The 57,671-nt window shown below is 45.5% G+C and carries 53 protein-coding genes (2 of these 53 running past the window's edge); 27 read left to right on the top strand and 26 right to left on the bottom strand.

Annotated elements, in window-relative coordinates; genetic code table 11:
• Together C7460_RS11620 and C7460_RS11615 are read left to right on the top strand one after the other, a co-directional pair.
• On the top strand, nt 1-128 hold the end of the coding sequence (locus tag C7460_RS11620; protein WP_147302923.1) for a hypothetical protein. The gene continues 574 nt to the left of window position 1, outside the view; the window shows 128 of its 702 coding nt (coding positions 575-702); its start codon lies beyond the left edge, outside the window; the stop codon is at nt 126-128.
• Nucleotides 129-201: 73 nt separating this feature from the next.
• Complete coding sequence (locus C7460_RS11615; RefSeq protein ID WP_115868275.1) at nt 202-486, top strand: DUF427 domain-containing protein; 285 nt, start codon at nt 202-204, stop codon at nt 484-486.
• A gap of 33 nt (nt 487-519) precedes the next feature.
• On the opposite strand, the gene C7460_RS11610 is transcribed toward C7460_RS11615, so the two are convergent.
• On the bottom strand, nt 520-1,173 hold the full coding sequence (locus tag C7460_RS11610; protein WP_115868274.1) for a LiaF transmembrane domain-containing protein: 654 nt from the start codon (nt 1,171-1,173) through the stop codon (nt 520-522).
• 186 nt (nt 1,174-1,359) lie between these two features.
• On the opposite strand from C7460_RS11610, the gene C7460_RS11605 reads away from it, so the two are divergent.
• Nucleotides 1,360-1,788 carry an Hsp20 family protein gene (locus C7460_RS11605; RefSeq protein WP_115868273.1) on the top strand — a complete coding sequence of 143 codons (429 nt, stop codon included), beginning with the start codon at nt 1,360-1,362 and terminating at the stop codon, nt 1,786-1,788.
• Here the strand turns inward: C7460_RS11605 and C7460_RS11600 are convergent.
• The 4 genes from C7460_RS11600 to C7460_RS11585 form a co-directional block, all read right to left on the bottom strand.
• On the bottom strand, nt 1,785-2,213 hold the full coding sequence (locus C7460_RS11600; protein ID WP_115868272.1) for a hypothetical protein: 429 nt from the start codon (nt 2,211-2,213) through the stop codon (nt 1,785-1,787). The genes C7460_RS11605 and C7460_RS11600 overlap by 4 nt on opposite strands.
• Before the next feature lie 51 nt (nt 2,214-2,264).
• Nucleotides 2,265-2,639 carry a YccF domain-containing protein gene (locus C7460_RS11595; protein WP_115868271.1) on the bottom strand — a complete coding sequence of 125 codons (375 nt, stop codon included), beginning with the start codon at nt 2,637-2,639 and terminating at the stop codon, nt 2,265-2,267.
• A gap of 131 nt (nt 2,640-2,770) precedes the next feature.
• Nucleotides 2,771-5,008, bottom strand: coding sequence for a catalase/peroxidase HPI (katG, locus tag C7460_RS11590; RefSeq protein WP_115868270.1), 2,238 nt, complete (start codon nt 5,006-5,008; stop codon nt 2,771-2,773).
• Nucleotides 5,009-5,291: 283 nt separating this feature from the next.
• Nucleotides 5,292-5,693 carry a hypothetical protein gene (locus C7460_RS11585; RefSeq protein ID WP_147302922.1) on the bottom strand — a complete coding sequence of 134 codons (402 nt, stop codon included), beginning with the start codon at nt 5,691-5,693 and terminating at the stop codon, nt 5,292-5,294.
• A gap of 253 nt (nt 5,694-5,946) precedes the next feature.
• Here C7460_RS11585 and C7460_RS11580 point away from each other — a divergent pair, with 253 nt between their 5' ends.
• Nucleotides 5,947-7,812: a DUF4139 domain-containing protein gene (locus C7460_RS11580; RefSeq protein ID WP_170147978.1), complete on the top strand. Its 1,866-nt coding sequence runs from the start codon at nt 5,947-5,949 to the stop codon at nt 7,810-7,812.
• 11 nt (nt 7,813-7,823) lie between these two features.
• On the opposite strand, the gene recG is transcribed toward C7460_RS11580, so the two are convergent.
• The 5 genes from recG to mutY all read right to left on the bottom strand — a co-directional run bounded on the left by recG (nt 7,824) and on the right by mutY (nt 13,581).
• Complete coding sequence (recG, locus tag C7460_RS11575) at nt 7,824-9,917, bottom strand: ATP-dependent DNA helicase RecG (protein WP_115868267.1); 2,094 nt, start codon at nt 9,915-9,917, stop codon at nt 7,824-7,826.
• Nucleotides 9,918-10,084: 167 nt separating this feature from the next.
• Nucleotides 10,085-10,660 (bottom strand): gliding motility lipoprotein GldD, encoded by a 576-nt coding sequence (gene gldD, locus C7460_RS11570; protein WP_115868266.1) that lies wholly within the window; start codon nt 10,658-10,660, stop codon nt 10,085-10,087.
• On the bottom strand, nt 10,660-12,021 hold the full coding sequence (gene gldE / locus C7460_RS11565; RefSeq protein ID WP_115868265.1) for a gliding motility-associated protein GldE: 1,362 nt from the start codon (nt 12,019-12,021) through the stop codon (nt 10,660-10,662). Before gldE ends, gldD begins: the two co-directional genes overlap by 1 nt.
• 22 nt (nt 12,022-12,043) lie before the next feature.
• Nucleotides 12,044-12,508 carry a single-stranded DNA-binding protein gene (ssb, locus tag C7460_RS11560; RefSeq protein ID WP_115868264.1) on the bottom strand — a complete coding sequence of 155 codons (465 nt, stop codon included), beginning with the start codon at nt 12,506-12,508 and terminating at the stop codon, nt 12,044-12,046.
• Nucleotides 12,509-12,522: 14 nt separating this feature from the next.
• Nucleotides 12,523-13,581, bottom strand: coding sequence for an A/G-specific adenine glycosylase (mutY, locus tag C7460_RS11555; protein ID WP_115868263.1), 1,059 nt, complete (start codon nt 13,579-13,581; stop codon nt 12,523-12,525).
• Between the two features lie 88 nt (nt 13,582-13,669).
• Here mutY and C7460_RS11550 point away from each other — a divergent pair, with 88 nt between their 5' ends.
• From C7460_RS11550 to C7460_RS11540, 3 genes are all read left to right on the top strand, one after another.
• A complete protein-coding gene (locus C7460_RS11550) occupies nt 13,670-13,975 on the top strand; it encodes an HU family DNA-binding protein (protein WP_262511851.1) in 306 nt (101 codons plus the stop codon).
• Between the two features lie 6 nt (nt 13,976-13,981).
• Nucleotides 13,982-14,761 (top strand): tetratricopeptide repeat protein, encoded by a 780-nt coding sequence (locus C7460_RS11545; protein ID WP_115868261.1) that lies wholly within the window; start codon nt 13,982-13,984, stop codon nt 14,759-14,761.
• A 147-nt stretch (nt 14,762-14,908) separates the two neighbouring features.
• Nucleotides 14,909-16,459 (top strand): Rne/Rng family ribonuclease, encoded by a 1,551-nt coding sequence (locus C7460_RS11540; protein ID WP_115868260.1) that lies wholly within the window; start codon nt 14,909-14,911, stop codon nt 16,457-16,459.
• A 48-nt stretch (nt 16,460-16,507) separates the two neighbouring features.
• On the opposite strand, the gene C7460_RS11535 is transcribed toward C7460_RS11540, so the two are convergent.
• Nucleotides 16,508-17,164 carry a porin family protein gene (locus C7460_RS11535; RefSeq protein ID WP_115868259.1) on the bottom strand — a complete coding sequence of 219 codons (657 nt, stop codon included), beginning with the start codon at nt 17,162-17,164 and terminating at the stop codon, nt 16,508-16,510.
• Nucleotides 17,165-17,208: 44 nt separating this feature from the next.
• Between C7460_RS11535 and gldB the strand changes: the two genes are divergently transcribed.
• A complete protein-coding gene (gldB, locus tag C7460_RS11530) occupies nt 17,209-18,198 on the top strand; it encodes a gliding motility lipoprotein GldB (RefSeq protein ID WP_147302921.1) in 990 nt (329 codons plus the stop codon).
• On the opposite strand, the gene C7460_RS11525 is transcribed toward gldB, so the two are convergent.
• Nucleotides 18,164-19,369 carry a glycosyltransferase family 4 protein gene (locus C7460_RS11525; protein WP_115868257.1) on the bottom strand — a complete coding sequence of 402 codons (1,206 nt, stop codon included), beginning with the start codon at nt 19,367-19,369 and terminating at the stop codon, nt 18,164-18,166. The two genes, gldB and C7460_RS11525, sit on opposite strands and share 35 nt — an antisense overlap.
• Nucleotides 19,370-19,451: 82 nt before the next feature.
• On the opposite strand from C7460_RS11525, the gene C7460_RS11520 reads away from it, so the two are divergent.
• The 5 genes from C7460_RS11520 to C7460_RS11500 all read left to right on the top strand — a co-directional run bounded on the left by C7460_RS11520 (nt 19,452) and on the right by C7460_RS11500 (nt 23,882).
• A complete protein-coding gene (locus tag C7460_RS11520; protein WP_115868256.1) occupies nt 19,452-20,996 on the top strand; it encodes a hypothetical protein in 1,545 nt (514 codons plus the stop codon).
• Nucleotides 20,993-21,742: a helix-turn-helix domain-containing protein gene (locus C7460_RS11515; RefSeq protein WP_115868255.1), complete on the top strand. Its 750-nt coding sequence runs from the start codon at nt 20,993-20,995 to the stop codon at nt 21,740-21,742. Before C7460_RS11520 ends, C7460_RS11515 begins: the two co-directional genes overlap by 4 nt.
• 72 nt (nt 21,743-21,814) lie before the next feature.
• Nucleotides 21,815-22,501, top strand: a complete 687-nt coding sequence (locus C7460_RS11510) for a CPBP family intramembrane glutamic endopeptidase (protein ID WP_170147977.1) — start codon at nt 21,815-21,817, stop codon at nt 22,499-22,501.
• A 15-nt stretch (nt 22,502-22,516) separates the two neighbouring features.
• Complete coding sequence (locus tag C7460_RS11505) at nt 22,517-23,434, top strand: cyclase family protein (RefSeq protein WP_115868253.1); 918 nt, start codon at nt 22,517-22,519, stop codon at nt 23,432-23,434.
• A 103-nt stretch (nt 23,435-23,537) separates the two neighbouring features.
• Nucleotides 23,538-23,882, top strand: coding sequence for a nuclear transport factor 2 family protein (locus C7460_RS11500; protein ID WP_170147976.1), 345 nt, complete (start codon nt 23,538-23,540; stop codon nt 23,880-23,882).
• 3 nt (nt 23,883-23,885) lie between these two features.
• Here C7460_RS11500 and nth read toward each other — a convergent pair whose 3' ends face one another.
• From nth to C7460_RS11485, 3 genes are read right to left on the bottom strand one after another with little or no spacing between them, the layout of a single operon-like run.
• Complete coding sequence (gene nth / locus C7460_RS11495; protein ID WP_115868251.1) at nt 23,886-24,530, bottom strand: endonuclease III; 645 nt, start codon at nt 24,528-24,530, stop codon at nt 23,886-23,888.
• 44 nt (nt 24,531-24,574) lie between these two features.
• Complete coding sequence (locus C7460_RS11490; protein ID WP_115868250.1) at nt 24,575-24,808, bottom strand: anti-sigma factor; 234 nt, start codon at nt 24,806-24,808, stop codon at nt 24,575-24,577.
• The gene (locus C7460_RS11485; protein WP_115868249.1) at nt 24,783-25,382 is read right to left on the bottom strand and encodes an RNA polymerase sigma factor; all 600 of its coding nucleotides are present in this window, start codon (nt 25,380-25,382) and stop codon (nt 24,783-24,785) included. The genes C7460_RS11490 and C7460_RS11485 overlap by 26 nt, the downstream gene beginning before the upstream one ends.
• Before the next feature lie 205 nt (nt 25,383-25,587).
• On the opposite strand from C7460_RS11485, the gene uvrA reads away from it, so the two are divergent.
• The 11 genes from uvrA (at nt 25,588) to C7460_RS11430 (ending at nt 43,262) form a co-directional block, all read left to right on the top strand.
• Complete coding sequence (gene uvrA / locus C7460_RS11480) at nt 25,588-28,380, top strand: excinuclease ABC subunit UvrA (RefSeq protein WP_115868248.1); 2,793 nt, start codon at nt 25,588-25,590, stop codon at nt 28,378-28,380.
• On the top strand, nt 28,377-28,781 hold the full coding sequence (locus C7460_RS11475) for a nucleotidyltransferase substrate binding protein (RefSeq protein WP_115868247.1): 405 nt from the start codon (nt 28,377-28,379) through the stop codon (nt 28,779-28,781). Before uvrA ends, C7460_RS11475 begins: the two co-directional genes overlap by 4 nt.
• Nucleotides 28,782-28,783: 2 nt before the next feature.
• Nucleotides 28,784-29,092: a nucleotidyltransferase family protein gene (locus C7460_RS11470; RefSeq protein WP_115868246.1), complete on the top strand. Its 309-nt coding sequence runs from the start codon at nt 28,784-28,786 to the stop codon at nt 29,090-29,092.
• 114 nt (nt 29,093-29,206) lie between these two features.
• Complete coding sequence (gene tpiA / locus C7460_RS11465; RefSeq protein WP_115868245.1) at nt 29,207-29,968, top strand: triose-phosphate isomerase; 762 nt, start codon at nt 29,207-29,209, stop codon at nt 29,966-29,968.
• A complete protein-coding gene (prmA, locus tag C7460_RS11460) occupies nt 29,968-30,786 on the top strand; it encodes a 50S ribosomal protein L11 methyltransferase (RefSeq protein WP_115868244.1) in 819 nt (272 codons plus the stop codon). The genes tpiA and prmA overlap by 1 nt, the downstream gene beginning before the upstream one ends.
• Before the next feature lie 29 nt (nt 30,787-30,815).
• Nucleotides 30,816-35,735, top strand: coding sequence for a hypothetical protein (locus C7460_RS11455; protein ID WP_115868243.1), 4,920 nt, complete (start codon nt 30,816-30,818; stop codon nt 35,733-35,735).
• Nucleotides 35,736-35,794: 59 nt separating this feature from the next.
• Complete coding sequence (locus C7460_RS11450; protein ID WP_115868242.1) at nt 35,795-37,162, top strand: dipeptidase; 1,368 nt, start codon at nt 35,795-35,797, stop codon at nt 37,160-37,162.
• Between the two features lie 20 nt (nt 37,163-37,182).
• The gene (locus C7460_RS11445; RefSeq protein WP_115868241.1) at nt 37,183-39,147 is read left to right on the top strand and encodes a protein-disulfide reductase DsbD family protein; all 1,965 of its coding nucleotides are present in this window, start codon (nt 37,183-37,185) and stop codon (nt 39,145-39,147) included.
• Nucleotides 39,148-39,155: 8 nt separating this feature from the next.
• Nucleotides 39,156-40,439: a peptidoglycan DD-metalloendopeptidase family protein gene (locus C7460_RS11440; protein WP_115868240.1), complete on the top strand. Its 1,284-nt coding sequence runs from the start codon at nt 39,156-39,158 to the stop codon at nt 40,437-40,439.
• A gap of 74 nt (nt 40,440-40,513) precedes the next feature.
• A complete protein-coding gene (locus C7460_RS11435) occupies nt 40,514-41,203 on the top strand; it encodes an OmpA family protein (RefSeq protein WP_115868239.1) in 690 nt (229 codons plus the stop codon).
• 10 nt (nt 41,204-41,213) lie between these two features.
• Nucleotides 41,214-43,262 (top strand): OmpA family protein, encoded by a 2,049-nt coding sequence (locus C7460_RS11430; RefSeq protein WP_170147975.1) that lies wholly within the window; start codon nt 41,214-41,216, stop codon nt 43,260-43,262.
• A gap of 20 nt (nt 43,263-43,282) precedes the next feature.
• On the opposite strand, the gene C7460_RS11425 is transcribed toward C7460_RS11430, so the two are convergent.
• Nucleotides 43,283-44,059, bottom strand: coding sequence for a hypothetical protein (locus C7460_RS11425; RefSeq protein WP_115868237.1), 777 nt, complete (start codon nt 44,057-44,059; stop codon nt 43,283-43,285).
• A gap of 116 nt (nt 44,060-44,175) precedes the next feature.
• Here C7460_RS11425 and C7460_RS11420 point away from each other — a divergent pair, with 116 nt between their 5' ends.
• Together C7460_RS11420 and C7460_RS11415 are read left to right on the top strand one after the other, a co-directional pair.
• The gene (locus C7460_RS11420) at nt 44,176-45,567 is read left to right on the top strand and encodes an aldehyde dehydrogenase family protein (RefSeq protein WP_115868236.1); all 1,392 of its coding nucleotides are present in this window, start codon (nt 44,176-44,178) and stop codon (nt 45,565-45,567) included.
• Between the two features lie 17 nt (nt 45,568-45,584).
• On the top strand, nt 45,585-45,998 hold the full coding sequence (locus tag C7460_RS11415) for a hypothetical protein (RefSeq protein ID WP_115868235.1): 414 nt from the start codon (nt 45,585-45,587) through the stop codon (nt 45,996-45,998).
• On the opposite strand, the gene C7460_RS11410 is transcribed toward C7460_RS11415, so the two are convergent.
• Nucleotides 45,999-47,531 (bottom strand): cryptochrome/photolyase family protein, encoded by a 1,533-nt coding sequence (locus tag C7460_RS11410; RefSeq protein ID WP_115868234.1) that lies wholly within the window; start codon nt 47,529-47,531, stop codon nt 45,999-46,001.
• A 152-nt stretch (nt 47,532-47,683) separates the two neighbouring features.
• Between C7460_RS11410 and C7460_RS11405 the strand changes: the two genes are divergently transcribed.
• Nucleotides 47,684-50,338 (top strand): AsmA family protein, encoded by a 2,655-nt coding sequence (locus C7460_RS11405; protein WP_115868233.1) that lies wholly within the window; start codon nt 47,684-47,686, stop codon nt 50,336-50,338.
• A gap of 6 nt (nt 50,339-50,344) precedes the next feature.
• On the opposite strand, the gene C7460_RS11400 is transcribed toward C7460_RS11405, so the two are convergent.
• The 9 genes from C7460_RS11400 to C7460_RS11360 all read right to left on the bottom strand — a co-directional run.
• Nucleotides 50,345-51,295, bottom strand: coding sequence for an aldo/keto reductase (locus tag C7460_RS11400; RefSeq protein WP_115868232.1), 951 nt, complete (start codon nt 51,293-51,295; stop codon nt 50,345-50,347).
• A 73-nt stretch (nt 51,296-51,368) separates the two neighbouring features.
• Nucleotides 51,369-51,803 carry a DUF6265 family protein gene (locus tag C7460_RS11395; protein WP_115868231.1) on the bottom strand — a complete coding sequence of 145 codons (435 nt, stop codon included), beginning with the start codon at nt 51,801-51,803 and terminating at the stop codon, nt 51,369-51,371.
• A gap of 538 nt (nt 51,804-52,341) precedes the next feature.
• Nucleotides 52,342-53,250, bottom strand: coding sequence for an SDR family oxidoreductase (locus C7460_RS11390; RefSeq protein WP_115868230.1), 909 nt, complete (start codon nt 53,248-53,250; stop codon nt 52,342-52,344).
• Nucleotides 53,250-54,101, bottom strand: coding sequence for a peptidylprolyl isomerase (locus tag C7460_RS11385; RefSeq protein WP_115868229.1), 852 nt, complete (start codon nt 54,099-54,101; stop codon nt 53,250-53,252). The genes C7460_RS11390 and C7460_RS11385 overlap by 1 nt, the downstream gene beginning before the upstream one ends.
• Before the next feature lie 36 nt (nt 54,102-54,137).
• Nucleotides 54,138-55,052 carry a hydroxymethylbilane synthase gene (gene hemC / locus C7460_RS11380; protein WP_185148299.1) on the bottom strand — a complete coding sequence of 305 codons (915 nt, stop codon included), beginning with the start codon at nt 55,050-55,052 and terminating at the stop codon, nt 54,138-54,140.
• The gene (gene rimK / locus C7460_RS11375; RefSeq protein WP_115868227.1) at nt 55,052-55,954 is read right to left on the bottom strand and encodes a 30S ribosomal protein S6--L-glutamate ligase; all 903 of its coding nucleotides are present in this window, start codon (nt 55,952-55,954) and stop codon (nt 55,052-55,054) included. Before rimK ends, hemC begins: the two co-directional genes overlap by 1 nt.
• 56 nt (nt 55,955-56,010) lie before the next feature.
• The gene (locus tag C7460_RS11370; RefSeq protein ID WP_115868226.1) at nt 56,011-56,442 is read right to left on the bottom strand and encodes an ATP-dependent zinc protease family protein; all 432 of its coding nucleotides are present in this window, start codon (nt 56,440-56,442) and stop codon (nt 56,011-56,013) included.
• Nucleotides 56,439-57,563, bottom strand: a complete 1,125-nt coding sequence (locus C7460_RS11365) for a DNA polymerase III subunit (protein WP_115868225.1) — start codon at nt 57,561-57,563, stop codon at nt 56,439-56,441. The genes C7460_RS11370 and C7460_RS11365 overlap by 4 nt, the downstream gene beginning before the upstream one ends.
• A gap of 9 nt (nt 57,564-57,572) precedes the next feature.
• Nucleotides 57,573-57,671, bottom strand: partial view of a GlmU family protein gene (locus tag C7460_RS11360; protein ID WP_115868224.1) — the end only. The gene runs 1,092 nt beyond the window's last position; only the last 99 of its 1,191 coding nucleotides appear in the window; the start codon falls outside the window, past its right edge — the gene reads right to left on this strand; its stop codon occupies nt 57,573-57,575.

Below are 57,671 nucleotides of genomic sequence, written 5' to 3'. Positions count from 1 at the left end.
GAGGTATGCTCATACCTACTGCAGTACGTTTTGAAGCGGACCAACTCGAATGGGAGCTGGTGTTTGATGAGGTACTCCTGGGAGTGGGAGCCAATGATAAGCTTTTCGCACGTCCAGAAAGTCAATAAGAAGACATCTGCATTTAATCCTAAAACCACACCGGACTTTTTGGGGTACTATACCACAAAAACAAAGCTATTTATGAAAGCCATTTGGAACGATCAGGTTATTGCAGAAAGTGATGAAACGGTAGTGGTAGAGGGCAATCACTATTTCCCACCAGAGAGTATTCACACAGATTATTTTAAGCCTAGCGACACCCATACGGTATGTCCGTGGAAAGGTACTGCGAGCTATTATACGCTAGAGGTGGACGGAAAGCAAAACGAGGATGCAGCGTGGTATTACCCGGAGACCAGCGAGCTGGCCAAAAACATCAAAGGATATGTGGCCTTTTGGAATGGGGTAGAGGTAAAAGAAGCGTAGCGCCGTTGGGGTACAACGACGCTCACAGAGCAGTTATTTACTGCTTTTCATATCTCCTCCACCAAAAATGGAGTGCCCACGGATATATACTTTGGGGCCGCTGGTGTTGATAGGGCTGGGCCGTTTGTCTTCAAAACCCCCAAATATGTTTGTGGTATCTATGGTTACATTCCAGTCTTGAGGGACGAGTAAGTCACATCCACCAAAGATATTCGTCACCTCGATCACCGTGCCGTCATCGGCTTTGGCCTGAAGTAGGTCTACAGTGCCACCGCCAAACACGTTGGTGACTTTGCCACCATTGAGCGTCTGACTGGTTATTTGCACGGTACTACCTCCAAAAACATTGACCTCATCGAAAAACGAGTCATCTGAAGAGCGTTGTGGACTACCTTTTGACTTGAATACAAACGACAGCCCGAGGATGATGAGCAGTACTGGCCAGTAATCGGCCACACTGTATGGGGTATGCTGCTGGGTAAAGAAGAACCCCCAAAGCAGTGCGAAAATAAGTGCCCCGGAGCGATTGCCAGAAGCCAGATTGACAATGGCAAGCAGTAGAAATATCTGAGTCCAGGAAAAGACATATCTGGGGATATCTGGCAAAATGTTGAGGTTTTCGAGCAGAAGTAAAATGCCGATCAACACCAGTATGATGCCGAAAAATGCTTTGCGATTTGATTTCATAGTGTTTGTAAGGTTAAGCTGAATAAGAATTGTTTCAAAAGAACATAAATCACTATGAGCGTACAACTACAAAGTGATGAACTGTTGATTTATCAGGCTGAGTTGTAAGAAAATGACAAAATGACTGTCAATTTTTCGTAACATAGTAATAGTGACAGAGTTATATAGTAAAATAATATTGGTACAATGCTTGCACTAAAGTGGATGTATCAAGGAAAGGAGATCGATATGAACGTAGAAGATAAGTTGTTGATTAAGAACCTGGCACATACAGCCGAAATCGTCAACACGATCAATGGCGGTATGGCTCAGCCAAATATCGACGTGGAGCGTCAGCCAGAGGAATGGATGGTAAAAGTAAAGGTACCGGGAGTAAGTGCCGAAGGCTTAAAAATAGAAATTAGGGACAATCATCTCATGCTCTTTCACATAATGACTGAGCCAAATGTGAGTTATATCAGCATACCCTATTTGGTGACCATGCTTACACTTACCAGCAAAGTAGACCTTGATGGTATCGTAGCAGAGTTTGAAAACAACGAACTATTCATTCACCTACCCCTCAATGGGCAGGCCAATGGATACGAACGCGAAATAGAAATACTGAAACGCTAAGGCGTTAATAAGCGAAGCACGAGTTGCTGTAAATCCTCCTTTTTGAGTTTTCGGATGATGGCTTTGGCCTGATCCGGTTCAGAGAGGAGGATTTTTATTTCACTTGCCGTGAAAAATTCCTCGAGCACCTGCCCCTGCGAAGTAGGAACACCAAACGTTTCCAACTCTTCTATAGCCGTGATCAGCAGTTCCTTTCCTTTGCTTTTGCACGATGCGATGGGCTGATAGCCAGCATTGGAGTCACGCAGTGCCCAGCTGCTATAGTCGATTTTGAGCTGTTGTATTTGTTTGATTCTCGGGTCTTCCGGACCAAATATCCGGGTGAGTACCGTTTCTGTAGAGCTTTTCCATGCCTCCAGATCAAAATCTTCGGCTGATAATTTTTCTACCTGATTGTTTAATAACCGGATGTACTGCTGTTTCATGGCTATAGTGCGTCGTTACCTGAAGATACACAGTTTTCCCTAATACGGACCTCAACGACCGATTACGTCCTTGCCGAATGGCGTAAGGGCTAGTCCTGCTAATTTGAGATGTTGATGACCCCAGGGTATGCCAATGATACTAACGAAAAATAGCACAGCAAACACCAAATGTGTCACTGCGATCCAAAATCCTCCAACAAGGATCCAGACGATGTTGAAAATGAGATAGAGACATCCGCCAGAGCGTTCGTGGGTTACCACCTTCTTGTCAAAAGGCCATAGTGCCAGTCCGGCCATCTTCAGTGTTTGTATCCCAAAAGGGATGCCCACTATGGTGACCATCAGCAATACACTAGAAATGGCATATTCTATAGCGATCAGGATCCCTCCAAATACCAGCCAGATGACGTTTCCGATTGTTTTCATGGATATGCTTACGATGAGATTTGGCTCATGATATCAAATACGGGCAGGTGGCAAAATAGACGGATGAGTGGTACGAAAAAAGGCTGCTTCAAGTCATTTGAAGCAGCCTTTCCGTGGATTTACTAACTAAGTTATTTCAGATCAAACCGGTCCAGGTCCATTACTTTGGCCCAGGCCTTCACAAAATCTTTAACAAACTTTTCTTCAGAATCTGCACAGCCGTACACTTCTGCGAGGGCTCTTAGCTCGGAATTGGATCCGAAGATCAGGTCTACCCGGGTGCCACTCCACTTTACTTCGCCAGTTTTGAAGTCTCTGCCTTCAAAAACTTTGTCTGATTCATCGCTGGCTCGCCATTTAGTGTTGAGGTCTAGCAGGTTTACAAAGAAGTCATTGGATAGCTGACCCGGCTTATTTGTAAACACTCCATGCTGCGAACCGTCGTAGTTGGTGCCCAGTACACGCATACCGCCTACCAAAGCAGTCATTTCTGGTGCCGAAAGCGACAGAAGCTGCGCCCGGTCTACGAGCATTTCCTCAGCGGATACTTTATGCTCCGGTTTAATGTAGTTTCTAAAGCCGTCAGCCGCTGGCTCTAGTGCTTCGAAAGCTTCCACATCGGTTTGCTCAGCGGTGGCATCCGCTCGTCCCGGGTTGAAAGGCACCTGCACCTCATGGCCAGCATCTTTTGCAGCTTTTTCTACACCCGCACAGCCGGCCAGCACAATCAGGTCGGCCAACGATACTGCTTTGTTATCTGATTGCGCCTGGTTAAAGTCCTCCTGGATACCTTCTAGTGTTTTGAGTACCCTGGCAAGTTGCTGAGGGTTGTTTACTTCCCAGTCTTTTTGTGGGGCCAGTCGTATACGTGCACCGTTGGCACCGCCGCGCTTGTCAGAGTTTCTAAAAGTAGATGCAGAAGCCCATGCCGTGCTTACCAGCTCGCTTACCGTCAGTCCCGATTCCAGGATTTTGGCTTTTAGGCCTTCAATATCGTTTTCGTCTACAAGAGGATGGCTTACATCTGGTATAGGGTCTTGCCAGATGAGGTCTTCCTGAGGCACTTCTGGTCCCAGGTAGCGCACCTTTGGTCCCATATCTCTGTGTGTCAGTTTGTACCATGCTTTCGCGAAAGCATCTGCAAACTCATCAGGGTTTTCATAGTACCGTCGAGAAATTTTTTCGTAATCAGGGTCCATGCGCAGCGCCAGGTCCGTAGTGAGCATAAATGGAGCGTGCGACTTGCTGGGATCATGTGCATCCGGTATGGTGCCAGCCCCGGCACCGTCTTTTGGTTTCCACTGATAAGCTCCAGCTGGACTTTTGGTAAGCTCCCACTCGTAACCAAAGAGGTTTTCAAAAAAGTTATTGCTCCATTGAGTAGGGGTCTTGGTCCAGGCGCCTTCTAGTCCACTGGTGATGGTATCCGCACCGTGTCCGGTGCCGTAGGTGTTTTTCCACCCCAGGCTCATTTCTTCAATACCTGCGGCGGCAGGCTCTCGGCCCACATATTTCTCCGCATCGGCAGCACCATGGGTTTTTCCGAAGGTGTGTCCACCCGCTATGAGAGCCACGGTTTCTTCGTCATTCATTGCCATTCGGCCAAAAGTCTCACGAATATCACGCGCAGCAGCGATAGGGTCTGGCTTGCCGTTGGGTCCTTCGGGGTTTACATAGATGAGTCCCATTTGTACGGCTCCCAGGGGATTTTCGAGCTCTCGGTCACCTTCATAGCGCTTGTCTCCCAGCCATTCGGTTTCTGCTCCCCAGTATACATCTTCTTCAGGCTCCCATACATCTGCTCTGCCACCTGCAAAACCAAAAGTTTTAAAGCCCATAGTTTCCAGAGCTACGTTTCCTGTGAGTATCATTAGATCCGCCCAGGAGATTTTTCGACCGTATTTTTGTTTGATGGGCCAAAGAAGCAAGCGTGCTTTATCCAGATTGGCATTGTCTGGCCAGCTATTGAGAGGCGCGAAGCGCTGTGAGCCGGAGCCACCGCCACCACGGCCATCACCGATACGGTAGGTGCCGGCGCTGTGCCACGCCATGCGTATAAAGAAGGGGCCATAATGACCGTAATCTGCTGGCCACCAGTCCTGTGAATCTGTCATTAGCGCTGCCAGGTCCTTTTTAACCGCTGCCAGATCTAGCTTCTTAAACTCTTCGGCATAGTCAAAATCCGGGTCGTTTGGGTCCGATAGCGATGAATGTTGGCGTAAGATGCCGAGGTTGAGCATGTTGGGCCACCAATCCCTGTTTTTGGTGCCGCCACCTGCACTTTGCTTAAGCGAACCTCCGGTAAAAGGGCATTTTCCGCCAGTGTTTGTGTTATACGTAGAAGATCCTGAGTGTTTGTGATTTTCCATTTGCGATAATTTTTAGGTTATTGATGTGACAATATTAGGATAAGGAAAATATATTGATTCTATATGTGTATAAGTATGGGTTATATGCGTTCCTATTAAATTTAATGAAAAGGATCACAACAAACCAGATTCTACCCTGTCTGACCTAGCGATTAGAAATAGGGATCTTTTGGTAAACAATTGTGGCTGCGTTTTGTCTAGGCTTTGTGCCAAAGCCATAAAAAAACCCTGCCGGGTGAGTAAGCCGACAGGGTACAGTTATGGAAGAGTAATACGCTTTAGTCTATCTGAGTTTCCAGATCTTTGCCTGAATTTTAGAGGAGTCAAACCAGAAGTTTTGTGCGCGTCCTGCGTCTATTGCTTCTACGAGCTTTTCGATTCCTTTATCCGTTTCCCCGTTGCTCACATAATAGTCCGCGAGGATTTCAAGGTTCATCGGATCTTTTTCCAGTGAGATAGATTTATTGATCCACTCGAGTGCTTGCTCCGTATTTTGATTTTTTTCAAAGCAGATTTTAGCGCTTTCGGCCAGGGTCTTCCAGTCGTAAGCCGGTGCAGATTCTACAGCTATGCGAGCTTTCTTTACCGACTGACTTTCCGCCGTGCTGTTGCCGTTGGCCAGTGTGCTGGTGCTGATGAGTGTGATGATGGCTACAATTCCTGAGATTTTTTTAATGATATTCATGTCCGTAATATTTTGAGTTTTTGACTTGTGCCAGTTGTATTGAAAGGAATGTGCCAAAACTGTTAAAGCATTGATAAACAAATAGATACAAAAATGAGCTGTGGGGGTTCTGTGCGGTAGTGCGGGAAAGTGTGCACAAAACCGGACACTTTTAGCATTCAAAACGGGGTGTAAAAGGTTGCATGGATTCCATAGAAATTATTTGAAAGCTTACGGACAATGGCTAGCTTTTCCTAAGTCAATGGCATTGCTTATGAAAAACCTATTTCTTTTTGTCGCGCTCTTCGGGCTCACGCTCGTCCATGGTCAAAAAAACCTCAAAACAGAGATCAAAGAAGTCACCGTCTTTCTAAATGGAGCACAAGTCAGCAGAACAGGAGCTATGGATTTGCCCAAAGGAAAGTTTATCCTACTTGTGGATAAGCTTTCACCTTATATAGATGAAAAGAGTATTCAGGTAAAATCGCCACCTGGAGTGACGATACTTTCTGTAAAAGGCCAACAGGATTATTTAACAGAACAATCTCAGCAGGATGATGCTCTAAAGTATTCGAAGCAAATAGAACAACTAGAAGCGGAGCTCGATAAGTTGCATGGCCGAAAAGACGTGCTCAAGCGCAAATCTGATTTACTGCTTGCCAATCAGGTACTAGGCGGTGAGCAGTCTGGCCCGAGTATAGCTGAGTTACGCCAGGCAGTGGCATTTTACGATGAGCAGCTCACACTGATCAATGAGGAAATGCTGCAAATAGTCAATGAAGTAGAGGAAAAGGAATCGCGTATAGAAGTCCTGAACCAGCAGCTGGCTGTCTTTCGCTCTTCCGGTAAGTCCATCGGGCAGATACTCATGGAGGTAGAAACTACCCGAGCAGTCAATGCCACCTTCGAACTTTCTTACATAGTAGCCAATGCCGGTTGGTTTCCATCGTATGATGTGAGAGTACAGGACATTGAGCAACCCTTAAAACTTACTTATAAGGCATCGGTGTATCAAAACACTGGCGTAGACTGGGATCAGGTAAAGCTTAGATTTTCAAACGGTGACCCCAACAAGTCGGGAGTGATCCCCGAGCTATCTACCTGGAACCTCAACTATGCACGCTATACCAGAAGTACCAATTCCAATAAATCCCTTGGGTTGATCGATCGCGTAAGTGGTGTGGTAATGGACGAAGAATCTGGCGAGTCTTTGCCTGGAGCCAATGTGGTGGTTCAAGGCACTACGGTGGGCACGGTTACAGATCTGGAAGGTCGCTTCGACCTTACGCTGCCTGCAGGAGCTACAGCGTTGGAGGTTTCTTATATCGGTTATACCCAACAGACGATTCCTATACAATCGCGAACTGTCAATGTAAGGCTGGCTCCAGACGTGACCGAATTACAAGAAGTGGTAGTTTCAGGGTATGCGTCTTCTGCTTTGGCAGGCAGGGTCAGTGGAGTCCAGATCGGAAAAAATTATGGATCGCAAAAGAAGGTCGAGAAAATCCCCATTACCTACACCGTAGAAAATCAAACTACGGTAGAGTTTGAAGTGAAAAAACCCTACAGCCTGAAGTCCAACAATTCGAAGCTGACCGTAGAGCTCACTGCCTATGATGTGGAGGCTGATTATCAGTACATCGTTGTACCAAAGGTGGACACGGATGTGTTTTTGCAAGCCCGGATATTGGATTGGAATCAGTACAACTTACTACAGGGAGAAGCCAACCTCTATTTCGAAGATGCTTACGTAGGCCGTACGATACTGGAAGGAAATGCCGTAGATGACACACTGGATATATCTCTGGGGCGTGATCAGTCCATTGTCGTTCGCCGAAATAAGGTGAAGGAGTATAGTAAAAAACGTGTGATTGGAAACAACACCGAAGAAACCCGCCGCTTTGAAATATTGGTGAAGAATAACAAATCAAAGGCGGTCAAGATTCTCGTGAAAGATCAGTTGCCCGTCTCGGTCAACAACAATGTGGAGGTGGAAGTGCTCAACCACAAAGGCGCTACACATGAGGAGGCTACCGGAAAATTGGTGTGGAATTTTGAGCTAAAAGCTGGGGATCAAAAGGAATTGGAATTTGGCTATCAGGTGAAATACCCGAAAAGGGAGCAAGTAATTTTAGAGTAGGAAAAATGACATTAACTGATCCTGCTCCAGTTTACATTGCTTTTGCGCTGGGCATTTACCTGGGTACGTACCACCTGATTCTCGGGTGCTTTTAGCTCAGGATCTTTCGCCAAAAGCTCGCTTGCCAGTGATCGGGCTAGCTTGAGAATTTCTGTGTCTTTACTCAGGTCTGAGATCATCAGCTCGGTAAGTCCACTTTGCTGTGTGCCCATGAGGTCTCCGGGTCCGCGCAGTTTCAGGTCTACCTCTGCTATTTTGAATCCATCGATAGATTCCACCATCGTCTGTACACGGGCTTTGCCTTCAGTGGTAAGTTTGTTGCCCGTCATAAGTATACAGTAAGACTGCTCTGCACCACGTCCCACCCGTCCGCGCAGCTGGTGCAGTTGGGAGAGGCCAAAGCGCTCCGCGTTTTCGATCACCATAATAGACGCATTTGGCACATTTACCCCCACCTCGATCACCGTAGTAGCTACCATGATCTTGGTTTCACCTCTCACGAAACGCTGCATTTCCCATTCCTTATCTTCTGCTTTCATCTTACCATGCACGATGGACAGCTGGTAGTCAGGAAATCGCCGGCTCATGCTTTCATAGCCATCCATCAGATCCTTGTAGTCCAGCGTGGCAGATTCTTCTATTAATGGGTACACCACATACACCTGACGGCCTTTTTGGATTTCTTTTTCTATAAAGCCAAACATCTTCAGCCGATGCGAATCTCGCATGTGATAAGTTTTGATGGGCTTTCGGCCCGCTGGCAGCTCATCGATTACGGATACATCCAGGTCGCCATAAAGCGTCATGGCCAGTGTACGAGGGATCGGTGTGGCCGTCATCACTAGCACATGTGGGTAGGCGTTGTTGCCCTTTTTCCAAAGTCGGGCACGCTGCGCTACGCCAAAGCGGTGCTGCTCGTCAATTACCGCCAGTCCCAGTTTTTTAAATTTTACCTTGTCTTCCAGTACGGCATGCGTGCCTACCAGTATGGGCAAGTCGCCTGATTGGAGCATTTGGTCGATGACTTTGCGTTCAGATTTTTTACTGGATCCCGTTAGTCTCGCTATGTGGATACCGAGCAAGTCGGCATATTCTTTCAAGCCTTTGTAGTGCTGCTCAGCGAGTATCTCTGTGGGCGCCATAAACGCACACTGGGTACCATTGCTGATGGCGATGAGCATGCTTAGAAAGGCCACCATCGTTTTGCCACTCCCCACATCGCCCTGTACCAAACGGTTCATTTGCTTACCAGAGCGAAAATCCTGATAAATTTCTTTGACCACACGTTTTTGGGCCCCGGTAAGTTCGAAAGGAAGGTGGTTTTTATAATAAGTGTTAAGCAACTCGCTGTTGTCAAACCGGATACCCGGAAAACTTTCTATCCGTGAGATTTTGAGTTTGAGGAGGCGAAGCTGGATGTAAAAGAGCTCTTCAAGTTTGAGCCGGTACCGTGCGCGTTGTAGTTCCTGTGCATTGCGCGGAAAGTGGATCTGCACCATAGCAGATTTTTTATCCATCAGCCGGTACTGATCGATCAGCGGTGCGGGAAGCGTCTCCGTAATGTGATTGACCGCATCTATCAGCAGCATTTTCATCATTTTGCTGATGGCCTTGCTGTCAATAAATTTTCGCTTGAGCTTTTCGGAAGTGTGATAGACGGGCTGCAGGTAGCTTCCCTGTTTGTTTTTCTCCGTAAGGGGTTCTATCTCTGGATGCGCTATGCTGTATTTGCTACCAAAGCGGGCAGGTTTGCCAAAAGCAATGTAAGGCACACCCACGGCTACTCTGCTTTGTACCCATTTGATGCCCTGAAACCACACCAGCTCTATGGTGCCCGTCTCGTCAGCAAATGTGCCGACGAGTCGTTGCTTACGCCCGGCGCCAGCCAGCTGAAAGCGCACAAACTTTCCAATGACCTGGATGAACGGCTGGTTCTCACGGACCTGGCTGATTTTGTAAAACTTGGTGCGGTCTTCGTAGCGAAAGGGATAATGCTGTAATAAGTCAGCATACGTGAAGATCTGCAGCTCTTTTTGCAGCAACTCGGCACGCTGGGGGCCTACACCTTTTAGAAACTCGATCTTTCGCTCGAAGAAAGTAGCCATGCCGCTAAGTTAAGCCTAAGGATGAATATGACCTGACTCTTTTGGGTGCGGATATTGGCGAGCAGTTATTGAAAAATACTGTCGTACAAATGAAATAATTAGGAGCTTTCGAGTATTACAAAGCAACAGAGACCTTACCAGATTTTTCGGGTAATCAAGCTCGGCTATCACCGCCACTCCAGGGTCTGCAGCATCTGCAGGGCATCTTCTTTCATGTAGCGAATCACAGGAGCAAGCGAGTCGTTTTTAGTGGCTACGTTGAAGTACAAGGCACCACGCAGAAAATGCGTGGTACTGTCGGTCACGTGAAACTGCAGCTGTGTAGGCACTTCTCCTTCCAGCTCCGTAAAAGAGGCATAATCTCCATTCGGTAGCTCCAGGATTTTTTCCTCAATAGCATACGCCTTCACATTGTGCTGAGCCGTCAGCCGATAAGAGTCACTCAGGTATTCTTCCATCAGATGCTCTTTGCTTTTGATAGGCTTGTAGGTAATCTGAAAGTTGGCTTCCAATTCAGGATAGTAGATATCTATCCAGTACCGCTCTGCGATCCAGGAGCTGTCCTTCAGTATTTTGGCATGCGCCGAATATTCAAAGTGATAGGGAAAGCTATCTGCCAGGCTCACATACTCGTGACCGGGAAGGTCGATGCGGTTATAGCCTTTTGGTTTGGGTAAAAAGTCTTGTGAACTGCATGCTGCCAATAGCCACAGCGCCACAAGTATTGCAAAAGCATTCTTCATTAATCTTCAAATTCTTTAGCCTGACCTACTTTTTCAGGATTGATAAATACACGCACCCGTTTGATTCGTCGCTGGTCGACTGCTACTACGGTGAAAAGGATGTGATTAAACTGGATTTTCTCACCTGCATGTGGCAGTTTCGTGTTGAGCTCCAGAAGGAGCCCGCCTAGTGATTCGGACTCTCGCTTCACCTCATCAAAAAGTGCCGGGTCTTCACTGGTAATTTTGCAGAAGTCATTCAGTGACGTTTTTCCCTCAAACACATACGTATTGGGGTCAAGTTTATTGTAAGCGATATCGCTATCTTCATCAAACTCGTCATTGATTTCGCCCACGATTTCCTCGATCACGTCCTCCATGGTAATGAGGCCTGAGGTACCACCGTACTCATCCACCACAATAGCCATGTGCACTTGTTTTTCCTGAAAATCCCGGAACAGATCATCAATTTTCTTACTCTCCGGCACGAAAAATCCAGGACGTAAAAGCGTTTGCCACTTAAACTGCTCAGATTTATCCAGGTGAGGGAGGAGGTCCTTGATGTACAGGATTCCTTCAATTTTGTCTACGGTCTCATTATAAATCGGGATTCGCGAGTAGCCTGTTTTGTTGACTTTGTCCATGAGATCATGAAAGTCCGTTTCCACGTCTATGGCAGTGATATCAATCCGAGACTTCATGATTTGCTTTACAGAGAGCGTACTGAAGTTGACGATGCCTTTTAGCATGTCTTTTTCTTCTTCCGTAGCTTCCTTTTCAGCGGTGATTTCAAGAGCATGGTTGATTTCGTCTACAGAAAGGTTGTATCCTTTCTTTTCTATTCGTCGCTCGATGACATTGCTCAGTGCCATCAAAAACCAGGATATGGGGCGCAGTACTCTGTCTGCAGCTATTAGCAGCGGTGCAGCAAACCGCGCAAAGCTCACACTATTGTGGTTGGCGTATACCTTAGGTACTATTTCTCCGAAGAAGATAATCAGCACTGTGATGGACACCGTTAGGATCACGATCACGGCACCACCTGCATCTTTGCTTCCTACTACTTTCCATGTGGCAAAGGTGGATATAGTCACAATGAAGATATTCACTAGATTGTTGAGTATAAGAATGGTGGCCAGCAGCCGCTTAGGGTCTAGTACCAGCCGTGAGATAAACTCATCGCTTTTGTTGGGGGAGGTTTTGGCGTCTTGTATTTGGTCGTGTGAGAGTGAGAAAAAAGCCACTTCCGATCCGGAGATAAGTCCGGAAAGGAAGAGCAAAATGAGAATCCCTATCCCATTGACCAAATAAAAGGTAATGGGAAGCTGTGATATCGCCAATAAGATTATCGAGGGGTAAGGGTCGTCTAGTGCGGTCTCCAAAAAGGTGTTTTTTAGTTAAACATCAAAAAGGTAGATCGTCGGTCGCTGAATCTTCTTCTACGGACGCTCCACCTGTGGGGTTACTTTGTGCTTGAGGCTGTGCCACGGGCTGGCTCGGCTGAGGCTGGCCACCGCCCATATTGTCTCCACCACTGCTGCGGCTGCCTAGCATAGTCATCTGATCGCCCACTACTTCGGTAGTATAGCGCACTACTCCGTCTTTTTCCCACGAACGTGTGCGTAGTTTACCTTCTATGTATACCTGATCACCTTTCTTTAGGTATTTTTCAGCTACTTCAGCCAAACCTCTCCAAAGCACGATGTTGTGCCACTCGGTTTGTTCTTTTCGCTCTCCTGTATTTCTATCTTTATACGTCTCAGAGGTTGCTATTGGAAAGTTTGTTACCACAGCACCGTTTTCAAGATGCCTTACTTCTGGATCTCTTCCTAAGTTGCCTACGAGAATTACTTTATTTACTCCTGCCATAAATTAAAAATAAATTAAAATCCCACTTGATGCAAGTGGTTAACAATCACTTTTGGTCGTGGCAAAGTTAACACTTCTTCGTGGCTATAAATGCGCAGCTCCAAATCTTTGGCCAACTGATCAAAGGTAGCTCGTCCGGATATATTTACACGAAAAAAACGAACCCATAACTTTCGGTGGCTCAGTAGGTGCTTCACTGGTGCTGCTGGTGGTTCTATGGTCACTCCTCTGTAAGATTTCAAACTGGCCGCTATTTGCTCTTCGCTTATAGGTGCATCGGCAGAAAGGTTGTGAAACTCGAAGAGCCCGGTCCATATACTATCCTGTCTTTTGCGCATGAGCGTGTGGCCATCATGGTCAAAGATCAGATAGTCGATATAGACTTCCTTTACCTTAACTTTTTTAGACTTTATGGGCAATTGGCCCTGTAACTTGTGCGTGTAAGCATAGCAAGCCTGCGCAAAGGAGCAATCATTGCAAGCGGGTAAAGGTTTGCATACAGTAGCACCGTATTCCATCATGGCTTGATTAAACGTATCAGGCGCGTCATGTGGAATGACCTTTTCCAACACATTCATAAAGGACTGCCGGTTTTTCTGCTCAGCTATGTCCTTTTGGATACCAAAGTATCTGGACGCAAATCGAAAAACGTTTCCATCCAAAACTGGAACAGCTTCCTGATAAGCAATGGAGGCAATGGCCGCCGCAGTGTAGGGGCCTACACCTTTAAGTTTTAGTAGTCCTTTATAGTCTGTAGGAAACTTTCCGTTGAGGTCATTCGCAATGTGCTTGGCTGTGGAGTGGAGGTTTCTCGCTCGCGAGTAGTAGCCCAGACCCTCCCACAGCTTGAGTACTTCCTGAGTGTCTGCAGCAGCCAGGTCATGCACTGTGGGAAATTGCTCCACAAAACGATTATAGTAGGGAAGTCCCTGATCTACGCGTGTTTGTTGCAGTATTATTTCAGATAACCAAATATTATATGGCTCCCGGGTCTTCCTCCAAGGCAAATCTCTCTTAACTCTTGAATACCAATCAATTAGCTGATTGGCGAATTGGTTTGGTAGGTCTGTCAAGTATTTAGTTTAAATATGAACATTAGTTTTTTATTTACCCCGACCAAAATTAAATTTGACCGCCTGAAAAACGAAAGAAGATCAATTAATTAAAATAAGGACTGTGACAAAAGCGGATGTTATAAATGAGATATCGGATAAAACCGGTATAGATAAGGCAGATGTTCAAGTAACTGTAGAGGCATTTTTTAGCGTGGTGAAAAATTCCATGGCTGAGGGAGAGAACATCTATGTGAGAGGATTTGGCAGTTTTGTCAATAAAAAGAGAGCGAAGAAAATAGCACGAAACATATCCAAGAATACCGCGATTGTTATCGACGAGCACTATGTTCCTAGCTTCAAGCCTTCTAAAATCTTCACGGAGAAAATCAAAAGCAGCAAAAGTCTGAAATAAAATGGCATGAGCCGACAACAAATTCTTGTAGTGGTCGTGAGCCTCGCGGCTGTAGTGCTGATCTATCAGTTGCCACGTGTGGTAGTTGAAAATGAAACCACTGCAGAAGTAAAATCTCATGACTTTTCTATCAGTGATGAAGATCAGCAAGCCTTTGCTTCTCTAAGACAGCAACTTAAGGCTTCTGAAGATATAAAAAAAAGTATTAACTTTGCGGACTCTTTGGCTCAGCTGTATCTCAAGTATCAGATGACCGATAGTGCCGCAAAATATGCAGCTTATCTTCAGTCGGATTCTTCAGTAGCAGCACAGCAGGCGGCAGCCATGGTTTATTATCGAGCATTTGAGATGGCCTCACAGCCGGATAAAGCTCGACAATTGGCAGCTCAGGCCGGAGACGTGTTCAGAAACTTGTTGGAAACAGACCCGACGAATAGTTCGTGGAAAAACAAGCTTGCCATGACGCTGATGACTACAGAGGCGCCAATGGCGGGTGTACAACTGCTCAGAGAAGTGCTGGCGGAAGACCCTGAAAACAGGGAAGCCACCTTGAATCTGGGATTATTGGCCATCAGATCCGGTCAATATGAAAGAGCCACGGAACGATTCGAACGGCTTCTTGCTTTAGATACTAGCGACTATGAAGCGCTCTTCTACCTAGGAGTAGCACATGCAGAAAGCGAAAATAATGAAGCAGCGAAAGAAGTTTTCGAGCAATTGATGAGTAAACAAGATGCTGACCCAGCCCTAAAAGCTACAGCATCTAACTATATGAAAGATTTTTAAAGTATTTAAGTAACTAAAACATTAAGATTATGCCTTGCGGTAAGAAAAGAAAAAGACATAAGATAGCAACTCACAAGCGTAAGAAGAGACTTAGAAAAAACAGACACAAGAAGAAGTAATCATTCGTACATCTAATTTTTGAGTATAGTGAGTAATGAACTAATCATCAACTCAACTCAAAACGGATGTCGAATAGCCCTTCTTAAGAACAAACAACTGGTTGAGTTCCATCAGGAAGAAGATGGAAATAGATTCAACGTTGGAGACATCTATCTAGGTAGTGTAAAGAAAGTTGTCCAGGGCCTCAATGCCGCTTTTATAGACATTGGGTACGAAAAGGACGCATTTTTGCACTATCTGGATCTTGGTCCTCAAGTCCAATCGCTCAATAAATTTACCAAGCTTGCGCTCACCAAAGGAAATATGAGCTACAAGCTTACTGGCTTTAAACATGAGCCAGATATACACAAGCTTGGTAAAATCAACCAGGTTCTCACGAAGAACCAGAAGATTCTGGTGCAAGTCGTGAAAGAACCAATTTCCACTAAAGGGCCGCGATTATCTTGCGAGTTGTCTATAGCCGGAAGGTACCTGGTATTGGTACCCTTTTCAAAGGCGGTAAATGTATCAAAACGAATTAGCGACTCCAATGAAAGGAAGCGACTGAGCAGACTAATCAGCTCAATCAAACCGGAAAACTTTGGAGTAATTATCCGAACAGTAGCTGAGGGTAAAGACGTGAAGGAACTAGACAAAGACCTTCGCAACCTCATTCAGATCTGGGAGGACGGCACCAGTGCCCTCAAAAAGGCCAAACCTCGTGATAAAGTGATCGGGGAAATGAACCGGGCCAACTCTATCTTAAGGGATGTACTTAACGAGTCGTTTGACAGTATAGTCGTAGACGACAAGACTTTGTACGAGGAGATCAGAAGCTATGTCAACAAAATAGCTCCTGATAAAGAAAAGATCCTCAAACTTTATCAAAGTCGAGTTAAAATTTTTGAGTCTTATAAGGTAGAAAAGCAACTCAAAACATCTTTTGGCAAGTCTGTAAGCATAGCCAACGGAGGATACCTCATCATAGAACATACTGAGGCACTCCACGTCATAGATGTAAACAGTGGCAATAAGTCCAATCAGGAAGAAGATCAGGAATCTACGGCCCTAAAAGTAAACCTCCAGGCAGCAGCCGAGGTGGCGCGCCAGCTTCGTCTTCGTGATATGGGAGGAATCATCGTAGTAGATTTTATCGATATGCGCAAGGCGGAAAACCGTCGTAAAGTGTATGATAAGATCAAGGAGGAGATGAAGAATGATCGCTCCAAACACACGGTACTTCCATTGTCCAAGTTTGGGTTACTTCAGATCACACGTCAGCGTGTGAGGCCAGAGCTCAACATCACTACGCGTGAAGTATGTCCGAGCTGCCAGGGAACTGGTAAAATCACCGCAGCGATTTCTATTGCTGATCAGGTAGAAAAAACAATTGACCACATACTTAGTGGCGGTAGCGAAAAGAAATTTACGGTGACACTTCACCCATATCTGTTTGCTTACTTCACTAAAGGTGTTTTCTCGAAGAGAGTAAAATGGTTTATGAAATATCTTAAATGGGTCAATCTCATTGAGGATTCGTCGCTTGGACTTACAGAGTACTCAGTGCTCAACAGTCGCGGTGAGATGATCGAAACATAAAAAAAGGCGTCCAAAACGGACGCCTTTTTTTATGCCTTAATTTCTCGTCTAAAACTTAATGCCTAAATCTAGAGATACCAAGGTACTTCTGATATACAGTTCTTCCTGAAATCCCCACGATTCCTTTTTGATGACATTGCCCAGCCCGCGCTGATAGGTGATACTGGCAAACAGGGTGGTGTTGATCCCAGCCCGATATTCTACTCCTCCGCCAAATAAGATGGTGGCGTCTACAGACTTAAACTCTTCTACCATATCATACTCCTCTTCCATTGGTTCGCTAAACACCTTGATTTCAGGAGCTAAGCCTACTTGAAAGAAAATTCTCGTATCTGGCTGCACTTCATTGGTAAACAGCTTAAGGGAAACGGGCACTTGTAGGTAGTTCAGCCGGTATTCTTGTACAGGTTCATCTGGTGATTGGGCCGAAGGTTGGTCGGACTCTTCCGTGACTTCAAAGGCTACTTGCTTAGGCACAAAAATCAATCCCGTGCTTAAAAAATACGTTTCGGTAAGCTCATGGTCGTAGATCAGTCCAAGTGAAAACTTGAAGCTGCTTCCCGTAGGCTCTACATCGTTGAGACTATCTACCAGAGAGATCCTGTTGGAAGATATTGCTGGTGAGAATTTCAAGCCGAGCTTGGATTGTGCCTGACTGGTAAAACTTACTAAGATCAGAGCGAGTAAAAATAATATCTTGCGCATGCGGTTTGCTTAAATGGCTAAATTTGGACTTAAAATTAAGGTGTATGCGAACAGTTATCATAATGATTGCCGCTCTTTTATTGGGAGCCTGCGGTACTTCCAGTTCATGTAAAACAAATCCTGAAATAGATCAGCAGACGGTATCGATTCCCGTACACCGACTTGAGCGTGAGTTGTTCCAACTATCCTCTGCTGAGGAAATAGAAAAGCTGCTTGCTGAAAACCCATCTTTTGCTTCGTACTTTTTACACGCTAGTGAATATCCACATGATAGTATTCTTGCTCAAAAACTCCATGGTATCATCACCAATGAGGCTATTGACACCCTCTATCGGGAAGCTCAGCTAGCTTTTGAAGATCTAAGCCCTATTACAGAAGACCTGGAGACACTGTTTGGAAAAATGCAATCGCTATTTCCTGGCACAGGCACGCCTCGCTTGGTCACGGCGGTCACTGGCTTGTACAATGACTTGTTTATAAGTGACTCGCTGATTATCGTGGGTATCGATTTTTTTATTGGCGATGGAGCTACTTTCAAGCCTCAGAATACCCCCGAATATATGCTGAGGAGATATGACAAAGAGCACCTGCCGGCTATTATTGCTAAGTTCATGGCTGGGCAAAAAATCCAAAATGGACAAAAAAGTACACTCTTATCAGAAATGATAGATTTTGGCAAAACGTATTACCTGGCCAGTAGGCTGCTTCCATGCACGGCGGACTCCCTGTTGTTGGGCTATACACCACAGGAAATGACGCTCATCCAGGAAAACGAATCCGTCATTTGGGCCAATTTTGTAGAAAACGAAATCCTGTATGAGACGAGTCATGTGACCAAAAGAAGGTTTTTGGGTGAGCGGCCCAATGTTTACGAAATCAGTCAGAAGTGTCCTGGTAGGATTGGTGCCTGGGTAGGATGGCGAATTGTAGAGCAATATATGGAACGAACCAATGCCACAATCAAAGAGCTGATCGCCGAGCGAGATAATGAGAAAATCTTTATGCAGTCAGGATATAAACCTCTGAGTCGCTAACGGACATATGCTTCTGATTGCTCATTATATTGAGCAGTTTTTGCACTTGTAGTTCTTTGGAATAATAGTTTTCAGCAAGTGTTCGGGCATTCTTTTGGTAGGTATGCAACAGGTGAGGGTTGTCTACAAATTCGCGAATCTTCCTGATGAAATCTTCTGACTCTGTGGGGTCATGATAAAAGCCGCACTGGTTTTTTTCGATCAGGTTGCGAATCCAGCCACCAAAATTGGTGATGATCAATTTACCTGCAGCCAGTCCATCGAAAAACTTGTTGGGACTGCCCGTGTTGAGTATTTCCAGGTTTTTGAATGATACGTAGCAGACGTCTAGCTGCTCCATAAGCTTCTCTACCTCAGCAGTATTGCCAAATGGCAAAACAGTTGTGTTAGCCAATGACTGGGATTTCTTGGCAATGCGTGCATATTGCCCTCCCGACCCCATCAGTGTAAATTTTACAGGCACGTGTTGTGCTGCACATGCGCGTGCCACCTTTATCAGGTTATCTAAATCGTTAGCAGCTCCAAATGTTCCTAAATAACCAACATGCAGCGGTTGTTCAGCATTGAAATGCTGCAATTTATGAGTCGGTTCGAACCGCTTGACATCCGCAATATTGGTTACTACATATACATTCGTTTCCGGACAGCTTGCTTCTATATAATTGCGTATAGCAGGCGAAAGTGCAATCACCTTTTGTGCTTCAAAATAGCACTTCTTTTCAAATCGGTAGAGTAGCTGTTTTAAGAAACCACTCTTGATCGCACCCATTTTGATCGGGGCCTCCGGCCAAAGGTCACCTACTTCGAAATAATAAGGAATATTATAAACTTCTTTTAGATGAAGAGCTATCAGTCCAGTGGTGAGAGGTGTAGTCATTACGTAGGCCAAATCGAAGGATTGGTCTAGCTGCCGGACTTTTCGTTTACTTTGTCTTACGAAATCTAAATACGCCCAAATACGCCGAATAAATCCAAACTTATTGGCATATGGAACTTGAAGGTAGTGCACTTTTATGCCCTCAATATCACATGACTGAGAAGGTCCATTATGTGAAGTAATCATGGTTACCTCATGCCCTGCAGCCACCAGCCCACGAGCCAGATGGTAAGACCGTATACAGCCTCCATCTTCTGGTGTATTGAAATACTGATGTACATAAAGGACTCTCATTATACTATAAAGATCTAAAGAGAATATTAGGTTTGATAATTTCGTTACTTAATTTCGACTAACAGGAATTTTCATTGTTTCAATGCGCATTTTTTACACTTTAATCATTGCTTTGATAAGCACCGGTGCTACGGCCCAGCGTACTGCCAGTGAAATCTACGAGCAGGCGGATCATATATTAGTAGATCGATACGCTTTGGATGATCGAAACGATCACCTGGTGCTCAAGTCAGATTTTTCCAAAGAGTCCATCAGGCAAATTCCATTTACAGACCGGAGGATTATACGCATTGATCTGATCTATACCACCTATAGTGAGTTGGAAGATTTTGACCAAAAGCAGCTGGATGTTTCCAGAATTCAGTCGCTCATAGCGCTCAACCCTCGAATCACAGATAACAAATTTTTTGATTGGAATATTATTGGGCAAACAGGCTGCCAATCATCGGCCTCATGTCTGGATTACTTTCATGGTTTTGTGATTTACTATGAGCCCTATTATACCAAAGAGACGGCACTAGGTGAAATAGATAGCATTAGATCAGATTTGAGACTGCTGGATCAGCAAATACATGATTTTAAAGATAAGCTGTCTGTGGTCTATAATAGAATAGGTTGTGAATATCCAGAGTCGATCTACAGCTCGGAGTACCTCAGTGAGCAAATCGAAAAGATCTATGAATGTGGCGAGAAGTATAAAGGCCGCGTGTTTTTTACTGCGAGTATGGACCACAATGGAAGAGTAGAGGACGTTATGGTAAAAGGAAATCTATTTCCTTGTAAGAAGCGACTGGCTTTCGCTCTGAAATATGCCCTGAAATGGGAACGGGGTATTGTGATCGGAAGGAAGCAGTATCCACTAAAAGTAGATGGCTATGTGAGTTTTCCTATAAAAAAAGAAAGTGTGGTCTTTACCAGGTTCGTAATTGAAGATGAGCTGATAGACGAATTTCACATGCTGCAGCAATATGCACAATGTGTAGCATATGAAACTGATACCAGTTTTCAGGAGCTTATTCCCAAAGTAGAGAAGACGGTAGTTTCGGAAGTATTGTATCGACATGATTGGAACCCTGAACTCATCGTAGTAGATGCTACAGGAAGTATGTATCCGTTCACCGCAGATCTGCTAAAGTGGATCAGGCTAAATGCCGATAGCATACCGAAAAACTACGTGTTTTTTAATGATGGTGATGACAAGCCTACTCAAGAAAAGCGAATTGGTAAAACAGGAGGTTTGTACGCCGTAAAAAGTAAAAGTTTCCTGGAAGTAAGAGATAAGCTTTTTGAAACCATGAGTAATGGTGGTGGTGGAGACTTGCCTGAAAACAACTTTGAGGCTTTGAGGTATGGTTATGATGCTGTGCAACCGACAGGTCAGGTGGTCATGATTGCTGACAACTATTCGTTTCCGCGAGACGTTCAGTTGCTAGAAGCATATCGTGGTAAGCTGCGGTTCATTTTGTGCCATACGGACAAAGGGTTAAACACAGACTATATGACGTTGGCAAGGAAATACGGTTTTTCTATTCATACCAAAAACATGGACATAGAGAAATTTGAAGACCAAATGGTAGTAGATGGAATAAAGTACGTTTGGCAGCAAACTAAATATATTCGGCGTTGAGCTACCGGGAGATTATTGAAGTTCATCCTGAGCTGCGGAGGTTTGTGCTATGTTATTGGCACATTCGTGCGGAAGGAGATCAATTTACTTTTCGGCACTTACCCAAAGTGCAAAATTTAATCGTATGGAATCGGGGAGGAGTTGTTTGGGTGGATAGCCATGCGGTTAATGAAAAATTATTTGTGTTAACTCCACAGACGGTTGCTCAAGAGGTGAAAGCACCCAGGGCAAACCTGTATGGAGTCTCTTTTGTCAATGATGGTCTTTTTCGATTAACTAACCTCCCTGGCGCTGGCTTATTGCCGGAAGGCCTTAAGCAAACCCTTGAGACTTTGACGTTTTATTCGCTAGAAAGCTTTTCGATAGCTCTGCGAAAGAAAATGTTATCAACGATGAATTTTGAAGATACGCCATGCTCACGGGCTATGGATCACATTTTGCGCACAAAAGGCTGTGAAACTTTATCACAGGTTTATCATGAATGTGGCGTTTCAGAACGTACTTTTCAGCGTTTTTGCAAACTGCGAATCGGACTAAGCCCTAAGCAATTGGTTACCCTTACCCGCATAAATTATTATCTCGAAGAAGTCCTTGAAAAACCGGAGATAAACTGGATGGAGATAGTGGTGAAACACGCATATTACGACCAGTCTCACCTAATACATGAGTTTAAGCGGTTTGCGCGAATGTCCCCCACTCAGCTAAAACACGAAAGAGATACGCTGTATCATCACATCATGAGTTGATGTCGGGTTTTTACAATGAGTTGTGGTGTGATGCAAAGAATTTTGCAATAAAGCCAAATCATGACTCGATTGATGATCCGATATCTTTTGCCTGGGGCAATACCCATGGCAGTGCTGGTTGCGTGGTATCTAGCCATTGGTGATTTTATTCCATCCATACTGGTCTTCATAATGACAGAGCTGTTTGTGACCATCCCGGTGATATGGTACTGGATGGTAAAAGAACAGCACGAAAACTTTTCTGAGTTTACACTGAAGGAGGTAATGCCACCACAAAACTGTGTGAGGTTTGGCCCTTTCTTTGCCATCTCTTCACTTAGTCTAGTTTGGGCTTTGGGGTGCTTCGTAATCTTCAAGCCTGTTGCTGAGTACCTACAAGAAACGCTTTTTTATTGGCTCCCAGAATGGTTTGATTTTAGTCACTACCTGAAGGACTATCCCGACAGACTCGTCAAATCTATCTGGCTGTTGTTGGTGCCTATATCTGTCGTTTTGCCTATGGCCGAAGAGTTCTATTTTAGAGGTTATCTGCTCCAAAAGAGGCATTGTACAAAAGGAGTGAGTGCCCCAGTGGTCAACGCACTATTGTTTGCATGTTATCATTTATGGTCACTATGGCTGGTGCCGGTGCGCTTATTCGCAATGTTTCCTGTTATTTATTTTACTTACAAATACCGCAACGTATACCTTGGAATTGTTGTGCATGTTTTGCTCAATCTGATTGGCGACGTAGTGCTTACTTATTCGATAATATTCTAAAACCCTCATTAAGCTATGAAAAACCCCTTATTGCTATTGGTGTTTGTGTTGCTGCTAAGCCCACTTAGGGCACAGTTGTCCAATGATAGACAACTGGCAAAAGCCCTTCCAACGTTGATGAATTGGGGGCAATGGGGCCCAGATGATCAATTAGGGACACTAAATTACCTAACAGATTCACTGGTGATACTTGCTGCTCAGGAAATACAAACTGGACACACTATATCACTGGCAAGGACTACCAGTATCACAGACCAGCACGTAATGCAGGGAACCTATGAAGCTTACAAAGAGACTCATGGGCTGCGCGATTTTGTAGGTGCTGTTTGGCATGGCTTTGAATTGACTCATCTAGATGCCTTAAATCATGTCTTCGCTGATTCTGGCAGGTTATACAATGGGTATGATTTAGTTGAAGGACTTTCAAAATTGAGCATAGATAAGGTGGCCGCTCATGGCATAGTGGGTAGAGCTGTGCTGGTAGACGTAGCCCGGTATTTGCCCGAGGGAGTTCATCCTGGTATGCCCATTTATCCTCACCATTTGGATCAAGTGCTGGAGAAGCAAAACACAATGTTGCGGAGTGGTGATGTGCTTATGGTCCGCACTGGGCTGGGACGTAGTAACAGTCGTACACTGAGAGCCGGCTTGCACCCCTCCTGCCTTCTATGGATTAAAGACAATCAAGTGAGTATGCTTGGAAGTGACGGTGATAGCGATGCTTATCCAGTGGAAGGATTTCAAAAGTATAGCAATGCATTTCACACTGTAGGAATTCCTTACCTGGGCTTGCCGCTATTAGACAATGCAGAACTCGAAGCACTCAGTGAGTATTGTTTTTCGCAGCGTAGATATACCTTTTTTATTACCATCGCGCCCTGGCGAATCAATGGCGCGTCTAGCTCACCAATAAACCCAATTGCAATCTTTTAAACCCAAATCAATGAAAAACTGTTGCTATCTACTTTTTTTGTTCACTTTTGTTTCATGTCAGTGCCCGAATACTTCTATAACACCAGTCGATGTTCAGGCACTTATGAACAAATGGGAAAAAGCCTATATTCATAAGGATACTAGTCTGTTGGCCGAAGTGCTGCATGATAAGTACCTGTACGCGGGAAATGCTGATGGTTCGCGTACTACAAAAGAGCAGGTGATTAACGAACTATACTCATCGGACTACCAAATTTTGAAAGTAGTTTTTGAAGAGTTAGATATTCAATGCTTCGGAAGTACTGCGATAGTGCGTGGCAACGAGCTTATCTATCTTTTGCTCGCTTCTGGTGATACGCTTCAGGTACCATTGTCTTTTACTGACGTATATCAAAAGAATAATGGCATGACTCGAGCCCTTGCTACGCATAGTTCTCCTAGGCAGTGATATTTATGCCTCCAACTTCTCCCAGTACCGGCAAAAGTGGGTGATTTTGCATTCAATGCATTTGGGTGAACGAGCCAGGCATACGTATCTGCCATGCAAGATGAGCCAGTGATGCGCTTTGTGTACATATTCTTCAGGAATATGACGTACCAGTTGCTTTTCTACTTCTAGCGGAGATTTTGCGGTTTGCGTGACGAGGCCCAGTCTTTTAGATACCCTAAAGACGTGCGTATCCACCGCCATTGCGGGCTGGTTGTACAAAACCGAAACCACCACATTGGCTGTCTTTCTTCCTACTCCGGGTAGTTTGATGAGGTCTTCATGCTTTTCGGGAACCTCCCCACCAAAGTCATCCATGATCATCTTACTGAGCCCCATCAGGTGCTTGGCCTTATTGTTTGGATAAGACACACTTCTGATGAGTTCGAAAATTTCCTCAAAACTCCCCTGAGCCATGTGCTTTGGAGTAGGAAAAGCTTCGAATAATGCAGGCGTAACTTTATTGATCCGAACGTCTGTACACTGGGCACTCAATACTACGGCCACCACCAGTTCAAAGGGATTGCTGTAGTTGAGCTCCGTTTGAGGCTCGGGAAAGGCTTCCTTGAAGTATGAAACAAATGCTTCGAATCGCTCTTTTTTGTTCATCTGATTTTAGGTTGTCCGGTGCAAGTCAAAACCGAACCCTAAAACTAGACAGACTGTTTGTGATATCCTTTCGAGAATTCAAGGATTTTGTCCACAGAGCGTTGTGAAGGCTTATAAGATACTTTAGAGAGCTCAGTCATTGTTGAGCGGAGCAGGTCCAGTTCGTTTTGCAGCTCATTGTCAGTGAGCAGCGCCTGGGCCAACGCCCTTTTCTCGTCATTTGTTAGTTCGTCATAAAGAAACCGTACAAGGTCATTTTTTGTAAAAGTTTTGGTCATAGGCAATCTGAGTGTGTTGTAGCTTTTTTCGTAAGTTGATCAAAGCGTACCGCATTCTGCCCAAAGCTGTATTGATGCTTACATTGGTAGCATCGGCGATTTCCTGAAAACTCATCTGCATGTAATGGCGCATGACCAGTACTTCTTTCTGAGCTTCAGGAAGCTCCTGTATATATTGCTTCAGCAGGTTGTGCGTATCCCGCTTGATATGTTCATCTTCGATAGGTGCTTCAGAAAACTCCAGCGTATTAAACACACTGCTGCCATCTTCCATGACAATCTCCGGATAGCGCTTGGCCTTGCGGAAATGATCAATGGCGAGATTGTGCGCTATACGCAGTAGCCATGGCAAAAACTTCCCTTCTTCGTTGTATTTCCCTGATTTGATGGTTTTGATTGCTTTGATAAAAGCATCCTGCATCAGGTCTTCGGCCTGATAGCGGTCTTTTACAATCACATAAATCGTGGTGAATACCCTGTCCTTGTGTCGTTCGAGTAGTACTGCAAACGCCTCTTCGTTACCATTTTTGTACTGAGACAGCAATTGGCCGTCGGTCAATTTAGTCTTTCGCATTAAAATCACCTGTTTTGTTAACGTAGAGGTTTATTGCATATTGTCAGGGTTTGTGTGGAACTTCAATTTTTTTTTACTCGTGTAGAACCAAAACTATACCAATAATATTTTACAAGCAAATCCACTGTCTAATTTCTAATTTTGCCCAACTTTCCAAATCAAAGGCTTTCGAGCTTAGTTGTAAAGGCGAAAAGATCTAATAAATATGCCCAAAACCATCGATCAGTACGATCCAAAGGACTATATCGTCATCAAAGGCGCACGTGTCAACAACCTAAAAAATCTCGATGTGGCCATCCCACGGGATAAACTCGTGGTAATAACGGGCTTGTCTGGTTCGGGAAAGTCTTCATTGGCATTTGATACGCTTTTTGCCGAAGGCCAGCGCAAATACGTGGAAAGCCTCAGCTCCTATGCCCGGCAGTTTTTGGGTAGGATGGAAAAACCAGAGGTGGATTACATCAAAGGAGTGGCTCCAGCCATTGCCATTGAGCAAAAAGTGTCTACCAGAAATCCCCGCTCTACTGTAGGTACTACTACAGAGATTTACGATTACATGAAATTGCTTTTTGCCCGAGTAGGGATAACCTATTCGCCTGTGAGCGGTGAGCCCGTGAAAAAAGATAGTGTCACCGACGTGGTAGACTTTATCCTGAGTCATGAGGAAGGTACCAAACTTATGATTTCTGCTCCATTGCAAATCACCAAAGGCCGATCTGTGGAAGAAGAACTTAAGATACTCTTAAGCAAGGGCTACACCCGGGTGATGATCGATGGGGAAACCGGGTTTATAGAAGATCTGCTAGAGCAGAAACTTACCAAAAAACATCAATTTGAGATTCTTATAGATCGAGCAGTGGTCAAAAACGATGAAGATACCCAATTCAGGTTGTCTGATTCTGTGCAGACGGCATTTTTCGAAGGAGAGGGCCACTGCAAAGTGACCATGGTGGGTCATGAAACCCGGGAGTTTTCGGATTTATTTGAGTTGGATGGTATTCGCTTTGAGGAGCCTTCGGTCAACTTTTTTTCGTTTAACAACCCCTATGGGGCTTGCCGACGGTGTGAGGGGTTTGGAAGAATATTGGGAATAGATCCGGAGATGGTGATTCCAGATCCCAACCTATCCGTATATGAAGGGGCCATAGCGCCCTGGCGAAGCGAAACCATGAGCCGATGGCTGGACCCTTTGCTCAAAAATGGCATTCGTTTTGACTTCCCTATTCACCGGCCTGTCAATGAGCTAACACAGGAAGAATATCAGCTTCTGTGGACAGGAAATGAGTACTTTGAAGGCCTGGATGCTTTTTTTCAGCATCTGGAAGCTAAAACACATAAGATTCAATTTCGGGTGATGCTTTCCAGATACCGCGGGCGTACGGCATGTCCAGATTGTCGGGGGACGCGTTTGCGCAAAGACGCCAGCTATGTGAAAATTGCAGACAGATCGATTGCAGACCTGGTGTTGATGCCGGTAGATCAGCTGAGTCGCTTTTTTGAAACTATTGAGCTATCTGCTCATCAGCAAAAAGTAGCCAAAAGGATTTTAAATGAAATTACCAATCGGCTAAACTACCTGGAGCAGGTAGGGCTGGGCTATCTCACCTTGAATAGATTGACCAATACCCTTTCAGGAGGGGAGTTTCAGCGGATCAAGCTGGCCACCTCTCTGGGCAGTGCTTTGGTGGGCTCTATGTACATACTGGATGAGCCCAGTATAGGGCTGCACCCCAGAGATACCGACAGGCTTATTGAAGTGCTCGTGCATTTGCGCAATCTGGGTAACTCGGTGATTGTGGTGGAGCATGAAGAAAAAGTGATGGAGGCCGCCGATGAGATTATAGATATCGGTCCGGCAGCAGGTGTGCATGGAGGAGAGCTCGTCTATCAGGGTCGAGTAGATCAGCTAAACGGAGATAGCAACTCGTTTACGGCCAGGTACATCAAAGGAACCGAAGAGATAGCGCTTCCGAAAAACCGAAGAAAATGGAACCAGTCTTTCAAAATAGAAGGGGCCAGAGAAAATAACCTGAAAAATATCGATGTAGAAATACCGCTAGGCGTGCTGACTGTAATCACGGGTGTAAGTGGTTCGGGTAAGTCTACCCTGGTGAAAAAAATTCTATATCCGGGCATAGGCAAGATGCTGGGAGTCGCGGGAGAGGCCACAGGAAAACATGACAAGATCTCTGGTGACTACAAGAAAATCACTCAGATTGAGTTTGTCGATCAAAATCCTATAGGGAAAAGCTCACGTTCGAACCCAGTGACCTATGTAAAGGCCTACGATGGCATTCGCCAGCTGTTTAGCGAACAGCCCATGTCTAAAAACAACGGCTTCAAACCGGCACACTTTTCGTTTAATGTGGATGGTGGCCGATGTGAGGTCTGCGAAGGTGAAGGCACGGTGACCGTGGAGATGCAGTTCATGGCAGATTTGCACCTGGAGTGCGAAAATTGCCGGGGGAAACGCTTCAAAAAAGAAATCCTCGAAGTAAAGTATCAGGACAAGGACATTTCCGAAATACTTGACCTAACCGTGGAAGAAGCGATAGACTTTTTTGCGGACAAGCCAGGGATTGTCAACAAGATAAAACCACTCTACGACGTGGGCCTTGGCTATGTAAAACTGGGTCAGTCTTCCAATTCGCTTTCGGGTGGGGAAGCCCAGCGTGTGAAGCTGGCGTCCTTTTTAGGAAAAGGTGGCAGCCACAAAAAAGATCATGTGCTCTTCATCTTCGATGAGCCTACTACTGGCTTGCATTTTCATGACATCAAAAAACTACTCGATGCGCTCAATGCGCTGGTCAATCAGGCCAACTCCGTACTGATCATCGAGCACAACATGGAGATTGTGAAAAATGCCGACTGGATCATCGACCTGGGTCCGGAAGGCGGAGATGGTGGCGGAGAGCTTTGTTTTGCAGGCTTGCCAGAGGAGATGGCCAAACTGGAAAACAACCATACGGCGAAGTACTTGAAAGAAAAGATATTATGAGTGAAGATATCCGGTGGAAACAACGATTTTCAAACTTTGAACGCGCTCTGAAACGGCTGACAGAAGCCGTACAATTAAGTCAGCAGCGAGAACTTTCTAATTTAGAGCAACAAGGAATGATACAAGCCTTTGAGTTTACTCATGAATTAGCCTGGAAAGTACTTAAAGATTACTTACAGTATCAGGGAATAATGGGAATTGTGGGGTCCAGAGATGCTGTGCGCGAAGGTTTTGAAAAGGGCCTGATATCGGATGGGACTATTTGGATGGAGATGATCAAAAGTAGAAATGCTTCTTCTCATACATACAATGAATCTACGGCTGAGGAGATTGTTTCCAGAATCGTAACCGATTATCATAACCAGTTTATTGATCTGGTTAAAAAACTCAAATTCCTTTAGCTATGAAGTTTGGCCTGGACAACAAGGTAATAGAGCAAATCCGGGAGACCATATTCACCAATAAATCAGTGAAAGAGCTGGTAATATATGGCTCACGAGCAAAGGGAAATTTTCGATTGGAATCAGATATAGATTTATGCATTCAAGGATCGGATCTTACACAAGGAGATATTTTTCAACTTGAATCCAAACTAGACGACCTTTTGTTGCCTTACAAAATAGATCTTACGGGATATCACCTCATTTCCAATAATGACCTAAAAGCTCACATCACTCGTGTTGGTCAGCCATTCAACGCTGAGCCGGCTTAATCCTGAAAATAATCGGGATTTGATGGCTACATTTTTTAATCTTGTAAGCTGAAAAACCCACACCCCAATCGGACGCTCAACGCACACTTAATAGAATAAAAACCAAAATCAATCATGAGAAAAAACATCGCAGCAGGAAACTGGAAGATGAATCTGACACTAGACGAAGGTCAGAAGCTGGCATCAGAGGTGATCAATATGGCTAAGGGCGAGGTGTCTAACGACGCTGAAATTATCCTTATCCCTCCATTTGTACATATTACAAGTGTAGAAAAGCTTGTGGGCTCAGCGGCCAATGTAAAAGTGGGCGCGCAAAACTGTAGCGACCAGGGAAGTGGAGCTTACACCGGGGAGACATCTGTGAGCATGCTCAAGTCTGCCGGAGTGTCTTATGTGGTAATAGGTCATAGCGAAAGACGCGAACTGTTTGGTGAAGACAATGCCCTACTGGCAGCGAAGACCAAAGCCGTTCTAGATGGTGGCCTGAAGCCAATCTACTGCTGTGGCGAAAAGCTGGAATCACGTGAAGCAGAGCAGCATTTTGCTGTCAATAAAGAGCAGATCGAAGAAGGTCTTTTCGGCCTTAGCAAAGAAGAAATCCTCAATGTGGTAATTGCTTATGAGCCTGTTTGGGCAATAGGCACTGGCGTGACAGCTTCATCTGATCAGGCACAAGAAATGCACGCGTATATTCGTGGGCTGATTGCCGAAAAATACGATCAGGAGACCGCAGACAGCATCTCTATACTTTATGGAGGTAGCGTAAAGCCAGGCAATGCACAGGAGCTATTTGCTCAGCCAGATGTAGACGGTGGTCTCGTGGGTGGAGCTAGCTTAAAGAGCCGTGATTTTGTAGATATTATTAAGTCGTTTTAATGAGTTTTATAACGCTAAAAATAGCGTGTGATGAAGAAAAGAGAGAACTCCTGTTTGCGGAGCTCTCTCTTTTTCCTTTTGATGCGTTCGAAGAAACTGATGATGGACTCCTAGCGTCTTGCGAAAAAGATGCGTGGGAGCCGGCAGAGGTAAAGCCCATTCTGGATCGCTATCAGGTGCCTTATGAGGTGGCCGAAGTAGAAAAGGTCAACTGGAACGAAGAGTGGGAAAAAAATTATGAACCGGTCATCGTAGGAGATCAATGCATCGTACGGGCCACCTTTCATGCGCCCCGACCAGAGTTTCCTTATGAGATCATCATCACGCCTAAGATGTCATTTGGCACCGGACATCACGCCACCACCTATCAGGTGCTAGCTTACCAGCTGGAGCTGGACCATGCCGACAAACGTGTATTAGATGTAGGCTGTGGCACGGGTGCGCTGGCAATTATGGCCCATAAGCGTGGTGCTGCAGAGTTGGCAGCAGTGGACATAGATGAATGGTGCATAGAAAATAGTCAGGAGAATTTTGCGTTGAATAACTGTGGAGCGGTCAACCTGAAGCTCGGAGGCATCGATCAGATAGCTGCAGCTGATGCGTATGATATCATACTTGCCAACATCAACAAAAATGTGCTATTGAGCCAAATGGATGCTTATGCAGAGCGGTTGGCAGATGAGGGAGTTTTGATTTTGAGTGGTTTTTACGAAGAAGATATCCCAGATTTACTGCAATGTGCGGAGGCGCTCGGTTTGAAAGAAATTAAACGTAGTGAACGCAACCGCTGGGCGATGTTGGCCCTAAGAAGCGGGTAATCTGTTCCCGTTTCCGTAAATTTAGTGTTATGAAGCGCTTTTGCCTGTTTTTGATAGTTTTTGCCTCCCTTTTCCAGATCGTAGAGGCACAGCGTAGGTCATTTTCAGATGATCAGAACATTTTTTTTAATCAGGTCATGAGTAGGCTGCGTGGACTTGGCACCGAGCCAGCCAATAAGGTGGCTTTTGACTTCAACAATGCTTGGCAGGGTAAATTTACCACTGCCCACAAAGAACAGATCCACCGCATCGCCCGGTTGATGGATCAGGAAGATTTCTGGTTTCACCCGCACTACTGGTATTATTTCAGCTACCTGGCATTTGCTATGGAGCAAGCAGACCTCAGTAGAGATCAACTCTCTGAAGTGCTGGACATGAATGAGCAAATGGTACAAGCTCTCAGCAGGGAAGAGTACACCAACTACCTGCTCGGGCTCAATATGTTCATGGCAAGGAGGATCATAGCTCGTTCCAAAAATCTCTTTGCTTATACAGATGGTGGGTCTTTTGAGTTTAAACTCCTCGATGAATATGCCGCACCTGCGGAAGAGGCTCAGCAAGATATCTTACAGCCCGAGCCCATCATCGAAGAGCCCGTGGTGGATCAACAAGCAGACCCTGTGGAACAAGACGATCCCTGGGCGCAGGATCAAAACGACCCATGGTCCAATGATCCCTGGGCAAACGATCCCTGGGGAGATCAACAAGACACCTGGTCTACCCAGCAAGACAGCTGGGACGATGACCAGCAGTCCTATGATGACAACTGGGTGGAAACCGAAGATGTCTGGGGCTACGACGATCAGGGCCGGATGTACGAAGAAAAAGCCGAAAGACAGTATGTGGAGACCATCGCGCAAGACTATGTAGGAGGCCTCAAAGCCAAATACATTCACCCTACACTGGAAGGGCCAGCTATACAGCTGGAAAACAACAGTATGATGATCATCACACCGTATGATTCTTTCAAAATCAAAGAAACAGATGGTACAGTGCTGCTCAAAAACAGAATGTATGCAGGAGACAATGCGGTCATCAACTGGCCTGCGGACAACTCTCTAGCAAAAGGAGCTGTAGTCAATCTCGAAAAGTTTTACCTGCGAACAGACCGATCAGATTTTTGGTCGCCTTACGCTAAGATGACTTTTCCCAAATTATTCGATGGCACAGTAGAAGGTGCTTTTGAATATAAAAGTGTACGACGCAAAAATAATACACTGAGTAGCTATCCACGCTTTACTTCCAATTATTCGGACATTGCCGTAAACATACCCGGGCGCAATATCCGCTACCGCGGGGGAATCCAGATACAAGGCAATGCATTTTACGGCACTAGCGTCTCACGGAAGCCAGGGACACTTACGTTATTAGACGGCAGGGGTAACAAAGCCGTTCTGAGAAGTGTAAAGTTTGAGTTTCACCAGGATAGCTCCATCTATGCCAAAGCTGCCAGCGTGTCACTCATTCATGGCGCTGATTCGCTGCACCATCCCTCTGTAGAACTTTACTATTATGGGAAAACCAACAAGCTGGCTCTTATTCGAACGAAAGCCTTTGATGTAACTCCTTTTTACAGTTCATTTTTCGAAATGAACATCAATGCCGAAATAGTAGAGTGGGACATGGACACAGACTCTGTAGAACTGTCCATTCTCAATGGCAAGGACCTGATTCCTGTAGTGCTGGAGTCGAAAGACTTTTTTAGCCAGGTGCGTTTCAGCAAGTTGGGGTCGGGCTTTGCCTTTCATCCCGTCAATACTTCAGTGTATTATGCCAATAAGTTTGGCACACGGGAGTTTGCAGACCAGGAAATCGCTGATTATTTCAAAGTTGGAATTAAGCAGGTAAAAGGAGCCATGAAGGTGCTGGAGAAATATGGCTTTGCTTACTACAACCGCGAAACGGGTCTGGTCCAGCTAAAAGACAAAGCCTTTTTATACTATGATGCCTCCGGCCAAAAGGTGGATTATGACAACTTACTCATTCCCTCACATGCTCCGGATAAGCCCAATGTCATTTGGGATCTGACGGACGAAGAAATGCTCGTAAACGGTGTAGACCGGTATTACTTTACCACGGACTTTCAAGTGTATGCCGAACCAGACAGTGGCCGAGTCACACTCAAGCAAGGCAGAAATATAGAAATGAATGGAATGGTCAATGCTGGAGATTTTCAATACAAGGGCAAAGACTTCCAGTTTGACTATGACGGCTTTTTGATTCACATGGATAGCATTGATTCCATTCGTATTCAGATAGCCACGCCAGATTCGTTGGTGGCTGAAGGGGCTCCCTCCAAATCACCGCTCAAAAACCACCTCAACAGAACTTCGGGTACGCTCTACCTGGATTACCCAGACAACAAATCCGGTATACGACCGTCGGCCAATTACCCTGATTTTCTGTCTCAGTCAGATGCAGTTGTTTACTTCAATGGACAGGAGGTGCTCAACGGTGCTTATGATGAATCCGTAAAGTTTATAGTGCCACCGTTCGAGAGCGATAGTTTGAGTAGTGAAGACGCTGTGTCCTTTGATGGAATCTTCAATTCTGGCGGCATCTTTCCCACGTTTGAAGAAACCCTCAAACTGCAGCCTGATCAGTCGCTTGGTTTTACTCATCAAATTCCACCTGAGGGGTACAATCTGTATGGAACTGCGGCCAAAACGTATGAAAAAATTCGACTTAGTAACCAGGGTATCCGTGGAGGAGGAAAAATTGATTTTATCACCTCCACCATCTATTCGGACGACTTTGTGTACTATCCAGATAGCGTGGCAGCATATGGAAGAGGAGGAGTCATTGGCCCCGGAGATGTAAACGGTGCCAGCTATCCAGAGGCTGTGCTGGGGCCCTATCGGATGCATTGGGAACCAAGGATTGATAGCATGTATCTGACCAACCTTCGCGATCCATTCAAGTTTTACAATGCTACGGCAGAGCTGGATGGAGCAGTAAACATCACCTCCAAAGGGGTATATGGCTCGGGCACCATGTTTACGCGCGGATCCAGAGCCTTATCAGACAACCTCACCTTCAAGCAGTTTTCTTATAGTGCTCGTCATGCAGAGTTTGAAGTGCTTTCTGACAACCCCGACAAACCAGCGATGGCAGGGGATGACATTAGTCTGAACTTTGACCTGAAAAACGGTACTGCGCTCATTCGTCCCGAGAAAGCCGGTGTAGCAGCTATTTCTTTTCCTTATGCTCAGATGAATACTTCCATTACCAATGCAGTATGGGATTTGGAAGATTCTGTGGTGACCATGACCAAGCCTGCTAATGTGCCTATTTCCAGCTCTTATTTTTATACCACCCGAGAAGATCTGGACTCACTTGCCTTCAATGCCGAAAAAGCAGTTTACGATTTCAATACGCGTGAGCTCAATGTTCAGGGGATTCCATTTATCAAAGTAGCAGATGCCAAAATCATCCCGGAGGGCAACCATACAACGATTCTTGAAAATTCAGAGCTCCAGCCGTTTAACAATGCGGAGATCATCATAGATACGGTAAACGAGTACCACTACCTCTACAATGGTGAGATTAAAATCTTGTCGAGAAATGAGTTTGTAGGTACAGCCATGTATCGATTGATCACAGGCAATGACACCTTTGCTATTAAGTTTGATCGCTTTGTGTTGGAGGAGGTTTTTGATGAAGAAGGAAACTCGGAAACCATGACCATTTCTGGCGGAGAAGTACTGGCCAAAGATAACCTGATCATAGCCCCTGGTTTTTATTATAAAGGTCAGGCCAAAATGTATGCCCAGCGTGAGGCGCTTGAATTGGACGGGGCAGTGAAGCTCATGAAAGAAAACGCGGCATACGATTCGTGGGTACTGTATCAGCGTACAGGAGAGGAACCTACCGTTCAAATCGATTTTGAAAATGCTTATTTCTCTGATGAATCTCCGGTAGTGGCTGGCCTTCATTACGACCTCAGAGGAAGTATCTACACCACCTTTGTGGAGCAGCGTCAAAATGAAACCGATGAAGATTTTTTCTTCCCAAAAGGAGTGTTAGAATTTGATACAGCCTCCAATAGTTATCGAATTGAGAATCCGGCCAAAACACTCGGTGAAAGCTATCAGGGGTACACCATGATTTACAATGATGACACCAAAAACGTCATTTTTGAAGGTCCAGTCAATTTTTTTAGCCAGTATGCCCAGGATGTGACCTTGGAGGCCAGCGTGTTGGGAACTGGAAATATGGAAGAAAATGCCTACAACATCGATGCTTTACTCGCTATGGATTTCAAAGGGTCGGAAGCATTTATGGACCTTATGGCTGCTGATCTTACAGACATAGTGGAGCGTCTGGGCCCTCCACTAGCCAATGATATATCGTCCATCGAACTGCTTTATAAACTGGCAAACTTTATTTCAGACAAAATTGCCCGTGACTATGAAAAAGCAAGTCTGAAAGACTATAAACCCATGTACGCTACCTCAGAAGCCTTGGAGAAATCACTGGTAGTTTCCGGTGTAAAGATGAAATGGTCACAGCCGCACAAGTCCTGGTACAATACTACTAAGCTGGCGATCTCCAATATTTACGAAACGGATGTAAATGCCAAGCTCGATGGATTTATAGAGATCAAAAAAGATGATACTGGTGCAGATGTACTCAATCTGTTTATCCAGGCGGCTCCAGGCACCTGGTACTATATCAGCTATGCTGCTAACAACCTAATGATGTACTCATCCAATAGCGCATTCAATGACCAGGTGGGGGCCAACTCCAACTACGGAAAGGCTCGTCCAGATGAATTGGTGCTTGTTTTGGGTGATGAAAACGAGACACTTTCATTTATCAACGAATTTCGAGAAACGTACTTTGGGATCACCGAGCCATATGACCTGGTGTACCCCGAAGACATCAGCCTGGATGACGAAAATTTTGATACCATAGAAGAAGATCAGGACGATGGTTTTGGCTTTTAAGTCAATCGCTTCCACGCTTTATTCAATCATTTATCTTTGCCAAAAAAACAACGACCCCAATGGACGCAATACAATATGCGGAAGCGAATAAAGAACGCTTTCTGGAAGAGTTATTAGACCTTTTACGTATCCCTTCGGTGAGTGCAGACTCCAAGTTTAAGGGAGACGTGCGCCAAGCTGCAGAATTTGTAAAAGCTAAGTTTGAAGAGGCAGGCGTAGACAGTGCCGAGCTCGTAGAAACCAACGGCCATCCTATTGTCTATGCAGAAAAAATCTTAGACCCTAAGTTGCCTACGGTGCTGGTGTATGGTCACTACGACGTGCAGCCGGCAGATCCTTATGAGCTTTGGGACTCTCCTCCATTCGAGCCGGTGATAAAAGATGAGCGCATCTATGCCAGAGGCGCTTGTGATGACAAAGGGCAGATGTACATGCATATCAAGGCGTTTGAGGCTTTGGTGAAATCCAACGAACTGGCTTGCAATGCCAAGTTTATGATAGAAGGCGAAGAAGAGGTTGGCTCCGATGCGTTAGAGGATTTTGTGAAAAACAACCACGAAAAGCTGAAAGCAGACGTGATTCTGATCTCTGACACGGCAATCATCAGCAACGAACACCCCTCTATCACCGTAGGTCTGCGTGGCCTCAGCTATGTAGAAGTGGAGGTGACCGGACCCAATAAGGACCTGCACTCAGGAGTATACGGTGGAGCAGTGGCCAATCCGATCAATATCCTGTGCGACATGATTTCCAAATTGCAAGATGAAAACGGCCGCATTACCATCCCCGGGTTTTACGACAAAGTAGAAGAGCTCACGCAAGCAGAGCGGGATGAAATGGCCAAAGCACCTTTTGATCTGGACGAATACAAAAAGGAGTTGGATGTCGCTGATGTGAAGGGCGAAGCGGGCTTTTCTACAAGAGAGCGTACGGGTATACGCCCCACACTGGATGTGAACGGTATCTGGGGAGGATACATTGGCGAAGGAGCCAAGACGGTATTGCCATCCAAGGCCTATGCCAAAATCTCTATGCGTCTGGTGCCACATCAGGTGAGTGAAGAAATTACCGAGTTGTTCCAAAAACACTTCGAAGCTTTGGCGCCTAAATCTGTGAAAGTGGAAGTGCGACCACACCATGGAGGTGAGCCTGCCGTGATATCTACAGATTCTCCAGCTTACCAGGCAGCGAGCAAAGCATTTGAAAAAGCTTGGGGAAAAACACCAATACCTACCCGAGAAGGCGGAAGCATCCCTATCGTGGCGCTGTTTCAGCAGGAGCTCAAGCTAGATCCTATTTTGATGGGATTTGGTTTGGACAGTGATGCCATCCACTCACCCAATGAAAGCTACGGTTTGTTCAACTTTTATAAGGGTATAGAAACGATTTCACATTTTTATCGGTTCTTTTCGGAATCAGATTCATAAACAGCCAACTATCACAATCCATGAGGAAAGTCACAAGTCTTTTTGTCTTATTGATCTTATCGCTGGGAGTAAGCGCTCAAATACTGGAGCCTGCAGAATGGAAGGTTAGCTTGTCAAAAGCCGCACCTAAACCAGGCGATGAAGTCAAAATTATTTTTGAAGTAACGATCGATGACAATTGGTACTTGTATTCCTCAGATTTTGATCCGGATCTGGGCCCCATGGTCACGGAGTTTGAGTTTACGGAGCATCCATCATACGAACTCGTAGGTGACGTGCAGCCCATTGGTGCCCAGAAAAAATACGATTCCCTATGGGAAGGTGAGTATACGTATTTCAAAAAGAAGGCCCGGTTTGAACAAACTGTAAAAATCCTCGATAAAAAATACCAAATCGAAGGGCTCTATATCTATCAGGTATGCTCGGATATAGACGGCAAGTGCATTCCTTTTGAGGAGGAGTTTTCGCTTGTCTCAAAAAAAAAAGAGGTAACCGCTAAGCCCTCTACTGATACAGGTTTACTTTCTCAGCGTGATGCATCAGACCCCTATTCGTTGTGGTCGTTTATGCTGGTGGCATTTTTAGCAGGATTAGCGGCGTTGCTCACACCCTGTGTTTTTCCGATGATTCCTATGACGGTGACATATTTCACCGGCAAAGACCATCATAAAAAAGGACGTTTTTTCAACAGCTTTTTCTATGGCATATCCATCATCGTGATTTACAGCCTGATCGGCGTAGTTTTGGCACCTTTTATGGGGCCCGAGACGGCCAATGACCTGGCTACGGGATGGCTGCCAAACGTGATCTTCTTTGTGGTGTTTGTCTTGTTTGCCTTATCGTTCTTTGGGTTGTTTGAAATCACGCTGCCTCACAAATGGGTCAACAGCGTAGATGCTATGGGCGATAAAGGGGGGCTTGTGGGCATCTTTTTTATGGCGCTCACTCTGGTGCTGGTGAGTTTTTCATGTACCGGGCCTATAGTGGGAAGCATTTTGGTAGAATCTGCAGGAGGCTTGGCGCTAAAGCCAGTGCTGGGTATGGCGGCTTTCTCAGCTGCATTTGCTATTCCATTCACCCTGTTTGCGCTCTTTCCAAACTGGCTCAACTCCTTGCCTAAATCCGGGGGCTGGCTCAATTCTGTGAAAGTAGTGCTGGGTTTTGTTGAGTTGGCTTTGGCTTTTAAATTTCTCAGCATTGCAGACCAGGCTTATCACTGGCAGATCCTCGATCGGGAGATTTACCTTGCTATCTGGATCGTGATATTTGGGATGATGGGCTTTTACCTACTCGGAAAAATCAAGCTAGCCAGTGATAGCGAATCCAATAAAGTATCGGTGCCCAGGCTCATTTTGGCTATGATTACTTTCACATTTGTGATATACCTCATACCGGGCATGTTTGGTGCTCCGCTAAAAGCACTTGCGGGCTATTTACCTCCTATGAGCACTCATGATTTTAACTTACTCTCCAGTACCTATGGGCCTCATGTAGCAGAGGATCTGGACGAACGATGCGAGCAACCGCTTTATGATGATTTTCTGGAATGGCCCCATGGTTTGCAAGGCTACTTTGATTATGAGCAGGCATTATCCTGTGCGCAGGCCACTAATAAGCCCATATTTGTAGATTTTACCGGACACGGCTGTGTCAACTGCCGCGAGATGGAGGCCCGCGTATGGTCAGAGCCCGAAGTTTTGTCCAGACTTAGGCAAGATTTTGTGTTGTTGGCGTTGTATGTGGATGATAAGACAGAGCTGCCGAGTGAGCAATGGTACACCTCAGATTATGATGGCAAAGTGAAGAAAACAATAGGCAAGCAAAATGCCGATTTTCAAATCACCAGCTTTCAAAACAACGCACAGCCATTTTATGTGATTTTGAGTCCAGAAGGCGAGCTTTTGGTAGAACCTACCGCCTATGACTTAAATGTTGGTAACTTTGTATCATTTCTTGATAGCGGCAAGCAGGCATTTAAAAACTAAACGAGCAGATGAAGATTAAGGGAATAATAGTGGTGTTGGCAGTGGCAGTTTTAGCTGTTGCTTATTTTTTCAATCCTCTCAGTCCTAAAAAAGAGATTAAACTGGTAACGGCAGAAGATACGCTGAGTCTAACCCTACCGGAACCACAGCTGCTTTACGGCATTGCTATAGATTCATTCGATGTGTTTGAGGGTAAGGTGAAATGGAGTCAGAACCTCTCTGAGATTTTGTCCACATTTGACATATCCAATGAAGCCATCTATGCGGTGGCTAATGCTTCCAAGGGGGTTTTTGATGTGAGAAAACTGAAAGCTGGCTACCCATATACTGTGGTGCATGAGCGCAATGAAAACAAAACCGCCCGCCAGCTGGTCTTTGAGCCTGACGCTACAGAGTATGTAGTGTTTAATTTGGTAGATTCCATCTATGTGAAGCGTGTAAAGCGCGAAATTATCTCTGAAGAAAAGACCATTGCTACTACCATCACCTCCAGTGTATACGAGGCTATTGTGGCAGAAGGCGCTTCTCCTTTGCTCGTGAGCAAACTGGTAGATATTTTCGCCTGGCAGGTAGATTTCTTCCGCATCCAAAAGGGAGATGAGATCAAGGTAATCTTCGAAGAAAAACGTGTAGGCGATGAAGTGGTGGGTATAGGCAAGATCAAAGGCGCCTATTTTAAACACTGGAAAAAAGAATACTATGCAGTAAACTATGATCAGGGCAAAAAAGTCGATTATTTCGATGAGAATGGTAATAGCCTGAGAAAGACCTTTTTGCGGGCCCCACTGGATTTTACACGCATCAGTTCACGATACAGCCCCAAGCGCTTTCATCCGGTACTGAAACGCTACAAAGCCCACCTCGGAACTGACTATGCAGCTCCTACAGGTACTGAGATCCGTACAGTAGGCGATGGAGTAGTGCTCGAAGCCCGCTATGGCAAGTACAACGGAAATTTTGTGAAGATTAAGCATAACAGTAACTATACCACTCAGTATCTGCACATGTCTAAAATAGCCAAAGGCATACGTCCCGGGGTAGAAGTGAAACAGGGGCAGGCTATTGGCTATGTAGGTAGCACCGGACTAGCCAATGGTCCTCATTTATGCTTTAGGTTTTGGAAAAATGGTCGTCAGGTAGATGCCCTGGAGGTAGAGTTGCCACCTTCTGAGCCCATAGATGCTGAGCACATGAAGGATTACCTTCATACCAAAAACGTAATTGTAAATAAGCTGAGGAAAATCCGCAAAAAAGGCGAAAAAAGTGTTTTGGCTCAAATTCCTGTGCATTAAGCTCAGATAGCGAATCAGGCATTTTATTATTTAGATTTATTTCAGTTAATTTGAATTAAATCAAACCTAAAATCATGCCTAAAGCCTTTTTTAGCCTATTCCTGATGGCAATTACTTTTGTTGCATTGGGGCAAGGTGCTGCTGATTTCGTTCAGGTATCCGGTCAGGTCCTTAGCGCCAAAGATAGTTCGGCTGTTTCCGCAAAGATTCTTTATGAAAAGTTGCCCTATTATGACGACATGGGCATTGCTAACAGTGACAATAGTGGAAATTTTCAGTTCTTCTTGTTGCGAGAAACTGGTTACAATTTTCGAATTACTAAGTCTGGGTTTCAGGACTATACTGGAGAAGTGAAAATTGTAGATGAAGATAAAGATGGCACAATGGCACTAAACTTCTATATAGAGCCTGAAGAAGAGCCCGATCTCATTACGCTTGATAATCTCATTTTTAATCGGGGCAGTGATGTCATAACGTCGAGTTCGTATGCCGGACTTGATGAGCTGGTGGCTTATCTAGACGAACGCCCGAACATTGTCATTCAATTGGAAGGGCATACAGATTTTGCAGGAAATGCTGAAGCCAACATGAGACTATCTCAGGCTCGTGTGGACGCTGTGAAAGAATATCTGGTAAAGCAGGGAGTAAAGAAAAACCGTGTGTTTACTAAGGCCTTCGGAGGAACTCAGCCGCTCTTCACGGAGCGCACCGATGAAGCAAAAACCAAGAACCGTAGGGTGGAAGTACGTATCATTCGCCGATAAGCCTAATTCTATGAAAAAAATTACTTTAATTCTTCTAGCCTCGTGTATGTCTCTGATGGCTTTTGCCCAGGAGACTGTAGTATGGGGCTCACAGGTCGTAGATGTTTCTAGCGAGTATTCGCCGTTAGAGTATTCGGCCATACAGGCGCTTCACAAACCCAATGTAATGCCACGCGGGGGAGACAATCCTAACGCCTGGAGGGCCAAGTCTGAAAATAGCCAGGAATTTATCATGGTGGAGTTTGAAACTCCTATCAAAGCTAAACAGGTGGCCATAGCCGAATCCGAGAATCCTGGAGCTGTAACTAGTGTTTATGCATATGATCAGGAGTACAACGAATATTTGTTGTTTGAGCTAGAGCCCAGACCTATACCGCTAGACAGTAGGCTGCTAAACCTGTTTTTTGATGATACTCCTTATGAGATCTATGCCATTAGGGTTGAAATAGACGGTGAAGCTGTACCAGGATATAATGCCATTGATGCTATCGGTATTTCGGCTTCAAACTTGCCTATCACCGTATTGATAAACCTCGTGCCGGGTGTAGCACAAAATGTAGAAGCTGATCGACTTGGTGCCACAGTAAACAGTAATTACATCGAGCATAGCCCTATTATTTCTCCTGATGGGAAGCATCTTTATTTTAGTAGAAGATACCACCCTGACAATGTAGGGGGGGTTGATGATGTAGAGGATATTTGGGTGTCCGACCTGGATCCCGAAACTGGAGAATGGTTGCCTGCACGAAATATTGGTCCTCCTTTAAATACTGAAGGTCCGAATTTTATTAGTTCTATTACTGTAGTTGGAGATGGTGAAGAAGTCCTGATTTTAGGAAATAGATACGGTAAAAAGGGAAGAATGTACTCTGGCGTTTCTATGTCGAAGCGAAAAGGAGATCACTTTGACAAACCTGTTTCTATCGAAGTAGAAAACGAATATAACTACTCCGCTAAGGTGGATTACTTTTTGGCTCCAACTGGCGAGGCTATGGTCATGTCCGCAGAGCGTGATGACTCCTATGGCGGTAGAGATCTCTATGTCACCTTCAAGGATGGAAATACCTGGACAGCTCCAAAAAATTTGGGAATAGATGTCAACACGGCTTCAGATGATTTTTCGCCGTTTTTGGGCCAGGATGGAAAAACACTCTACTACTCTACCAGTGGTAAAAGTGGCTACGGAGGAGCAGATATATTTGTAACCATACGCCTGGATGACTCCTGGGAAAAATGGTCGGTACCGGAAAACCTCGGAGCAAGTGTAAACTCTGAGGCAGATGATCAATACTTCAGTATACCATCTTCAGGAAGACACATCTATTTCTCGCGTGGTACTATAGATGACGATACAGATATCTTCCGATTCAAGGCTGATGACATCTTCATCGATAAGGAAAGCCCGCTGATGGCTTCCATTGGTCACCTCACAAGAGAGTATTTTGCTACCATTCAGGGACGTGTGATTGATAAAGGAACCGGACAGCCTATGGCGGCAGTACCAGTAATCGTAGAGCGCCTGCCTGATGGTGTAGACATGGGAGAAGTTACTTCTGAGGATGACGGTAGCTACTCAGTCACTGTGCGAGAGGGTGCACAGTATGGATTACTTGCCAACTACCCTGGCTACATTTCCACAGATGAGCATTTTGATTTTAATGAAATGGAGGAGGACGATACAGTGAATATTGACCTGTACCTGTCTAAAATCGAAACAGGAGTTTCCATCGTAATGAAAAACATCTTCTTCGATCACGACAAAGCGATTCTTAAAACCTCTTCCTATCCTGAGTTAAATCGAATTCTTAAATACCTGAATACTGGAGAGATCAATCGAATTAAGATAACAGGACATACCGATGCAGTGGGTGACGCCTCTTATAACCAGCGACTTTCCGAACGAAGAGCCAGGGCCGTATACGAGTTTTTCACTCAAAATGGAATTGCAAGAGACCGATTGGAGTCTGAAGGGCTAGGAGAAACCCAGCATGTGGCACCAAACGACACACCTGAAAACCGGCAGAAAAACAGGCGCGTAGAGTTTAAAGTATTGGAATAAGACTTTTGGAAAATGGGGTACTACTTGCTGCTCGCAAGTAGTACCTGGTTTCTGAAGATTTGCTGCATGTTTTTGATACGCTCGCTTGGATACAGCACAGCCGCTTTGGCTATGAGCTCATTGGCGCGCAGCACGTCACCTTCATTAAAAGACCGTGCAGCCAGATTAAAGTATTGCAGGCCGGTGATTTCTTTTAAACCTATCTGATTAGCAACCGGGGTTTCACCAGAAAGGGCTTGTTCTTCCCTATATACCGCTAACCTTTTCTTTATTTCTTTTTCTTGAGTTACAAAGCCATTAAGAGGATCGGTGGCCTCAAGCAATACATCTCCAGAAGTGGTGTGAGCTATCAGGAGTATATGAAAATCAAACTCGTGAATGGTATAATCCACCTCCAGCTTGGCCAATAGCGTAGCAAAAAGTGCGGTGCCTGTAAGGCAATCATACTTTCCATGCTCAAAAAGCTCACGCATACTTACATAGTTGGTATAAGACTTCAGTTTTTTTCTGTGAGTGAGGTAAAAAGCCTTTTCTAGCAATCTGGAAGAAGACTTGTCCTGCTTATACTGGTTTAGTCTTTTGGTCAGCTCCTCAAATTCAGCTGTATACTCGTTATATTTAATAGGAGTAAGTTCTTCGTCTGCAGCAAGAAGCCATTTTAGGGCTTGAGCAGCGTCGAATGTATTCGTGGCTTGATCTTTCTGATCGGAAGTTAAAGGTGTAACTTGATCAGGTTGACCAAAACTTGAATTGAGCGTCAGTAGGAGACACAGCCATATGCAGGATAATTTTCTCATCTAAACTGGGGTGTATGAGTTGCACTTGTAGAGGTTTGTTAGGTGTGTTTTTCCTTAATATTACTCTAAAGTTAACTAAAAAGTTTCAATGTTAACAAATTATTAAATTTAGTAACATGACCCAAAAACCCACCAATCCATATTTAGACCTGCTTAGCAGACATAAAGCAACAGCTCGCAAGCTAAAATCGGAACCAATCGAGGGCCGTAAAAAGAAGCTTAAGGCTATGCGCCGCTGGGTGTATCAGAATCGGAGTTTGCTGCATCAGGCTGTTTTTGAAGATTTGCATAAGCCTGCGGCAGAGCTGGATGTTACGGAAATTTATCCTCTGCTCGCCGAGTTGCGTCATGCAATTCATCGCGTGAAGCGATGGGCAGCACCTAAGCCGGTAGAAAGTGGCTTGACATTTTTGGGTACCTACTCCTATGTTCAAGCTGAGCCGATGGGATCTACGCTGATTATCGCGCCCTGGAACTACCCACTCTTGCTTACGTTGGGCCCATTGGTGTCTGCGGTAGCCGCTGGTGATACGGCGGTGGTAAAACCATCAGAAATGTCTGCCGCTACTTCAGCGATCATCAGCCGTATGGTGTCAGAGTTATTTGATCCTGACGAAATATGCGTCATCGAAGGAGAGGTAACCACTACCACTCAGCTTTTGGAGTTGCCCTTTGATCATATCTTTTTTACTGGAAGCCCTACCGTAGGCAAGATTGTGATGACTGCTGCCGCCAAAAACCTTACGGCGGTTACGCTAGAGCTCGGGGGCAAAAGCCCTACAATCGTAGACGAAACCGCGGACGTGCACGATGCTGCACGCAAAGTATGCTGGGCTAAATGGACCAACGCTGGTCAGACTTGTGTAGCACCCGATTATCTTTTTGTCCATGTAAAAAAGAAGGAGCAGTTTCTGGAGTGCCTTGAAAATGAACTCATCCATCGTTATGATGATGTTTGTGACTACACGCATATTATTAATGATAAGCATGAGCAGCGCCTGAAGGATCTGCTATCGGACGCAGAGCAAAAGGGAGCAAAAACCTTCGAACCCCTGGAGTTAGTTGGTAGGATGAGTCCGAAGCTAGTACTGGAGGTGACTGATGACATGCGATTGATGCAAGAAGAAATTTTTGGTCCCATCTTACCTGTCCTGGTTTATGAGGACCTGGAGGAGGTCATCCAGTACCTCAACCACCGACCCAAACCACTGGCGCTGTATTTATTTACCACCTCCAAGGCTAACCAAAGGCGGGTACTCACTGAAACGAGCTCTGGCACGGCTGTGATCAATGATGCTGTGTTGCACTTTGGGCATCCGCACCTACAGGTGGGTGGTGTAAACAACAGTGGTTTAGGCAAAGCGCATGGAGAGGCGGGGTTTCGGGCATTTAGCCACGAAAAGTCGGTTTTGCGCCAGCGCAGGGGCTATACCATTGCGCGATTGGTGTATCCTCCGTACAATTCTTTCAAAATCAAATTGATTGACATACTCTTAAAATATTTTTAGCGTTATTTTAGCTAATTATGAAAACCAAGAACCTAATCATCATTCTAGCAATTGTATTTTCTGCCTGCTCTGGCGGCTCTGAAAAGGCCGCAGACCAACCCGAAGGATGGGTAGGCGAGTGGCAGGCTACATGGACCACCGACCCAGCTTCGTTCGAAGGTGTGGAAGGACTGACCGATTTCACCATGCCTGGCGTAGTTACTTTCGATGCTGAGCAAGTGAACATCAAAGCGTATGGCTTTGAAGGCTGTGTTTTTTCAAAAGACACGCTGGATCATTCACTGCGGTGGAAAGTAGCCAATGACTCGCTCATCCTCATCAACGACGAGGACACACCAGGTATGATTTACCAAATCAAAGAGCAATCAGACGAACGCATCCACCTTCAGCTCATGGAGGACATCTTTCTCACACTGGAGAAAAAAAGCTAATTACAGTTCGTCGATTTCCTGTAAGTATTTGTCAGCTTGCTGGAGCAGAGCTGTTTTAGTTTTGGCATCCATTCGATCCCACGTACGGTACATCATGCCGATGCGTGGGTTTTTCTCGAGCTTTTTCCGGTGCTGATCATAAAAATTCCAGTAGAGACTGTTGAAAGGGCAGGCCTTATCACCCGTTTTTTGCGTGGCTTTGTAATGGCAACTGCTACAGTAGTTGCTCATTTTATGAATGTAGTTGGCGCTGGAAACATAAGGCTTGGAACCGACGATGCCTCCGTCGGCAAACTGGCTCATGCCTCGGGTATTGGTGATTTCTACCCATTCGATAGCGTCTATATAGATGCCCAGATACCATGCGTCTACCGCTGTGGGGTCCACTTGCGTGAGTAAAGCAAAATTACCAGTGATCATCAATCGCTGGATGTGGTGTGCATAGGCATAGTCCAGTGATTGCTTTATTGCGTGCCGCAGGCAGCTCATCTTCGTATCCCCTGTCCAGTACCACTGGGGTAGTTTTCGGCTGTGGCCAAAATAATTGAGCTTGGCATAGTCGGGCATTTTGGCCCAATAGATTCCACGCATAAACTCGCGCCAGCCGATGATCTGGCGAACAAAGCCCTCCACAGCTGCAAAGGGAACCGCTTCCTTACCCTCCTGCCAGGTATCGATCACACGGTCTATCACTTCTTTTGGACTGATCAACTTGATGTTGAGTGCGAAAGAAATCAGCGAATGATAGCCGAAGACTACTTCTGTATGCATAGCATCCTGATAGTCTCCAAATTGAGTGAGGAACCGCTCACAAAAGATTTGAAGATCTGCAAGTGCCTCACGCCGGGTGATGGGCCAGCGGTAATTTTCCGCATCGATTTTCCCCATTGTTTCTACACCTTCAGCTTCCAGCATTTGCACCAGGCTGCTCAAATCATGCGTTCGACTACTTCGGTCTGGTAGCTTAAACTGCTTCGGAAATGTTTTTCTGTTTTCCTTATCATAGTTCCACTGACCAGTCACCGGCTCCTTTCCATCCATCAGCACGTCATGCTTTTTACGCATGTGCCGGTAAAACGACTCCATCAAATAGGTCTTCTTCCCTTTAAAAAAATCGGTAAGTTCGTCTCTGGTGGTATAAAAATGCTCCGTGTCATAAGCTTTCCATGGGATGTCCAGTGTTTGACAGTACTCATTCAACTGCTCATCCAGACGGTACTCGTCCGGTAGGAGGTATTCGAATCTTTCGATGTTATGTTCTTTTATAAGCTGAGAAAGATTTTTGGTAAGGTCCTGCAGGTTGTTTTTAGCATTCAGCTTCAAGTAGATCACCCGGTGGCCCTGCTTTTCGAGTTCTTTGGCAAATGCTCGCATAGCCGCGAAAAAGCCAACCACTTTTTGTACATGATGCCTTACATAATCCGTCTCTTGACGCATTTCCATCATGACGTAGTATGTGTCGTCGTTTGTCTGATCAAACCAGGAATGTTGCGCATTGAGCTGGTCACCGAGGAGGAGGCGGAGTGTGTGCATAAATGAAGCTTGAGTTAAATATCATAACAGATGTCGCAGCTATTGGTTTAATTGGTAATTTGGTAACTAAAACCCCGAATCGGGAGGGTATCAGTATAAAAGGCATCAGGCTGGGCTGATACACACTATCCGCTTAAAAACTACAAACTGGTATGAAAAAGGTACTTTTAATCATCCTTGGATTTTTTGCTATTCTCATAGTAGCCGCAGCTGTGCTGCCAATCATTTTCAAAGACGACATCCGTGCAGCCATAGACAAAGAGCTGGACAAAAATCTAAATGCTCAGGTTTACTACAGCCCTGATGATTTTAGCTTGTCGCTATTCAGAAGTTTTCCGAACCTGTCGGTCAATGTCAGCAATTTCGGTGTGGTGGGCAATGCCCCTTTTGAGCAAGACACGCTGGCTTCTATCGGTGAGTTTGGTCTTACGCTGGACATCATGTCTGTGATACGAGGCGATCAGATCAAGATCGTAAATGTAGGCCTGGAAGAGCCCAGGATTCATGTCATTGTGCTAGCCGATGGCACTGCCAACTATGACATAGCCAAATCCACCGGCGAAGCAGAAGATCAAGCTGAAGAATCAGGAGGCTCTGCCGTAAACATACAGATTCAAGGCTGGGAGATCAACAATGGCCGGGTGGTATACGACGATCGATCACTGCCCATGTTGGCTACTATAGATGGCCTGACACATTCCGGATCAGGAGATTTTGCTCAGGATGTGTTTGATATGTCTACAAATACCACCGTAGATCAGCTAACCATCGGCTATGATGGCATAGAGTACATTACCAACAAAAGGCTTTCGGCTGATCTCATCATGGCGATGGATTTTGCCAACATGAAATTCACCTTCAAAGAAAACCATCTGGCTTTAAATGACTTTGGCTTTTTGTTTGAAGGCTTTCTAAGTATGCCTTCTGAGGATATCAATATGGATATCCAGTTTAAAGGAGAGGATATCAACCTGAAGAGTGTGCTGTCTCTGGTGCCCGGCGTATATCAGGAATACATGGATGGTGTTACTGCGGCTGGTGCCGTGTCGTTTGCCGGATCAGTATCGGGGACTTACAACGAGGAGTCCATGCCTCAAATCTTTGCCGAGTTTGGGATAGCAGATGGAAAAGTGAATTATGCAGAGTACCCGATCCCTATGGAAGATATTCAGATTCATGCAAAATTAGATTACCCGTCGGCAGATCTGGCTGAGACATCTCTGGAGATGGATAAGTTTCACTTGACACTGGATGGCGAAGAGGTGACATCTTACCTTTATTTCGAAAACCTGGAAGATTACTATTGGGATTTTCGTCTGAATGGAAACCTGGACCTGGAAAAGCTGACCAAAGTGGTAAAACTGGAAGATACCGAACTCAGGGGCCTGGTCAATGGGTCTTTGACGACCAAAGGACGCATGTCTGATCTGGAAGCGGAGCAATATGAAAAGCTGCCTACAGAGGGTAGCGTATCCATATCAGATTTTTACTACCAAAGCCCTGACCTGCCTCAGGGATTTGGCATAGCCGATACCAGGCTCTCTTTCGATCCAGAAGCCATTACGCTCGACAAGTTTAAAGGCAATGCTGGTAAGACTGACCTACAGATGGATGGCCAAATCACCAATTACCTGCAATATGCGCTGGGAGATAGCACCACGCTCTACGGAAGACTCAATTTTAGCTCTGACCTGGTAGACCTCAACGAGTGGATGACCGATACCGAAGAGCCAGTGGAAGAAGAAGTGGATACTTCTGGACTGGAAGTGGTGCGCATCCCTACGGATGTGGACTTTGTGCTTACTTCCAATATAGCTGTCATCAAATATGACAACCTCGACCTCAAAAACTTCGATGGGGAAGTGGTGATCCGTGATGGGGCTTTGAAGCTCAATGAGGTGGGCTTCAACCTACTCGATGGAGCCTTCGTGATGAACGGCGCCTATGAGTCTGCGCCTACTTTGGCCAAGCCACTCTATAATTTTGATTTTGAAATCAAAGAGCTATCCATTCCTTCGGCATTTCAGTCGTTTGTATCGGTGCAAAAACTGGTGCCCGTTGCTAAAAAAATGAATGGTAAGTTTTCGACAGACTTGCAGATAGGCGGCTCACTTGGAGCAGATATGATGCCAGTATATGAAGACATGCAGGGTGCAGGATTGCTGGAGATAGCCAATGCATCGCTGGAAAATGTGAAATTGCTCTCTGCCATTTCTAATGTGAGTAAGCTCAACCAAAGTGACGGGGAGGTTTCACTGCGCGATGTGCTGATGAGCATTGAGGTCAAAGATGGTCGCATTCATGTAGCACCATTTGATTTTACTATCGGTGGACGTACAGCCACGGTGAGCGGTAGCAGTGGAGTAGACGGCAGCCTGGACTATGCCATGAGTATGGATGTACCTTCTGGAGATGTAGGGCAAGCACTAAATAGTGCGATATCGTCATTTGCGGGCATAGATAATGCGATTGGCAAAGACATCACGCTAAACCTCGGCATAGGAGGTACCTACGATGATCCTTCGGTGAAACTGCTGAGTGCAAAACCCGGAGCTGATGGTGGACAAACTACCGTAAAAGCAGCGGTGAAGGAAGAGGTGAAGCAGCAGGTAGATCAAAAGAAAGAAGAACTGAAAGAGGAGCTGGATGCTAAAAAAGAAGAAGTGAAAGAAGAGGTGCAACAAAAAGTAGATGAAAAGAAAGAAGAGGCCAAGCAAGAGTTGGAAGAAAAGAAAGAGGAAGTGAAAGACAAGGCCAAAGATGCCGTAAAAGACCTCTTCAACCGAAAGAAAAAGGATGACGGCTGATGGCCGTCAGTATTCCCAAATATCTGTGAGTTTATACGGTGACCCGTGCACCGTATATTCTTCACCTTTAAAATAGCGATGTTTGGATAAAATAATAAGGCTGCGGAGGTCCTCCCGGTCTAGTTTAAAATCTGCTGCAGCCAGGTTCTCTTTTTGCCTTTCTGGATTTGCAGAGCGAGGAATCACAGCATTTTTTCGGGTAAGTGAGTAAGCGATGAGTGCCTGAGCCGGCGTACATCCGTGTTTCTTCGCGATCTCGTCTATGGCTGGTTCTGCTAGTAAGTCCGGCTCATTAGGAGTTCGGTGTTCTGGAGCACGACCAGGAGATCCCAGCGGGGCATAGGCGGTCATGTGTATTTTATTGGATCGGCAAAAGTCATAAAGCGTTTGCTGCGGTAGGTAGGGATGAAGTTCACACTGATTCATTTCCGGTGGTTCCATACCATCTTCCAGGATGATTTTGAGCATTTCTATATTGAAATTGCTCACCCCGATGTGCTTAGTCAAGCCTGCATCCAGGCAGTCTTCCATGCCAGTCCATGTATCTTCGATAGGTGCCTCAAAGGGCGAAAGGTAATCTTCTTCTTTTTCTGGCCAGTCCACTCCTCTCTCTGTAGCTATTGGCCAGTGGATCAGGTACAAGTCAAAGTAATCAAGGTCCATGGCCTCCAGGCTGGCTTCACATGCAGGCTCCACGTCATTGTATCTATGGCACGAGTTCCATAGCTTGGAGGTAATCCACAGTTCTTCACGGGTTACTTCACCGTCAGCTATAGCATCATTAATTGCCTGGCCTACCTCTGCTTCGTTTTTGTAGATGGGCGCACAGTCAATGTGGCGATAGCCGGCCTTGATGGCATGACGTACCGCATCATAGCTTTCTTCTGCCGAAATTCCGGCCGTGCCTAGCCCTATCATGGGCATTTGATCTCCATTGCTAAACTTGAGCTGCTTCACATCTATGGCTTTTGTGATAAAATTAGAAAAATCACGCTGGCTAAGGTAGCGATACCGTCAAAATGTACGATGCTTATTGCCTTTTCAAAATAAAAACCTCTGTGCGCACTGTGTCACCGTGTTTTAGGTCCAGACTTATTTTGAGTTGGTCTTCTCCGATCAATTCATAGATCAGGCCTTTCAGCTCGAGGAGTCCTTGCGTAGATTTTATCATGCTAAAGTCGATAAACTCATCTTTGGTTTCCCATGCGGTAAAATCCGGATTGAAGTGTCTTAGTTTCAGCCCCGTTTCGTCTAGTACCCAAAACTCATAAAACTGTACCGCACCTGCCGAGTCTGCATAGCGAAACATGCCCATCAGGTGGCCATTGACATCAGGCTCTGACCATACTTCCTCGAAAACACCTCCAAAACCAGGACCAACCCACCTGCCCGTAAGCCAGGAAAAATCCTGCGCCATTGACGAGATACTTATCAACAGCAATCCAGCTATCATTAATTTTTTCATGTCCAGAAAGTTTAATTAAAGACGATCGCACAGCCATAAACTGGACAAAGAAGATAGGTTATTCAGTCTTACTATTTAAACCTTCGTTCCTGTATTAGTTCAAGGGTTTTGAGTCGCTCTCCGATACACAACTTTTTCCAGTTAATTTGATATCTACAAGCTGATTAACTATCCTACTTTTCCATTGATGAAAAGTAGCCGAGTCCACGGTGGACAAAAATCTAGGCTACGCGCCCCGGGACCGTATTCATTTCATAACGTGATTATGTGTCTCAGGGCGGGAAATAAAAAAACTCTTCAATGAAGCAAGCGGAATGAAACTTAAGTTGCATTCGACACTAATCGTATTCCTCTCTGATAAAGAATTGTGAGCGGATGCTTCATCGACTCAAACCTGCCTATGCCGGCCAGGCAGGCAGTTTTTATTTCTTATCCGCCATGAACCACATAATCCCTAAAATGAATAATGCCCGTCCAAACTCTCAATTCTCTTTAATTTGGATGACCTTAGTTTAGTATATCAGACAAAGAAGATAGGTTATTTTCGTTGATTTTGTGCTAGCTGAAGTGAAACGATCTGTAATCCTTCTTCAAAAGGAGTCGGCTGAAACCCCAATTGCTGCTTTGCTTTATCGATAAGAAAGCCGGTCTTGGGTGGGCGCTTTCCGGGCTGAGTGAAAGTACTGGCATCCACTGCCGAAATCAATGAAGCATCCAAATCAAACGCATCGGCAACTTTGAGTGCCATTTCATAAGGGGTTTGGAGACCTTCTCCAGAGATATGAAAAAGACCTTCTGCCTTTTTTTCAGCTACCAGCCAACAACCTAAAGCCAGGTCTTCGGCAAGAGTGGGGGTGCGCCACTGATCGTTTACCACACGGATGGCTTTACCGGCTTCCAGACTGTTTTTGACCCACAGCACCAGATTGGATCTGCTGAGGTCATGAGCCAGGCCATAAACCAGAACTGTGCGCACAATGGCTGTTTTCAAAGAAGAGGCTTGCACGAGCTGCTCAGCCTTCAGCTTACTAGCTCCATAGACACTAACAGGGTTTGGCTGGTCAGATTCTTTATAGGGTCCATTTTCACCATCAAAAACAAAATCAGTGGATACGAACGTGAAGTGACTACTAAAGGCTTCGGTAGCTTTTAGAAGGTGCTCTGTGGCAGTCACATTGGCGCTTTCGCAAGCTTCTGGGCTTTGCTCACAGTCGTCCACCTGAGTCATGGCCGCACAGTGAATGATGCGGTCTGGCTTTGTTTCTCGGAGGAGGCTTTGCACAGACTCAGGGTCTGTAAGGTCTGCAGAAACATAAAAAAAGCCACTGGCAGGGATCCGCTGAGGACCTCTGCCAGTGGCTATTACTTTTATGTCAGGATCATCACTGAGTAGGTGGATCAATTTTTGACCCAGCAGACCATTGGCTCCGGTGATGAGCACTCTCATTATTTCTCAGCTTTTGGGTACTCGTATCCGTATTTTTTTGTGATTTCTTTTTTGGGGACCATTTCCACCTCCATAGTGAGGTAAGTAGGCGTCACAGGCTTATCTGCACGTCCTTTTTCTACTGCAGCTATTTTGTCGATCACATCCAGACCTTCTACCACCCGGCCAAATACAGTGTACTCGCCATCCAGGTGTGGAGCTCCTTCTTTGTCTGCATAGACGTCTAATTTTTCCTGATCTACATCTGTGCGGTCCAGGCTAATGCCTAGTTCTTGTTCCACGTATTCCTTGCTTTCCAGAGCCAGCTGGTTCATGCCTTCAAAATCACGCTTTTGCTGCAGCTCCACAAAAAGCTGACGAAGGCTGTCATATTCCTCTTTTTGCAGCATTTGGCTGATCGATTGGTTGAGTTTCATTTGGTCAGTGGTCATTTCAGCTTTGCTAAATGCTTTCCCATCCACGATGTAAAACTGACAGCTCGAAGACAGCTTTTTAGGGTTTACCTGATCTCCCTGCCGGGCTGCAGCCAACGCACCTTTCACATGGTAAAAGCCATCTACGATTTCTGCAGGGATGCGACTGCCCTCGGGTTCCTGACCACCTTCTTTTGCGTATACATCTCCGCCCTGGATCATAAACCCTTCGATCACACGGTGCCAGGTAGTGCTGTCATACCGGCCGGATTTTGCCAGCTCGATGAAGTTTTTCTTGTGAAGAGGCGTTTCATCATACAGTATGGCCTTCATGTCTCCATATTCTGTATGGATGGTGATTAGGTAGTCTTTGTTTTTATCACAGGCGCTTAGCGCAAAAAGGCATATCAGCGCACCAATAATGAGTGTTTTGTTCATAATGAATGTGTTAGTTCGGTTTTCAAATATAGAGTGTCAGAGTTGTTTTCGAATCTCAGCTAATATTTTATCCCCTCCTGCAGCTAAAATCTCATCGGCAAGTTGCTCGCCTGCAGCTGCCGGGTTGGGTGTAGTGATGGTTTTTACCAGGCGCTGGCCACCGTCCAGGCTCACGATACCGCCTTGTAGCCGAATGTCGTTTCCTTGCAGCTGGGCCAGGGCAAAGACAGGAATGCTACATCCACCTTCTAGTTTTGCTAAGTAAGCGCGCTCCGCTAGGAGCCTTTTTTCGGTATTTGGATCATTGAGCGCCTGACGAATGGCAGCTCGTTTCTCTGCGTCCAGATTACTATGTGCTTCTATGGCTACACTACCCTGGCCGACGGCCGGGATAAATTCTTCATCACTGAGTGTATGACCAATCATATCGTCGTAGCCCATGCGGTGTACACCTGCATATGCCAGTACCAGACCATCACAGAGTCCGTCGCGCATTTTTTGAATACGGGTTTGTAGATTACCTCGCACGTCCACGGTTTTGATGTGGGGATAAAAATGCCTGAAAAGTGCTACGCGGCGCGTAGATGAAGTACCTAAAACTAGATTCGGGTTTTGCAGATCTATTTCTTGGTCGCCGACGATGACATCATTGATTTTTTCGCGCTCCGAGAAAGCAATGATTTCAAAGCCCTCTGGCAGTCGGGATTGCATGTCTTTGGCGCTATGCACTGCTATATCCACCACTCCAGTGGCCAGCTGCTCTTCCAGCTCCTCGGTGAAGACCCCTTTGCTACCAATTTTGGCAATGGACACGTCAAGCACCTTGTCGCCTTTGGTTTCCTGGAGAACTAGCTCCGTATTGAGTCCGGCGTTGTTGAGCTGTGTGGCAACATGCTCTGCCTGCCACAGGGCGAGCTTACTTTTTCTTGTACCTATTTTGATGGCTTCCATTATGCGTTTTTCTTTCTTCCTCGTTTATTTAGATAGTTCTGCTCCACGTACTCTATGATCTTTCCGGCTATGTCATTGCCCGTAGCTTGTTCTATTCCTTCCAGCCCCGGAGAGCTGTTTACCTCCAGTATTAGTGGCCCACGATCTGACTGCAGCATGTCCACACCTGCGATTTTTAGACCCATGGCGTCTGCAGCTTTCACTGCTGCCGCTTTTTCTGAGCGTTTTAGTTTGATGAGCTCTGCAGTGCCACCCCGGTGGAGGTTGGATCGAAACTCACCCTCTTTGCCAGTACGCTTCATAGCGCCCACTACTTCACCATTTACTACAAAGGCTCGGATATCAGATGCTTTAGCTTCTTTGATAAACTCCTGCACAATGATCCGGGCCTTAAGCCCATGAAATGCCTCAATCACCGATTTGGCAGCTTTTATCGTTTCCGCCAGGACTACCCCCAGGCCTTGAGTGCCTTCCAGTAGCTTGATGATTAGCGGAGCACCGCCCATGTTTTGGATGATCTGCTTTTCCTCTTTAGAGTAGTTAGTAAAAGCGGTTTTGGGCATGCCCAGACCCGAAGCAGCCAACATCTGCAGGCTGCGCAGCTTGTCACGCGACCGGGTGATAGCTATGGAGCTATTAGCACTGAATACATCCATCATCTCAAACTGACGCAATACGGCAGTGCCGTAAAAGGTCACCGACGCACCGATACGGGGTACCACAGCATCAAACCCTTCCAGTTTTTCTCCCATATGATACATGGCCAGGGCATTTTGCTCGATCATGATGTCACACTTCAGGTGATCGATTACCACAGCTTCATGTCCACGGGCCTCGGCAGCTTCTTTGAGCCGACGCGTGGAGTAGAGGGTTTCTTTGCGAGAAAGGATGGCAAGTTTCATGTGCTTGTGATTTTGGGTGTCAGGTGTGTTTTTCTTGCAGTTTCTTTGTCAATATATCAAGAGAGCTGCTTCTGCTCATAGGAAAGGTTTTTCTGAGAGACGTCTACCAGAAAGCGGTCTTTGAGCAGTTTTCGGCCCAAAAGAATCGGGTTTTTCATTTGGCTCCTGTCCGTGAGCGAAAACTCAGTCAGATAGCTTTTGCCAAACAAGACGATTTTCGTTTTGATGATGTACCGGTCTTGCAAGACTCCATTGGAGCTTCGTATTCCTTTCTTAAAAAACTCTTTGGTGTAAAATTTCTTTAAAATGGTTTTGCCAGCTACATCTACGGGGAGCTGAAAGCAAAGTTCATTTTCGATCACCTGTATCTTTTTGCAGTGGATAGACGAAGTATACGCCCCTGTATCTATTTTGGCATTGGCATTTTCTATTCCCAACGTGGGGAGGTCCACTTTATCTACTCTGCCGATGGTTTTTTTTACTTTCATGACGAGCGCAGGAGTTTGCTGCACTGCAACGAAAGATTCAGGTAGGTAATTTTTGGGCTTGCATTGCGATGCAGATGGTTCAAACTGGTACTGATGTTTTTGTAAATCCCTTCCAAGACTTCCAAGGTGGCGAACCCGCCAAATTTCTTAATGAATTCACCTTCAGCACCATCTCGTCGCATGAGTGCATCGTCGGAGGCTTTGGAAAGTATGGCATCTCGGATCAGCGCTATGGAAAACTCAAGGTGGTTGCGTTGTGCAGGCTTGGGACTGCTTGCAAAAGCTTCCGTCTGCTTCACCATCTCCGTATAGTCACCTTTTAGGCATACCTGCATCCAGTTTCTAAACGACTCATATGCCATGGAGCCGGCATGATCCATTTCATAGATCGCACGGCCCATACTTCCACCAGCCATTCGACTGACTTTATCCGCTAGCTCGTCATTGGCGCCCTGGCCCAGGAGATAGCTTTTGATGGTATCGTCCTGAAATGGAGGCACATTAAAAATCTGTGTTCGTGACTTGATGGTGGCCAGCAGGTTGTCATACGCATAGCTTACCAGCAGGTAGATGGTCTGCGTAGGGGGCTCTTCCAGTACTTTGAGTATGCCATTGGCTGCTGCAGGGTGCATGGTCTCAGGGTACCAGATAATCAGTATTTTAAAATCCCCTTCAAAAGACTTCATGCTCACCGTCTTGATGATGTTGCGGCTGTCTTCTTTGGAGATAAAAAGGTTTTTGTTTTCATACCCATTGTAGCTCACCCAGTCATCCAGGTTGGCGTAGGGCTTTTCGGCTGCAAAAGTCCGCCATTTTTTGAGTGTCTCGTTTTGTAGCTTTTCATAGTCCGATGACTTGCTAGCAGATGGCTTGGGATAGATAAAATGTACGTCCGGATGCACGAGACGCTCCAGCTTTTGGCAGTTTGCGCACTGTCCGCAGGAGTCTTCTTCCTGTTTGTTTTCACAAAGCAAAAAGGTAGCAAAAGCAATCGCTAAAGGCAGGCCTCCACCACCAGGTGCACTGTTAAACAACTGCGCATGAGCGATGTGGTTGTTTTTGTACGACGCTACCAGCGATTTTTTTAATGACTCAAGACCAGGGACGTTGGCAAACTGCATTCTTTATCCTCATGTGTTTTTTTCCCATACCCGATATTGGGCAGACGCCTCAAAGATATGGTTTAGGATGGCTTTATCCGTGTCTGTGAGTTCCATTTTTCTTCGCTT

The organism is Marinoscillum furvescens DSM 4134 (genome assembly GCF_003386095.1).
GTDB classification, from domain to species: domain Bacteria; phylum Bacteroidota; class Bacteroidia; order Cytophagales; family Cyclobacteriaceae; genus Marinoscillum; species Marinoscillum furvescens.
This window is presented reverse-complemented; position numbering and strand designations above follow the sequence as displayed.

Excerpts from the sequence above, each read along its gene's own strand:
- C7460_RS11615 (WP_115868275.1), top strand. The coding sequence starts at position 202 with ATGAAAGCCATTTGGAACGATCAGGTTATTGCAGAAAGTGATGAAACG.
- C7460_RS11610 (WP_115868274.1), bottom strand. The coding sequence starts at position 1,173 with ATGAAATCAAATCGCAAAGCATTTTTCGGCATCATACTGGTGTTGATC.
- C7460_RS11605 (WP_115868273.1), top strand. The coding sequence starts at position 1,360 with ATGCTTGCACTAAAGTGGATGTATCAAGGAAAGGAGATCGATATGAAC.
- C7460_RS11600 (WP_115868272.1), bottom strand. The coding sequence starts at position 2,213 with ATGAAACAGCAGTACATCCGGTTATTAAACAATCAGGTAGAAAAATTA.
- C7460_RS11595 (WP_115868271.1), bottom strand. The coding sequence starts at position 2,639 with ATGAAAACAATCGGAAACGTCATCTGGCTGGTATTTGGAGGGATCCTG.
- katG (WP_115868270.1), bottom strand. The coding sequence starts at position 5,008 with ATGGAAAATCACAAACACTCAGGATCTTCTACGTATAACACAAACACT.
- C7460_RS11585 (WP_147302922.1), bottom strand. The coding sequence starts at position 5,693 with ATGAATATCATTAAAAAAATCTCAGGAATTGTAGCCATCATCACACTC.
- C7460_RS11580 (WP_170147978.1), top strand. The coding sequence starts at position 5,947 with ATGAAAAACCTATTTCTTTTTGTCGCGCTCTTCGGGCTCACGCTCGTC.
- recG (WP_115868267.1), bottom strand. The coding sequence starts at position 9,917 with ATGGCTACTTTCTTCGAGCGAAAGATCGAGTTTCTAAAAGGTGTAGGC.
- gldD (WP_115868266.1), bottom strand. The coding sequence starts at position 10,660 with ATGAAGAATGCTTTTGCAATACTTGTGGCGCTGTGGCTATTGGCAGCA.
- ssb (WP_115868264.1), bottom strand. The coding sequence starts at position 12,508 with ATGGCAGGAGTAAATAAAGTAATTCTCGTAGGCAACTTAGGAAGAGAT.
- C7460_RS11545 (WP_115868261.1), top strand. The coding sequence starts at position 13,982 with ATGAGCCGACAACAAATTCTTGTAGTGGTCGTGAGCCTCGCGGCTGTA.
- C7460_RS11535 (WP_115868259.1), bottom strand. The coding sequence starts at position 17,164 with ATGCGCAAGATATTATTTTTACTCGCTCTGATCTTAGTAAGTTTTACC.
- gldB (WP_147302921.1), top strand. The coding sequence starts at position 17,209 with ATGCGAACAGTTATCATAATGATTGCCGCTCTTTTATTGGGAGCCTGC.
- C7460_RS11525 (WP_115868257.1), bottom strand. The coding sequence starts at position 19,369 with ATGAGAGTCCTTTATGTACATCAGTATTTCAATACACCAGAAGATGGA.
- C7460_RS11520 (WP_115868256.1), top strand. The coding sequence starts at position 19,452 with ATGCGCATTTTTTACACTTTAATCATTGCTTTGATAAGCACCGGTGCT.
- C7460_RS11510 (WP_170147977.1), top strand. The coding sequence starts at position 21,815 with ATGATCCGATATCTTTTGCCTGGGGCAATACCCATGGCAGTGCTGGTT.
- C7460_RS11505 (WP_115868253.1), top strand. The coding sequence starts at position 22,517 with ATGAAAAACCCCTTATTGCTATTGGTGTTTGTGTTGCTGCTAAGCCCA.
- C7460_RS11500 (WP_170147976.1), top strand. The coding sequence starts at position 23,538 with ATGAACAAATGGGAAAAAGCCTATATTCATAAGGATACTAGTCTGTTG.
- nth (WP_115868251.1), bottom strand. The coding sequence starts at position 24,530 with ATGAACAAAAAAGAGCGATTCGAAGCATTTGTTTCATACTTCAAGGAA.
- C7460_RS11490 (WP_115868250.1), bottom strand. The coding sequence starts at position 24,808 with ATGACCAAAACTTTTACAAAAAATGACCTTGTACGGTTTCTTTATGAC.
- C7460_RS11485 (WP_115868249.1), bottom strand. The coding sequence starts at position 25,382 with ATGCGAAAGACTAAATTGACCGACGGCCAATTGCTGTCTCAGTACAAA.
- uvrA (WP_115868248.1), top strand. The coding sequence starts at position 25,588 with ATGCCCAAAACCATCGATCAGTACGATCCAAAGGACTATATCGTCATC.
- C7460_RS11475 (WP_115868247.1), top strand. The coding sequence starts at position 28,377 with ATGAGTGAAGATATCCGGTGGAAACAACGATTTTCAAACTTTGAACGC.
- C7460_RS11470 (WP_115868246.1), top strand. The coding sequence starts at position 28,784 with ATGAAGTTTGGCCTGGACAACAAGGTAATAGAGCAAATCCGGGAGACC.
- tpiA (WP_115868245.1), top strand. The coding sequence starts at position 29,207 with ATGAGAAAAAACATCGCAGCAGGAAACTGGAAGATGAATCTGACACTA.
- prmA (WP_115868244.1), top strand. The coding sequence starts at position 29,968 with ATGAGTTTTATAACGCTAAAAATAGCGTGTGATGAAGAAAAGAGAGAA.
- C7460_RS11455 (WP_115868243.1), top strand. The coding sequence starts at position 30,816 with ATGAAGCGCTTTTGCCTGTTTTTGATAGTTTTTGCCTCCCTTTTCCAG.
- C7460_RS11450 (WP_115868242.1), top strand. The coding sequence starts at position 35,795 with ATGGACGCAATACAATATGCGGAAGCGAATAAAGAACGCTTTCTGGAA.
- C7460_RS11445 (WP_115868241.1), top strand. The coding sequence starts at position 37,183 with ATGAGGAAAGTCACAAGTCTTTTTGTCTTATTGATCTTATCGCTGGGA.
- C7460_RS11440 (WP_115868240.1), top strand. The coding sequence starts at position 39,156 with ATGAAGATTAAGGGAATAATAGTGGTGTTGGCAGTGGCAGTTTTAGCT.
- C7460_RS11435 (WP_115868239.1), top strand. The coding sequence starts at position 40,514 with ATGCCTAAAGCCTTTTTTAGCCTATTCCTGATGGCAATTACTTTTGTT.
- C7460_RS11430 (WP_170147975.1), top strand. The coding sequence starts at position 41,214 with ATGAAAAAAATTACTTTAATTCTTCTAGCCTCGTGTATGTCTCTGATG.
- C7460_RS11425 (WP_115868237.1), bottom strand. The coding sequence starts at position 44,059 with ATGAGAAAATTATCCTGCATATGGCTGTGTCTCCTACTGACGCTCAAT.
- C7460_RS11420 (WP_115868236.1), top strand. The coding sequence starts at position 44,176 with ATGACCCAAAAACCCACCAATCCATATTTAGACCTGCTTAGCAGACAT.
- C7460_RS11415 (WP_115868235.1), top strand. The coding sequence starts at position 45,585 with ATGAAAACCAAGAACCTAATCATCATTCTAGCAATTGTATTTTCTGCC.
- C7460_RS11410 (WP_115868234.1), bottom strand. The coding sequence starts at position 47,531 with ATGCACACACTCCGCCTCCTCCTCGGTGACCAGCTCAATGCGCAACAT.
- C7460_RS11405 (WP_115868233.1), top strand. The coding sequence starts at position 47,684 with ATGAAAAAGGTACTTTTAATCATCCTTGGATTTTTTGCTATTCTCATA.
- C7460_RS11395 (WP_115868231.1), bottom strand. The coding sequence starts at position 51,803 with ATGAAAAAATTAATGATAGCTGGATTGCTGTTGATAAGTATCTCGTCA.
- C7460_RS11390 (WP_115868230.1), bottom strand. The coding sequence starts at position 53,250 with ATGAGAGTGCTCATCACCGGAGCCAATGGTCTGCTGGGTCAAAAATTG.
- C7460_RS11385 (WP_115868229.1), bottom strand. The coding sequence starts at position 54,101 with ATGAACAAAACACTCATTATTGGTGCGCTGATATGCCTTTTTGCGCTA.
- hemC (WP_185148299.1), bottom strand. The coding sequence starts at position 55,052 with ATGGAAGCCATCAAAATAGGTACAAGAAAAAGTAAGCTCGCCCTGTGG.
- rimK (WP_115868227.1), bottom strand. The coding sequence starts at position 55,954 with ATGAAACTTGCCATCCTTTCTCGCAAAGAAACCCTCTACTCCACGCGT.
- C7460_RS11370 (WP_115868226.1), bottom strand. The coding sequence starts at position 56,442 with ATGAAAGTAAAAAAAACCATCGGCAGAGTAGATAAAGTGGACCTCCCC.
- C7460_RS11365 (WP_115868225.1), bottom strand. The coding sequence starts at position 57,563 with ATGCAGTTTGCCAACGTCCCTGGTCTTGAGTCATTAAAAAAATCGCTG.